Annotated in this window: 52 protein-coding genes (1 of these 52 running past the window's edge); 28 read left to right on the top strand and 24 right to left on the bottom strand. The window is 60.6% G+C overall.

The window, feature by feature from the left end; translation table 11 throughout:
* Positions 1-593: 593 nt before the first annotated feature.
* Both QEZ49_RS07490 and QEZ49_RS07485 read left to right on the top strand, forming a co-directional pair.
* Positions 594-4,355 (top strand): vitamin B12-dependent ribonucleotide reductase, encoded by a 3,762-nt coding sequence (locus QEZ49_RS07490; RefSeq protein ID WP_280385620.1) that lies wholly within the window; start codon positions 594-596, stop codon positions 4,353-4,355.
* Between the two features lie 183 nt (positions 4,356-4,538).
* A complete protein-coding gene (locus QEZ49_RS07485) occupies positions 4,539-5,156 on the top strand; it encodes a hypothetical protein (protein ID WP_280385618.1) in 618 nt (205 codons plus the stop codon).
* A 172-nt stretch (positions 5,157-5,328) separates the two neighbouring features.
* Here QEZ49_RS07485 and QEZ49_RS07480 read toward each other — a convergent pair whose 3' ends face one another.
* Together QEZ49_RS07480 and QEZ49_RS07475 are read right to left on the bottom strand one after the other, a co-directional pair.
* The gene (locus tag QEZ49_RS07480; RefSeq protein WP_280385616.1) at positions 5,329-6,690 is read right to left on the bottom strand and encodes a septal ring lytic transglycosylase RlpA family protein; all 1,362 of its coding nucleotides are present in this window, start codon (positions 6,688-6,690) and stop codon (positions 5,329-5,331) included.
* A 165-nt stretch (positions 6,691-6,855) separates the two neighbouring features.
* Complete coding sequence (locus QEZ49_RS07475; protein WP_280385614.1) at positions 6,856-7,599, bottom strand: molybdopterin-binding protein; 744 nt, start codon at positions 7,597-7,599, stop codon at positions 6,856-6,858.
* A gap of 75 nt (positions 7,600-7,674) precedes the next feature.
* Here QEZ49_RS07475 and sfsA point away from each other — a divergent pair, with 75 nt between their 5' ends.
* The gene (gene sfsA, locus QEZ49_RS07470; RefSeq protein ID WP_280385612.1) at positions 7,675-8,391 is read left to right on the top strand and encodes a DNA/RNA nuclease SfsA; all 717 of its coding nucleotides are present in this window, start codon (positions 7,675-7,677) and stop codon (positions 8,389-8,391) included.
* Positions 8,392-8,455: 64 nt separating this feature from the next.
* Entirely contained in the window at positions 8,456-8,884 is a 429-nt protein-coding gene (gene msrB / locus QEZ49_RS07465) for a peptide-methionine (R)-S-oxide reductase MsrB (protein ID WP_280385610.1), read from the top strand.
* Between the two features lie 49 nt (positions 8,885-8,933).
* Here the strand turns inward: msrB and QEZ49_RS07460 are convergent, their stop codons facing one another.
* The 4 genes from QEZ49_RS07460 to QEZ49_RS07445 form a co-directional block, all read right to left on the bottom strand.
* Entirely contained in the window at positions 8,934-9,896 is a 963-nt protein-coding gene (locus QEZ49_RS07460) for a catalase family peroxidase (protein WP_280385608.1), read from the bottom strand.
* A gap of 155 nt (positions 9,897-10,051) precedes the next feature.
* A complete protein-coding gene (locus QEZ49_RS07455) occupies positions 10,052-11,500 on the bottom strand; it encodes a carotenoid oxygenase family protein (protein ID WP_280385605.1) in 1,449 nt (482 codons plus the stop codon).
* A gap of 58 nt (positions 11,501-11,558) precedes the next feature.
* Complete coding sequence (gene crcB, locus QEZ49_RS07450) at positions 11,559-11,948, bottom strand: fluoride efflux transporter CrcB (protein ID WP_280385603.1); 390 nt, start codon at positions 11,946-11,948, stop codon at positions 11,559-11,561.
* A 335-nt stretch (positions 11,949-12,283) separates the two neighbouring features.
* On the bottom strand, positions 12,284-14,371 hold the full coding sequence (locus tag QEZ49_RS07445) for an elongation factor G (protein ID WP_280385601.1): 2,088 nt from the start codon (positions 14,369-14,371) through the stop codon (positions 12,284-12,286).
* Positions 14,372-14,741: 370 nt separating this feature from the next.
* On the opposite strand from QEZ49_RS07445, the gene QEZ49_RS07440 reads away from it, so the two are divergent.
* A complete protein-coding gene (locus tag QEZ49_RS07440; RefSeq protein WP_280385599.1) occupies positions 14,742-14,984 on the top strand; it encodes a hypothetical protein in 243 nt (80 codons plus the stop codon).
* 487 nt (positions 14,985-15,471) lie between these two features.
* Here QEZ49_RS07440 and QEZ49_RS07435 read toward each other — a convergent pair whose 3' ends face one another.
* Entirely contained in the window at positions 15,472-16,674 is a 1,203-nt protein-coding gene (locus QEZ49_RS07435; protein ID WP_280385597.1) for a pyridoxal phosphate-dependent aminotransferase, read from the bottom strand.
* Between the two features lie 378 nt (positions 16,675-17,052).
* On the opposite strand from QEZ49_RS07435, the gene QEZ49_RS07430 reads away from it, so the two are divergent.
* From QEZ49_RS07430 to QEZ49_RS07415, 4 genes are all read left to right on the top strand, one after another.
* Positions 17,053-17,478: a hypothetical protein gene (locus QEZ49_RS07430; protein WP_280385595.1), complete on the top strand. Its 426-nt coding sequence runs from the start codon at positions 17,053-17,055 to the stop codon at positions 17,476-17,478.
* 122 nt (positions 17,479-17,600) lie between these two features.
* Positions 17,601-18,095 (top strand): hypothetical protein, encoded by a 495-nt coding sequence (locus tag QEZ49_RS07425; protein ID WP_280385593.1) that lies wholly within the window; start codon positions 17,601-17,603, stop codon positions 18,093-18,095.
* 479 nt (positions 18,096-18,574) lie between these two features.
* Entirely contained in the window at positions 18,575-18,931 is a 357-nt protein-coding gene (locus tag QEZ49_RS07420) for a DUF6481 family protein (protein ID WP_280385591.1), read from the top strand.
* A 378-nt stretch (positions 18,932-19,309) separates the two neighbouring features.
* Positions 19,310-19,489, top strand: a complete 180-nt coding sequence (locus tag QEZ49_RS07415) for a hypothetical protein (protein ID WP_280385589.1) — start codon at positions 19,310-19,312, stop codon at positions 19,487-19,489.
* Between the two features lie 66 nt (positions 19,490-19,555).
* On the opposite strand, the gene QEZ49_RS07410 is transcribed toward QEZ49_RS07415, so the two are convergent.
* Together QEZ49_RS07410 and QEZ49_RS07405 are read right to left on the bottom strand one after the other, a co-directional pair.
* Positions 19,556-20,272 carry an SDR family oxidoreductase gene (locus QEZ49_RS07410; protein ID WP_280385587.1) on the bottom strand — a complete coding sequence of 239 codons (717 nt, stop codon included), beginning with the start codon at positions 20,270-20,272 and terminating at the stop codon, positions 19,556-19,558.
* A gap of 51 nt (positions 20,273-20,323) precedes the next feature.
* Entirely contained in the window at positions 20,324-20,686 is a 363-nt protein-coding gene (locus QEZ49_RS07405; RefSeq protein WP_280385585.1) for a DMT family protein, read from the bottom strand.
* 700 nt (positions 20,687-21,386) lie between these two features.
* On the opposite strand from QEZ49_RS07405, the gene QEZ49_RS07400 reads away from it, so the two are divergent.
* From QEZ49_RS07400 to nhaA, 4 genes are all read left to right on the top strand, one after another.
* Complete coding sequence (locus QEZ49_RS07400) at positions 21,387-22,274, top strand: polysaccharide deacetylase family protein (protein WP_280385583.1); 888 nt, start codon at positions 21,387-21,389, stop codon at positions 22,272-22,274.
* Positions 22,275-22,489: 215 nt separating this feature from the next.
* Entirely contained in the window at positions 22,490-23,026 is a 537-nt protein-coding gene (locus tag QEZ49_RS07395; RefSeq protein WP_280385581.1) for a DUF6869 domain-containing protein, read from the top strand.
* 41 nt (positions 23,027-23,067) lie between these two features.
* Complete coding sequence (locus QEZ49_RS07390; protein ID WP_280385579.1) at positions 23,068-23,547, top strand: YaiI/YqxD family protein; 480 nt, start codon at positions 23,068-23,070, stop codon at positions 23,545-23,547.
* Positions 23,548-23,674: 127 nt separating this feature from the next.
* A complete protein-coding gene (gene nhaA / locus QEZ49_RS07385; RefSeq protein ID WP_280385577.1) occupies positions 23,675-25,531 on the top strand; it encodes a Na+/H+ antiporter NhaA in 1,857 nt (618 codons plus the stop codon).
* A 74-nt stretch (positions 25,532-25,605) separates the two neighbouring features.
* Here the strand turns inward: nhaA and QEZ49_RS07380 are convergent, their stop codons facing one another.
* The 3 genes from QEZ49_RS07380 to QEZ49_RS07370 form a co-directional block, all read right to left on the bottom strand.
* Positions 25,606-26,595 carry a hypothetical protein gene (locus QEZ49_RS07380; protein ID WP_280385575.1) on the bottom strand — a complete coding sequence of 330 codons (990 nt, stop codon included), beginning with the start codon at positions 26,593-26,595 and terminating at the stop codon, positions 25,606-25,608.
* A gap of 76 nt (positions 26,596-26,671) precedes the next feature.
* Positions 26,672-27,103 carry a VOC family protein gene (locus QEZ49_RS07375; RefSeq protein ID WP_280385573.1) on the bottom strand — a complete coding sequence of 144 codons (432 nt, stop codon included), beginning with the start codon at positions 27,101-27,103 and terminating at the stop codon, positions 26,672-26,674.
* 123 nt (positions 27,104-27,226) lie between these two features.
* Positions 27,227-27,961 (bottom strand): DUF1223 domain-containing protein, encoded by a 735-nt coding sequence (locus tag QEZ49_RS07370; protein WP_280385571.1) that lies wholly within the window; start codon positions 27,959-27,961, stop codon positions 27,227-27,229.
* Between the two features lie 187 nt (positions 27,962-28,148).
* Between QEZ49_RS07370 and uvrB the strand changes: the two genes are divergently transcribed.
* From uvrB to QEZ49_RS07355, 3 genes are all read left to right on the top strand, one after another.
* Positions 28,149-31,145: an excinuclease ABC subunit UvrB gene (gene uvrB / locus QEZ49_RS07365; RefSeq protein ID WP_280385570.1), complete on the top strand. Its 2,997-nt coding sequence runs from the start codon at positions 28,149-28,151 to the stop codon at positions 31,143-31,145.
* Between the two features lie 877 nt (positions 31,146-32,022).
* Complete coding sequence (locus QEZ49_RS07360; RefSeq protein ID WP_280385568.1) at positions 32,023-34,128, top strand: autotransporter outer membrane beta-barrel domain-containing protein; 2,106 nt, start codon at positions 32,023-32,025, stop codon at positions 34,126-34,128.
* A gap of 231 nt (positions 34,129-34,359) precedes the next feature.
* A complete protein-coding gene (locus QEZ49_RS07355) occupies positions 34,360-34,797 on the top strand; it encodes an FKBP-type peptidyl-prolyl cis-trans isomerase (protein WP_280385566.1) in 438 nt (145 codons plus the stop codon).
* 191 nt (positions 34,798-34,988) lie between these two features.
* Here QEZ49_RS07355 and QEZ49_RS07350 read toward each other — a convergent pair whose 3' ends face one another.
* Entirely contained in the window at positions 34,989-36,041 is a 1,053-nt protein-coding gene (locus tag QEZ49_RS07350) for a hypothetical protein (protein ID WP_280385564.1), read from the bottom strand.
* Between the two features lie 261 nt (positions 36,042-36,302).
* Between QEZ49_RS07350 and QEZ49_RS07345 the strand changes: the two genes are divergently transcribed.
* Positions 36,303-36,830, top strand: a complete 528-nt coding sequence (locus QEZ49_RS07345; protein WP_280385562.1) for a hypothetical protein — start codon at positions 36,303-36,305, stop codon at positions 36,828-36,830.
* Positions 36,831-36,852: 22 nt separating this feature from the next.
* Here QEZ49_RS07345 and QEZ49_RS07340 read toward each other — a convergent pair whose 3' ends face one another.
* Positions 36,853-37,287, bottom strand: a complete 435-nt coding sequence (locus tag QEZ49_RS07340; RefSeq protein ID WP_280385561.1) for a hypothetical protein — start codon at positions 37,285-37,287, stop codon at positions 36,853-36,855.
* Complete coding sequence (locus QEZ49_RS07335; protein WP_280385559.1) at positions 37,221-37,625, bottom strand: hypothetical protein; 405 nt, start codon at positions 37,623-37,625, stop codon at positions 37,221-37,223. Before QEZ49_RS07335 ends, QEZ49_RS07340 begins: the two co-directional genes overlap by 67 nt.
* 252 nt (positions 37,626-37,877) lie before the next feature.
* Between QEZ49_RS07335 and QEZ49_RS07330 the strand changes: the two genes are divergently transcribed.
* Complete coding sequence (locus QEZ49_RS07330) at positions 37,878-38,288, top strand: FKBP-type peptidyl-prolyl cis-trans isomerase (protein WP_272481812.1); 411 nt, start codon at positions 37,878-37,880, stop codon at positions 38,286-38,288.
* 213 nt (positions 38,289-38,501) lie between these two features.
* Here the strand turns inward: QEZ49_RS07330 and QEZ49_RS07325 are convergent, their stop codons facing one another.
* Positions 38,502-38,795, bottom strand: coding sequence for a hypothetical protein (locus tag QEZ49_RS07325; protein ID WP_280385557.1), 294 nt, complete (start codon positions 38,793-38,795; stop codon positions 38,502-38,504).
* 258 nt (positions 38,796-39,053) lie between these two features.
* Positions 39,054-39,680, bottom strand: coding sequence for a hypothetical protein (locus QEZ49_RS07320; protein ID WP_280385555.1), 627 nt, complete (start codon positions 39,678-39,680; stop codon positions 39,054-39,056).
* A gap of 320 nt (positions 39,681-40,000) precedes the next feature.
* Here QEZ49_RS07320 and QEZ49_RS07315 point away from each other — a divergent pair, with 320 nt between their 5' ends.
* From QEZ49_RS07315 to QEZ49_RS07300, 4 genes are all read left to right on the top strand, one after another.
* Positions 40,001-40,492, top strand: a complete 492-nt coding sequence (locus QEZ49_RS07315; RefSeq protein ID WP_280385554.1) for a nuclear transport factor 2 family protein — start codon at positions 40,001-40,003, stop codon at positions 40,490-40,492.
* A 480-nt stretch (positions 40,493-40,972) separates the two neighbouring features.
* Positions 40,973-43,144 carry a methylmalonyl-CoA mutase gene (gene scpA / locus QEZ49_RS07310; protein ID WP_280385552.1) on the top strand — a complete coding sequence of 724 codons (2,172 nt, stop codon included), beginning with the start codon at positions 40,973-40,975 and terminating at the stop codon, positions 43,142-43,144.
* 380 nt (positions 43,145-43,524) lie between these two features.
* Complete coding sequence (locus QEZ49_RS07305) at positions 43,525-43,779, top strand: hypothetical protein (protein ID WP_280385550.1); 255 nt, start codon at positions 43,525-43,527, stop codon at positions 43,777-43,779.
* Positions 43,780-43,967: 188 nt separating this feature from the next.
* Positions 43,968-44,939 (top strand): magnesium transporter CorA family protein, encoded by a 972-nt coding sequence (locus tag QEZ49_RS07300; protein WP_280385547.1) that lies wholly within the window; start codon positions 43,968-43,970, stop codon positions 44,937-44,939.
* Between the two features lie 43 nt (positions 44,940-44,982).
* Here the strand turns inward: QEZ49_RS07300 and chrA are convergent, their stop codons facing one another.
* Positions 44,983-46,317 (bottom strand): chromate efflux transporter, encoded by a 1,335-nt coding sequence (chrA, locus tag QEZ49_RS07295; RefSeq protein WP_280385545.1) that lies wholly within the window; start codon positions 46,315-46,317, stop codon positions 44,983-44,985.
* Between the two features lie 496 nt (positions 46,318-46,813).
* Here chrA and QEZ49_RS07290 point away from each other — a divergent pair, with 496 nt between their 5' ends.
* Together QEZ49_RS07290 and QEZ49_RS07285 are read left to right on the top strand one after the other, a co-directional pair.
* Entirely contained in the window at positions 46,814-47,545 is a 732-nt protein-coding gene (locus tag QEZ49_RS07290; RefSeq protein WP_280385543.1) for a septal ring lytic transglycosylase RlpA family protein, read from the top strand.
* A 176-nt stretch (positions 47,546-47,721) separates the two neighbouring features.
* Positions 47,722-48,249 (top strand): septal ring lytic transglycosylase RlpA family protein, encoded by a 528-nt coding sequence (locus tag QEZ49_RS07285; RefSeq protein WP_280385541.1) that lies wholly within the window; start codon positions 47,722-47,724, stop codon positions 48,247-48,249.
* Positions 48,250-48,376: 127 nt separating this feature from the next.
* Here QEZ49_RS07285 and QEZ49_RS07280 read toward each other — a convergent pair whose 3' ends face one another.
* On the bottom strand, positions 48,377-48,565 hold the full coding sequence (locus QEZ49_RS07280) for a hypothetical protein (RefSeq protein WP_280385539.1): 189 nt from the start codon (positions 48,563-48,565) through the stop codon (positions 48,377-48,379).
* Between the two features lie 217 nt (positions 48,566-48,782).
* Here QEZ49_RS07280 and QEZ49_RS07275 point away from each other — a divergent pair, with 217 nt between their 5' ends.
* Entirely contained in the window at positions 48,783-49,559 is a 777-nt protein-coding gene (locus tag QEZ49_RS07275; protein WP_068460364.1) for a helix-turn-helix transcriptional regulator, read from the top strand.
* An 80-nt stretch (positions 49,560-49,639) separates the two neighbouring features.
* Positions 49,640-50,641 carry an alpha/beta fold hydrolase gene (locus tag QEZ49_RS07270; protein WP_280385538.1) on the top strand — a complete coding sequence of 334 codons (1,002 nt, stop codon included), beginning with the start codon at positions 49,640-49,642 and terminating at the stop codon, positions 50,639-50,641.
* A 25-nt stretch (positions 50,642-50,666) separates the two neighbouring features.
* Here the strand turns inward: QEZ49_RS07270 and QEZ49_RS07265 are convergent, their stop codons facing one another.
* From QEZ49_RS07265 to QEZ49_RS07245, 5 genes are all read right to left on the bottom strand, one after another.
* Complete coding sequence (locus QEZ49_RS07265) at positions 50,667-51,758, bottom strand: ABC transporter ATP-binding protein (RefSeq protein WP_280385536.1); 1,092 nt, start codon at positions 51,756-51,758, stop codon at positions 50,667-50,669.
* Entirely contained in the window at positions 51,745-52,422 is a 678-nt protein-coding gene (modB, locus tag QEZ49_RS07260) for a molybdate ABC transporter permease subunit (protein WP_280385534.1), read from the bottom strand. The genes QEZ49_RS07265 and modB overlap by 14 nt, the downstream gene beginning before the upstream one ends.
* Before the next feature lie 29 nt (positions 52,423-52,451).
* Positions 52,452-53,312, bottom strand: coding sequence for a molybdate ABC transporter substrate-binding protein (modA, locus tag QEZ49_RS07255; protein ID WP_280385532.1), 861 nt, complete (start codon positions 53,310-53,312; stop codon positions 52,452-52,454).
* A 65-nt stretch (positions 53,313-53,377) separates the two neighbouring features.
* Positions 53,378-54,514 carry a patatin-like phospholipase family protein gene (locus tag QEZ49_RS07250; RefSeq protein WP_280385530.1) on the bottom strand — a complete coding sequence of 379 codons (1,137 nt, stop codon included), beginning with the start codon at positions 54,512-54,514 and terminating at the stop codon, positions 53,378-53,380.
* Between the two features lie 270 nt (positions 54,515-54,784).
* On the bottom strand, positions 54,785-55,768 hold the full coding sequence (locus QEZ49_RS07245; RefSeq protein ID WP_280385528.1) for a metallophosphoesterase: 984 nt from the start codon (positions 55,766-55,768) through the stop codon (positions 54,785-54,787).
* A gap of 185 nt (positions 55,769-55,953) precedes the next feature.
* Here QEZ49_RS07245 and QEZ49_RS07240 point away from each other — a divergent pair, with 185 nt between their 5' ends.
* Both QEZ49_RS07240 and QEZ49_RS07235 read left to right on the top strand, forming a co-directional pair.
* On the top strand, positions 55,954-56,421 hold the full coding sequence (locus QEZ49_RS07240) for an NUDIX domain-containing protein (protein ID WP_280385526.1): 468 nt from the start codon (positions 55,954-55,956) through the stop codon (positions 56,419-56,421).
* A gap of 331 nt (positions 56,422-56,752) precedes the next feature.
* A protein-coding gene (locus QEZ49_RS07235) for a saccharopine dehydrogenase family protein (RefSeq protein ID WP_173954646.1) crosses the window boundary here: on the top strand, positions 56,753-57,671 show its 5' portion. The gene runs 299 nt beyond the window's last position; only the first 919 of its 1,218 coding nucleotides appear in the window; its start codon is at positions 56,753-56,755; its stop codon lies off the right edge, out of view.

The raw sequence follows: 57,671 nt of genomic DNA, 5'->3' as shown, positions 1-57,671 counted from the left end.
CTTTGTTCGCGGTTGCACCATGGCCGATATCGGCCGCGGCGGCAATCCAATCACGTCTTTCGGGATGCGCGGCAGATCGGCCACAGGGTACCCCGGCAGACTCACCCTAGACTGGATGAATTGGGTCCCCAACTCTGCACACCCGCCCGATGCGCCCCTTATAAGCACATCCTGACGCCGGTCTGCAGCATATCCCACAGGAAATCCACCGGTTCTCCAGCGGTTATGCTGCAGATATCTACATCTAGTAGGTTGCTGGTGCCGATGTGGCGACAACCATACTAGTGCTAGACCTCACCCTCGAATCGAGCCAACTTGAGGGGGTGTCGCGGCGACGTGGCGGAACCTCTTGTAGGGGTAGCGCCAAGGGGCAGTTGTCCCTGGCCGTCGGCACATTGGTACGCGTTGGGTCTGAGGACCCGTTCCCTTGAAAAATAAAAACTTAAAGAGCGAGCGCACCCCTAATGCGCCTGCAAGGGATCTGTCGTGCACCGAGTAACCAGCGGCGGCGCCGGGAACGGCATCGCCACCTAATTGTATCGCGCCAATTGTAGCTGCGTAGGCGCCGGCCACGGACCATTCGGGGGACACTAATGAAGATTACGCGGCGCTTCACGACTGCAGGCACCTCGCCGTACGACACCATCGAATTTCGCCGCGCGACGAGCGAAATCAAGAACCCCGACGGTTCTGTTGTCTTCCGGCTGGAAGGCTTCATGGTGCCGGCGCAGTGGAGCCAGGTCGCTGCCGACATTCTGGCGCAGAAGTATTTCCGCAAGGCCGGAGTCGCCCGCCACCTGAAGAAGGTGGAAGAGACGCAGATTCCGTCATGGGCCTGGCGCTCGGCGCCCGATCAGGACGCGCTGGCCAAACTGGCGCAGGACGAGCGCTTTGGCGGCGAAAACGATGCCCGCCAGGTGTTCGATCGCCTTGCCGGCACATGGACCTATTGGGGCCTCAAGGGCGGCTACTTCACCACCGAGGAAGACGCGCACGCATTCTTCGACGAGATGCGCTACATGCTCGCCATGCAGATGGCGGCGCCCAACAGCCCGCAGTGGTTCAACACCGGTCTGCACTGGGCCTATGGCATCGACGGCCCCGGCCAGGGCCACATGTACGTCGATTATCAGACCGGCGAACTGACGCTCTCGGCCTCGGCCTATGAGCATCCGCAGCCGCATGCCTGCTTCATCCAGTCGGTCGAGGACGATCTCGTCAACGAGAACGGCATCATGGATCTGTGGGTGCGCGAGGCGCGCCTGTTCAAGTACGGCTCGGGCACCGGCTCCAATTTCTCCAGCCTGCGCGGCGCCAACGAGAAGCTTTCCGGCGGTGGCAAGTCGTCAGGGCTGATGAGCTTCCTGAAGATCGGCGATCGCGCTGCGGGCGCCATCAAGTCGGGCGGCACCACGCGTCGCGCCGCCAAGATGGTGGTGGTGGATGTCGACCATCCGGACATCGAGGAATACATCAACTGGAAGGTGAAGGAGGAGCAGAAGGTTGCTGCGCTCGTCACCGGTTCCAAGATCTGCCAGAAGCGCCTGCAGGCGGTGATGAAGGCCTGCGTGAACTGCGACGCCGATGGTGACGCCTGCTTCGATCCGGCCAAGAATCCGGCGCTGAAGCGCGCCATCAAGGAAGCGCGCCGCGACGACGTGCCGATGAATTACGTCTATCGCGTGATCCAGTTCGCGCGGCAGGGCTACACCAACATCGACTTTGCGACCTACGACACCGATTGGGATTCAGAAGCCTATCTCACCGTCTCGGGCCAGAACTCGAACAACTCGGTGCGCGTCACCGATGAGTTCCTGCGCCGTGTCGAGGAAGATGGCGAATGGAACCTGACGAGCCGCCTCAACGGCAAGCCGCACAAGACGCTGCGCGCCCGTGATCTGTGGGAGCAGATCGGCCATGCCGCCTGGGCTTCTGCAGATCCCGGCATCCAGTTCCACACCACCATCAACGACTGGCACACCTGCCCGCAGTCCGGCCCGATCCGCGCATCAAATCCGTGCTCGGAATACATGTTCCTGGACGACACGGCGTGCAACCTGGCATCGGTCAACCTGATGCTGTTCCGCCGTAAGGACGGTACGTTCGACGTCGCCGGTTTCGAGCACGCGTGCCGCCTGTGGACCATCGTGCTGGAAGTGTCGGTTCTGATGGCGCAGTTCCCGTCGCGCCAGATCGCCGAACTATCCTATCGCTACCGCACGCTCGGCCTCGGCTTCGCCAACATCGGCGGTCTGCTGATGGCAGGCGGCATCGGTTATGACTCGGACGAAGGCCGCGCGACCTGCGGTGCTATCTCCGCTGTGATGACCGGCGTTGCCTACGCCACGTCAGCAGAAATGGCGCGCGAGCTTGGGCCCTTCGCCGGCTATCACGACAACGCCGCCGACATGCTGCGCGTGATGCGCAACCATCGCCGCGCGGCCCATGGCCAGAGCGAGGGTTACGAGCAGCTCGCCATTGCACCGGTACCGCTCGATCACAATGCGTGCCCGGAAGTGGAGCTGATCGAAGCCGCCAAGCGCGCCTGGGATAACGCCCTGTCGCTTGGTCAGCGCCACGGCTATCGCAACGCGCAGGCAACCGTTATCGCGCCCACCGGCACCATCGGTCTGGTGATGGATTGCGACACCACCGGCATCGAGCCAGACTTCGCGCTGGTGAAGTTCAAGAAGCTTGCCGGCGGCGGTTACTTCAAGATCATCAACCGCGCGGTGCCCGAAGCGCTGCGTACACTCGGTTATCGTGAAAGCGAGATCGCGGAGATCGAAGCCTATGCAGTGGGCCACGGCTCGCTGGCGCAGGCTCCGGCGATCAACCCCTCGACGCTACGCGCCAAGGGCTTTGACGACGCTGCGCTGGCCAAGGTTGAAGGTGCACTCGAAAGCGCATTCGACATCAAATTCGTCTTCAACAAGTGGACGCTGGGCGAAGACTTTGTCGTCAGCAAGCTGAAGATCGATGCTGAACGCGTGCAGGATCCGGCATTCGATCTTCTAACCGCGCTCGGCTTCTCCAAGAAGGACATCGAGGCCGCAAACGAGCATGTCTGCGGAGCGATGACGCTTGAGGGCGCGCCTCACCTGAAGACCGAGCACCTGCCGGTGTTCGATTGCGCCAACCCCTGCGGCCGCAAGGGCAAGCGCTATCTCTCGGTCGACAGCCACATCTACATGATGGCCGCCGCGCAGCCGTTCATTTCGGGTGCGATCTCCAAGACCATCAACATGCCGAACGAAGCAACGGTAGACGACTGCAAGGCGTCCTACATGCTGTCGTGGAAGCTGGCGCTGAAGGCCAACGCGCTCTATCGCGACGGCTCAAAGCTTTCACAGCCGCTCAACGCGCAGGTGCTGGGCGACGACGTTGACGAGCAGGATGAAGCAGCCGAGCAGATGCTGGCCGACAAGCCGCAGCTTCAGCGTGCTCTTGCCGCCGCCGAAGCGCTGGCCAAGCGCGTTGCCGAGCTTGAAACCAAGGCGAAGGAAGCTGAGCGCCGCGCGGCCATCCGCGAACGGACGAAGCTGCCCAACCGCCGCAAGAGCTACACGCAGAAGGCAACCGTTGGCGGCCACAAGGTCTACCTGCACACCGGCGAATACGAAGACGGCAAGCTGGGTGAAATCTTCATCGACATGCACAAGGAAGGCGCTGCCTTCCGGTCGCTGATGAACAACTTCGCCATCGCTATCTCGCTGGGTCTGCAATACGGCGTGCCGCTGGAAGAGTTCGTCGAGGCGTTCACGTTCACGCGCTTCGAACCGGCGGGCCTCGTCACCGGCAACGAGACGATCAAGAACGCAACGTCGGTGCTGGACTACATCTTCCGCGAGTTGGCTGTTTCCTATCTCGGCCGTCACGATCTGGCGCACGTCGATCCACGCGAGATCGTTGGCGAAACCGGGCTCGGTTCCTCCGACGAAGAAACCGACGAGGCACTGGCGCTCGATCTGCCGGAGCAGGTGACCAAGGTTGTTTCGAAGGGCTTCATGCGCGGCAACCTGCGGCTTGCCTCGGGCGGACGCGCAGCAAGCGATGATGCCGGCGGTTACACCGATCTCACCGCCCGTTATCCAACCGTCGAAACCGACACCGCGGTTTATCCGGTGACGGATGGGGCCACGGCGCTGAAGGCCGATACATCGGTGATGTATTCGCAGACGACGCTGAAGCGCACCGAGGTTTCAGTGCGCACCCGCGACGCCGATCTGCGCGCTGAAGCACGCATCCGTGGCTATGAGGGTGAAGCCTGCCGCGAATGCGGAAACTTCACGCTGGTGCGTAACGGCACGTGCTTGAAGTGCGACACCTGCGGCGGCACATCGGGCTGCTCGTGATCGGCATGAAATAAGCGAAGGGCGCGCGAAACCATCGCGCGCCCTTTGTGTTTTACGCCTTCGCATCCGAATTCAAGCTCCGCCGCAACACGGCCGACCTGTGGACAGATTGGGGACATACGGTGCAGCTAAGGGAGAATCACAGCACCATCCCAAATTGGGGAATGATGTGCAGGACGTGCAATGACTGATACCAGGATCTCGCGCTACGAGGCGCCTGTCAGCGTCTATCTGCTGGCTGAGCACCTGGATGCTGCGCTGGCTGCCGGCGAAGATCTGACCAGCGTGCTTTACATCTGGTCCGGTCCGCCGCCACGCGAAGCCGAGCGCATCGCTGAGCTGCGCGCCGGTCAGCGCGAAGCCATCGAGCGCATCCGCACGTTCGAGCTGGCCTTGCTGTCGCGCATCCTGAAGGGGCGCGAGTGGGCAGCTGAGGTTGCCGAAAGCGAAGAAAACTTCGCATTCATGGCCAAGCTTTACCTTTCCGGCACCGCGATCCTGCTCGACGCCGTTGCGGAATGCGCAGATGTCAGCGGCACCGACTTCGATGCCGGCGACAGCCTGATCAGCTACGTGCGCAGTCGCGGCATGATCGCCGCCGATGCACCGACACTGTCGGACACCGCGCCGCTATGCGCCAGCGAAGACTTCCTCATCGCCAAGCGTATTCCGCTCGGCGCCCTGCTCGACCTGGTCGCGAAGTTTCTCGACACGCTCGAAGCCGAGTACGAGCTGTTCTTCCGCTTCGAGAAGCAGGGTGAAACAGCCGCGTTCGACCTGCCAGCATTCCTGCTGCGCTGATTACGCATCAGAAACGGTGAAGGCTTATACGCTCCGATGCAAATCGGAGCGTTTTCTGTTTGTGAAACCGCACGCGAACACGGATGTCGCCGCCAGGCCAGGCGCTGCAACCGGCACCCCGCAAACGAGCGGAGCACTGGTTGCAGCGAAACTCCCCGTTCAACCGCCTGCGTTATAGTCGGCGCAGGTTATCCGACATGAGCTGGCCAGCGCTGCGGCTCGACGTGTAACTGCGGTCCGAATAGCTGTTGCCGTAGGACGAGCCGTAGTAGCTGCCGCCACGGCTCTCGTAGTTGGCGACCTTGCTCTTTGATCCGCTGCCGCGCTTGGACTTCGCAGACTTCCGCGACTTGGATGTCGATTTCTTCTCGACCTTCGCGCCAGACTTTTCCGCTTTGCTGCTGTCGTCCTGCTTCTTCGACGAACTCTTGCTCGCCTCAGGCTTTGGTGTGTCGGCGTAGACAGCGGCTGCGATGCGCGCCTTGTCAGACTTCTTGGCAGATTTTGCAGCCGACTTCGACTTTGCTTCGGCCTTATCTGAGGTGGCTACCGACTTCACGGCTTGCGATTTGTCTGCAACGGGCGGTGTTGCGATCGACGCCGTCACGAGATCCTGCGACAGACGCACCGGACCATCGACAACGCCATCCTCATCCCACTCGGCACGGTTGGCCTTACCCAGGCTGTGCTCCGAACCGAGCGAGCTTGCAGCGCTGCGCACAGCGCGGCTCTGGGTGCGGAAACCACCGAAAGCCAGAGGCGTATTCGGTGCAGAATAGGCAACTGTCGTGATGCGGCCGATAGCTTGCGGCGCTTCGGCAACGAGCAGACGCGCGGAACCAACCGTCTGGCCTGCGAACGCATTCGCAGTCGTGACCGGCGCGAACGGCGAACCGGTCGTGGCCTTGAACGCCATCACAACAGCCATGCCGCGATGCGCATCGGTGATGCTTGCATACTGGCCAATGTCGCCGGGAACCGGATCATAGTTACGGTTCTTTTTGTAGCGCGCTTCGTGCGCTTCTGGCGCCTTGACGACTTTCATCTTGAGCTTTGCAACGCCCTGCCCGGCGAAGCCGAGTTTTTCAGCAGCGGCGCGAGAAAGATCAAGCGTGCGATTACCCCAATAGGGCCCGGCGTTGTTCACGCGAACAACAAGCGCGCGCTTGTTGTTGGGATTCCAGACCAGCAACGTGGTGCCGTCAGGATAAACCGGGCTTGCGGTGTTATCGGGACGATCGGGATGGAAACGCTCACCCGACGATGTCAGACCGCAAGGGTTGTAGCGATCCTTCTTACAGTCGTCATAGTGAGAGGCGACAACTGATTGCTCTTTACCGACGAGTGCTTCGGTTTCCGCGATCGTCTTCACGCGATGGCACTTGCCAACGAAGCAATAGGTCTTACCCGGCGTCTTCGCCTCGGCTGACGATATGACGGTTGCAGGAATGGCCATCGCAGTGATCGCCGGTGCGATCGAGGCGATGCACACAAGGCGAATTCGCTTCGCCCAGGTGGACGTACTCCACGCCATTGCAGAACTCCGTATCTGTTTATCCGTTCGCCGCGAGAACGGGTCGCAGAACACGTGAGTTCTACCTCCACACCCCCCGGAGCGGCACTGTCGGAACAGCAGGAAGCGGAAATACGATGGCGAATCACTAGTTAATGCGGTCAGTGCGACGCAAGGCCGCTACTTTTAAACCATTCCACGACTGTTGAGCTGCGCCAGCAAACCCTGTTTTGCGCGCTCCAGCATTTCAGAATCTGTAGATCGCAGAACAAGTTGCGTGGAGATCACTCCATCGGCAAACGATGGATAGCTGCCCATAGCAACATCGGGAAATGCTTGTTGATGCGCAGCGAACAGATCAGCAACATCACCTTCGGGCCGCGAAAGTTTGATCGTTGCGGTTAACATTTTCGCGCCTGTGCGCAGTCTCACCGTCACGTCATCGAGCATCACCTGCATCACATCCGGCACGCCCGCGAGCACGATGACATTGTCGATCATGAAGCCCGGAGCGACTGAAACAGGATTGGCGATAAGTTCTGCGCCATGGGGAATGCGCGCCATGCGCATGCGCGCTGGCGTCGACGTAACGCCGCGACGGACGAAGTAAGCTTCCAGCAGTTCCACCGCGCGCGGGTCGTGATCGATCGGCACGCCTAGCGCCTTTGCAATTGCATCAGCTGTTATGTCGTCGTGCGTCGGGCCTATGCCGCCGGTGGTGATGAGATACGTGTAGCGCGCGCGCAGAGCATTCACGGCATCAACGATATCGCGCTCATCATCGGCCACTACGCGCACTTCGCGCAGACGAATACCGATGCTGGTCATGTGGGCTGCGATGTAGTTGATATTGCGATCCGGCGTGCGGCCGGACAGAATTTCGTCGCCGATCACCAGCACCGCCGCTGTGACGGTTTCCTCGCCGCTCAAAGCTTCTCTCCGTGGCATTGCATCGGCCTAACCGGCCGCCGATAGAAGCACCATCTTAGCATTTAGGCTGCGCCCATGCGATTCACCTCTGCCCTTGTCCGCGCCCGTCTCGAGCGCCGTTACAAGCGCTTTCTGGCCGATGTTGTGTTCGATGACGGCGGGCGGGCCACGGTTGCGTGCCCCAACACCGGCTCACTGCTCGGGTTGCAGGCGCCCGGTTCCGTGGTGTGGCTGTCGCGCAGCGATGCTGCAACGCGCAAATATCCCCACACCTGGGAGATGATTGAAGACGATCTGGGTGATGGACCGACGCTGGTTGGCATCAATCCCATGCATCCCAATCGGCTCGTCGCGGAGGCGCTGGCAAATGGCGCCATCGAGCCCCTGAGTGGCTATGAAACCGTGCGGCCTGAAGTGAAGTATGGCGACGAGAAAAGCCGCATCGATTTCCTGCTTGAGGATGACGCGAAGGGCCTGTGCTATGTCGAGGTGAAGAACGTCCACCTCATGCGCGCCTCCGGCCACGCCGAATTTCCAGATTGCTCGACGGCGCGCGGCGCCAAACACCTGCGCGAGTTGTCGGCCATGGTTGCACAAGGCCACCGCGCCGTGATGCTGTACTTGATCCAGCGCGCCGACGCGCAGCGCTTTTCGATCTGCTCCGAGTTTGATCCCGCCTATGCGGAAGCATTCCGCACCGCCACAGCGGCCGGTGTGGAAGCAGTCGCCTACAACTGCAGGCTTTCCACTGAGGAAATCGTGCTGGACCGCCTCGTCCCTTTCATGGATTAAGAGATACGGCTTCGGCCACGGCGCTACGCGAACTGAAACTCTCCAGCACGCAGACGGATGCAGCGTGACAAAATCGAAATCCAAATTCGAAATCGAAAAGACGCCCGAGGAATGGCGGCGCGAACTTGATCCGGAGCAGTTCCGTATTCTGCGCGAACATGGCACCGAACGCGCCGGCACAAGCCCCCTCGACGCCAACTTCGATGAAGGCACGTATGTGTGCGTCGGATGCGGGCATCCGCTGTTTGCCTCCGAGACGAAATTCAACGCCGGATGCGGCTGGCCCAGCTTCTATCGCCCACTCGGTAACGCCGTCGGCGACAGCGTCGATCGCCGCTATTTCATGGTGCGCACGGAAATCCATTGCCGCCGCTGCGGTGGCCACCTGGGGCATGTGTTCCGCGACGGCCCTGAGCCTACCGGACTGCGTTTCTGCATCAACGGCGTCGCCCTGAAGTTCATCCCGTCTGAATCAGAGCGCGATAAGGCATAGGCCCGGCAGCGCATGCTGCCGAGCCCACCGTTCTTACGTTCGGGATTTTCTACTGACGGCGTCCGAATGACACCGCATAGCTTTCAGTGCGCATTGGCAGGATCTTATCGTTAGGCGATGGTTCAATCCCGTCGGCCACGACGTTCGGATCAAACACGCCCGCATCGCACGTCGCCTCTGGCTCCAGCCCGCTGATCGTGATCGTTCCCATCTTCACGCTCTTGCGATCGGCAGGCCATTCTGCGGTCGGATCGTCGTCCTGATCCCCCGGCTGGCCAAGAACTGCAAACAGTTCATAGCTGGCGGGCCCTTTGGCAAGCCGCTGCTCCAGCTCCTTGCGATAGAAATCGGTGCCGCTTTCTTTGGCTGCCTCATCGTCAAGCCCGACAAAGCCGCCAACCGGCACCGCCTTCCACTTCACCGCCTGGCGTTGCCCATCACTGTTGGTGAGATAGAACGTGTGCACGCCGAAGTAATCGGCCGTCCCGTAGCTGGCCGGCACCTGCCGCGCCATCAAGTATTTCTTCTGCCCTGTCGATTCCGGATTGGCCGCGAAGTAGGCAGCAACTTTCTCTTTGTCCTTAGACGCTACAGCCGTCAGCATCTCAAGAAACTGATCCGGATTTTTGGCCGGGAACACAGGCGCGGTGATCATCAGCAGATCGCTGACGCTGCCGTCCGGCAAATTGAAATGCAGCGCGATGGCCCGGACGTTATCTTTCTGGCCGTCCGATGCAGCAGGATTGCCGCCGCCGAGGGAATACCGGCCGATGAGCGGCACAGACGCCGAAAACTGCGGCGCCTTGCTAAGCGTTGCGGCATCGGTTGTCGGCTTGAAGTCTCCTTTCACGCAAATGCCCTTCGCGTGAGAGGCGCGCGTTTTTTCATGCGCACCGAATATTTTGTTCAATACATCAACGAGTTGTTCGCCCGTAGCCGGCTCCGCTACAGCAGCATTCCCCAGCAGCGCCAGCGCCGCAACGCCCGCACCCAACACCCGAAAAGCACCCATGAATGGCTCCATCACTTGGCTGCACCCCAGCACAGCCTCCCCTGAATGAGAGCTTTTCGCCGCGAACGGGCAGTTTGTAACACTGCTCAAACCAAAGAGGTATACAAAATGCCTCTTTACGGGCAGTATGACCCCAGTTCATTCGCGACGCTGGCTCACATTTGAGCCATACGCCCTTCTTCAGCGCCCGGATAGTAACAACTGTGTAACCCGAACGGAATTGTGTGCGGGCACTGTGCGCGAGCTATATCGGAGAGCGATATTGAATCCATGACTTGCAAAAATGACGTTCCACGGTGCGCATCAAGCACAACTGAAATTATAACGCCGTCACCTTCGTCGGTGCTTCCCGGACGCGGAACAAATACCGGCTCGCCGGGATAGCATCCGTCTACGAACCAACGCGCGACCGCACCGGTTTCCAAATCAATGCGAACGATGCTGTCGAGAAAAAGGCCATCGGGCGTGCGGCCATTGCCCCACATATAACGATAGTCCTTGCCCGCACAGCGATCATAGTCGACCCGCGGCAGTTCCAGCATGCCACTTGCAAGTGATGCGGCTGTGACAGTTCCATTATCCCCCAGCGGCACCGTGAAACGTGTCGGCTGGCCGGTAGCAGTCACCGGTTCGCCTGCACGCAGCCGCGAAAGATAAAGCTGATCGATGATGGCAGCGTCCGGATAGACAACCGCATCGATCTTCAGCTCACCGTCCGCTTCAAACGCATTTATGTGATGGAAGGCGAACGCGGCCTCAGCCGTGTGCGAAATAACATGGCGGCCGCTGTCCTTGTCGAACACGTGGAAGCGCAGCCCGCGCTCCGGCAACCAGCGATAGTTGCGGATGAACGGCGACAGGTTCAGCATCATTCGCAGCGGATCGACCACCAACGGAAATTCCGTCAGGATCAGATACCGCTCGGTCATCGCGAACGAGTGCATGTAGGATGGCTTATCGACCTCCATCGTCGCCACCACGCGCTGTGCCGAGCCATCATCGGGGATGGCGAACAGGCGATATTGGGAGCGACGGCCAAACTCGACCACATAGCTGTAGCGACACCGGCGCCCAGCATCGTGATGGGGATGGGCGATTGAAATCATCCCGCCCACCTCGGCGCTCATCGGATGATGGCCAAGCACCGCCAGCGTTTCCAGATCGAACCGGACCGGCAGCAGCGTTTCCGTCAACGCCACCGGCTCGCCGCCGAAACTGTCAATGTTGACGTTGCCATTGTCAGTAAATCGGGGCGAAAAAACCGAAGCGACGCGCTGGAATAACGTGCGACACGGATCGGTTGCAAAACCGCCGTCAGCCAGCGCGCCCCGATCCATTGAGCGCTTGAAAGTGTCTGAGCGCAAAAACCGATTGGAATAGGCGACCTCGCCATCGGCAAAACTGAACCGATGCAACATCGCCAGACCATCAAACCAATGGTTGACGCTTGTCCCGCCAATATCGAATTTCGCAGGCCCCGTCCGCAGCAGCGTGCCGCGCAGCCACGGTGGAAATGTGCCTTTCACGGGCAGTCGCGCGACGGTCGTCTCGACATCGAGATCCGAAAATCCGCGAACAAATGATGTGCGATCTGAGCCAGCCATGCGGCAACCCTGACACACAAAGGCAAAGGAATGCTCAAAACCGGGCCAAGCGGTCGCATTATAGCGGATTGAGTTGCATGGCAATTGCGTAACCCGCCCAGACAGCGAGCAAGCACAGCAACACCGAAGCGGCAACATATCCGCCCGCTGCCAGCCACTGGCCCTCCTGCATGAGCACCATCGTCTGTAGGCTGAAAGCGGAAAATGTCGTGAAGCCACCGCACAGACCAACCGTCACGAAAGCGCGGAAATCCGGCTCAACGACAAAGCGCCCTTCAGGCACCGTCATCGCAACGAACAATCCGATGACAAACGAACCGATGATGTTGATCAGCAGCGTGCCCCACGGAAACGTCTCGCCGAACAACCGCGCACCTACGCCGGTCAGCCAGAAACGCGCCATTCCGCCCAGCGCACTGCCCAACGCTACCCATAAATATGCCTGCACGAACGTCTCCTATTCCACGCCATGGCGACATGGACTTACGCGCAAAAGGTCGCTTGCGCGGATCGGTGTCCGACATGCTCGCCGCAGTTCTTCCGGTCAAGAGGAGATTGCGCGTTCTAGAGTGCTTCCGGAAAAGTGGGAGCCGATTTTCCGACAGGAAGCACGGCAAACAAACACCTAGAGCCTTTCAGCGTTTCGTTGAAACGCTGAAAGGCTCTAGGGAGTGATCGTGGCAGCGACACATCCCATACAGGTGGTCACCTGGCGACTTACATATCGATGCCGGAGCGCAACCGCCACGGCCGCGCGCTCCGACACCATCTACCCCACCTGAGTTATGCGGCCACGTTTCGCTGATGCGCCAACACCTGATCGGCCAGCCTGCCAGTCAACTCCGCCATATGATCGAAGCGGGCCGTGTAGGTGCCGACGCCCGACGTCGCCGAGCGCAGATCGACAATCAGCCCTTCCATTTCGGACGCCGGCATCTGCGCCTGCACGACATCCCAGCCGGCCCAGCCTTCGCGGCTATCGAAACCGAGTATTTGCCCGCGCCGTTGCGAGATGATGCCATTGACACGCGCCGTCGCCTCATTCGGCACCGCGATGTTCACCTCCATCACCGGTTCCAGCAACACCGGCGTGCACTTTGGCAATCCCTCATCCATGCCCAAACGCGCTGCCTGCCTGAAAGCCATGTCAGAGGAGTCGACCGAATGGTACGAGCCATCGAGCAGCGTCACCGCGACGTCGACCACCGGAAAACCCAGCGGACCGTGCTGCAGATAATCCTTCACGCCGATTTCTACCGAAGGAATGAACTGACGCGGCACGACGCCCCCGGTGATCTTTTCGTTGAATGCAAATCCAGCACCGCGCGGCAGTGGCGATATCTCCAGCACCACATCGCCGAATTGACCGTGGCCACCCGACTGCTTCTTGTGCCGACCGCGCACCTGCGTGGCAACGCGGATCGTCTCCTTATACGGAATCTGCCGCTGCTGACGTTCAACCGCGATGCCATACTTGCGCTGCAGCCGTTCCAGCGTCACGCGCAGGTGCATCTCGCCCTGCCCCAGCAGCAACATCTGGTGGGTATCGCCATTGCTCTCGACGACAAGCGATGGATCTTCTTCCTGCAGTTTTGCCAACGCGGCGGTGAGTTTCACTTCGTCCTTGCGGTCCTTCAAACCCAGGCCAACCGCAAACACCGCTTCCGGTGCAACCGGACTGAACACCTGCGCACCGGCAATCCTGTCAGTGCTTATCGTCTGACCGGTTTGCACGCTTTCCAGTCGACCGAACGCGACCGTATCGCCTGCGGCGGCAGGGCCGCGTTTCGCCGCTTCCTCGCCACGTATCGAAAACACACCGGCGATGCGATCGCTACCATCGGGTCCCGTCACCACTGTGCCATCGGCAAATTCGCCCTTTAACACGCGGGCCACGGACAGCTTGCCGCCATGCTGCGTATGCAGCGTCTTGAAAACGCATGCCGCGGATGTTGCGTCTTCCACGCCGAGCCGCTGGGCTGTCCTTTCAACGCCAGGCACCTCGTGACGCAACGCTTTCAGCAACCGGAAAATGCCGTGCTGATCCTTCGCCGATCCAAGAAAAACCGGACAAATTACGCCATCGCGGAATTCCTGCGTCAGATCGGTGAACACGCGATCGCGCGGCGTCGGAACATCGGACAGCAACTGCTCCATTAGCTCATCGTCGTGATCGGCAAGCTGCTCCAGCATCTGAAAACGCGCCTGCTGCTCGCGCTCGCTCAGGCTTGCCGGCAACTCCACGATTTCCGAAGGCGCATCGACCCGATAGACAAACGCGCGTTCGGAAGCCAGATCGACAAAGCCGTTCACCGCGCCGTTTTCCCAGATCGGAATCTGCCGCAACACCAGCGGCCGTGTACTGGCAGGCTGCAGCATGGGAATGAGATCACGCAGCGGAACTGTCGTCTCATCGATTTTGTTGAGGAACAGGAAGTGCGGAATGCCGCGGTCCTCAAGCTGCTTCATGATGGTCTGAAGCGCCGGAACGCGGCGCGCGTCAGCCTCGCACACGACAACGGCCGCGTCGCACACTGTCAATGCAGCACAGCCTTCGTGTTGGAACTCAACTGATCCAGGACAATCGAGAAATGTGAAGCTGTCATCCAGGAAAGTGGTGTCGGCGACATTCAGCGACACGCTCATTCCGTGTTCGCGCGCCTCTGGACTGCCATCCCCGACCGACGTTTTCGCCGTGACGCTTCCGGCGCGCGGAATGGCACCGGTGCGTGCCAGTATCGCTTCAAGAAGGGATGTCTTGCCGCTGAGGTAAGGGCCGATCAATGCGATGCAGCGGGGACCGGTTCCGCCATGCGCTTTCGCATGACCATCGGCCACACCGCAACGACTGGAAACTTCGGACTGTGCCATTCGCTTCCTCCTTCGGTTGGAGGCGCACGCAACCGCTCTCGGCCGCACGCCTCGCGCCTCTCGGAGGAGCGCGACAGAACTCAATGTTGATCCTTCGTTGGCGCCAGCGCAAGCCTTCGATAGCTGGCGCCGCATTTCATCCCGGCTTTGAAAAACGTTGACGGATGACAGTCATATTTTTGCAATGCAGCGCTTGCAGCGCGAAAAACTGAATGCGTTTTCATTCGCATCAGCACAACCGAAATAGCTTGCTCTGCCCGATATTTGGGCCATTATAAATATATCGGTTCGATAGCTTATTATCGAAGTGAACCGGATCTGAGCGACACGCGTTACACGTGTCGAAGCTGAAGTCGGAATGAGGCGTGCGATGGGTATGAAATCGCTGATGTCTGCAGCCCACGCGGCGGGATACGCAATGGCCGCTGAAGACATGGCAACCGATGATCTGAACCGCACACAGGCAAAGGTTGCCCGTGTACCTTCAACTGCACTTGTTGTGGTGCCAACAACGCAGCGCAGCTTGCTGGCCAGCACCCAGCGTTCGCTGCGTCGTCTGTGGCTTCGCGCCCTTACGGTTGAGTTCGTTGGACACCGCGGTGCAGCCGCCTGATTGGTGCGGCGCACAAGTGGGGTCGTAATACGATCCAGTTGACGATCTGACGAGTAACTGGCGGGTGGGCAAGAGATTAAGCAGCCACCCCTCGAAATGACGACGCTGGGAAGTGTACGACGGTGAAAATGGCAACGGCGCATCCGCAGGGACGCGCCGTTTTTTAGTATCCGATTTTGCCCCGTTCGGAGTGGGCAGTCGCGGTTGCCGTCACCCCTTGCCAATCAGCCAGCTCAGAGCGAGCCCCGCCAGAGCGAGAAAAAGACCGACGCGCCAGAAGCGGCAGGATGAGCATTTAGAGCCCACCTTCGCCCCGTCGGAGCAGCCAAGCCGGGGCGCGGCGGAACATTTCTTGTCCATTGCCTCGCCCCGCCCCTTTCAAACCCGGTCCCTGATCGCTTCGAGATCCATCAGGCAGCGTGCAATCTCGGCCGCATCAAAAGACCAGAGCCGCATCGCAATCCGATAGAAAAGCGATGCTCAAGCCCTAGCGCAGGTTACCGCAGAACCGCTGAATGCGGCGGCAGGCTTCCTCAAGCACATCCTTTGATGTTGCATAGGAAACGCGGAATGCCGGCGAAAACGCGAACGCTGCGCCATGCACAACAGCAACGCCTTCCTCTTCCAGCAAGGCGGTGGCGAAGTCTTCGTCGGTTTCGATCTTCTTGCCCGACGCGCTCGTCTTGCCGATCACGCCGGCGCAGCTCGGATAAACGTAGAACGCGCCTTCCGGCTTCGGACAGGTGATGCCCGACGCCTGATTGAGCATCGACACCACCAGATCACGGCGCTCAACGAACTTGGCGTTGTTGGCGGCGATGAAGTCCTGCGGACCATCCAGCGCTTCAACAGCGGCAGCCTGCGTGATCGAGCACGGGTTTGACGTCGATTGCGACTGCAGCTTGCGCATCGCATTGATGAGCTGCACCGGGCCGCCGGCATAACCAAGCCGCCAGCCGGTCATGCAATAGGCCTTCGACAGACCGTTGATCGTCAGCGTGCGGTCGAACAGCTGCGGCTCGACAGCGGCGATGGTGTGAAACTCAAGGCCATCATAGAGCAGGTGCTCATAGATATCGTCGGTCATGATCCAGACGTGCGGATGCTTCAGCAGCACGTCCGTCAGCGCCTTGATCTCATCGCGTGAGTAAGCAGCGCCAGATGGGTTCGACGGCGAGTTGAAGATCAGCCACTTCGTCTTGGGGGTGATCGCAGCTTCCAGCGCAGCGGGCGTCAGGCGATAGCCGTCTTCCAGCTTCGTCTCGACGAACACCGGCTTGGCGTCGGCCAGCATGACGATGTCCGCATACGAGACCCAGCACGGTGCCGGCAGGATCACTTCATCGCCCTGGTTAAGGGTCGCCATCAGCGCATTATAGATGACCTGCTTGCCACCGGTGCCGACGGAGATCTGCTCCGGCTTGTATTCCAGGCCGTTCTCGCGCTTGAACTTGCGCACGATCGCGGCCTTCAGCGCCGGCGTGCCGTCAACGTCTGTATACTTCGTCTGTCCATCGGCCAGCGCCTTGACGGCAGCCTGCTTGATGTTCTCCGGCGTATCGAAATCCGGCTCACCCGCTGAAAGAGAGATGACGTCCCGGCCAGCGGCTTTCAGTTCCCGGGCCTTCGTCGTCACCGCAATGGTCGCCGATGGCTGGATGCGATTCAAACTGTCGGCGATGAAGCCCATGGTCGAAAGCCTTTCGGATGATCGTTAGGATGCTCGTTTGGATGGTCGATATGTTGCAATGCGGCGGGGACACTATCCGCACGCCGCTACGACTTCAATACATCCACTTGGCCTATACGGCCCCGAAGGCCGCGACCAAAACGATGGGTCATTGGGGAGCGGGCGGCGGCGGGTGCGGGCGTGGTCGGCATGCCACATCCCCACATCAGAACCCGCGTTGAGAAGAAATACACCTCAATCGCCATAATGTGACCCCAACGCTGCCATGAACGGGGCTAGCATTGGCGGGCATGCAGATGCAGGGCGGCTACGTGAGCCAGCAAGGGTCGGGAAGCTGAGATGTCCGGAGCTGGAACGTTCAGACTTTTGGGGCGCACCGTGGCCGACATTGGCTTCGGCCTCGTACTATTTGCCACCCTCGCTTTTGCAGTCGCCACCTACAATCACGATCGGGAATATCAATACAGCCTGTCTGGCCTGCTGGCTGCGGCACCGAGCACGGGCGACCTCATGAAATTCTCCCTGGACGATAGCCCACTGATTGCGGCCGCGGTTGTCGCGACCGCAATCCCTGTTCCTCAGGAGGCTATGTCAGGGCCCCGTCCCATTCCGCAAAGTCTGGCGGTTAGCCTGCTGGCCGGGATTGTTTCGTTAATCGTTGCCCTCAATCTGGCCTTCTTTCGTCATCTGCGGCGAGCCTATGTTAACCCAGCTGCAATGGCAGAACCGGCGGGAGCAGGCGTGAAAGCCCCATTTCCTGCGGGGGACTTGAAGACCGACGCTCCACCCCTAACATTTCGGTAATGGTGGGTTGGTCTAGTAATCTTGCGCACTGGGCAGGAGCGGCTAATCTGTCTGCTTCGGCCTCGTACCCGAGTTAGGCGCGAAATGCATATAAAGCTGAAAACGGAACAGCGGAGCTGACCATGGGCACTGGCGCAATCCGAAAAGCGCTTCCGATCGCGGTTTTGGCTTCCGCCGCCACCGGCCTAGGTGCCGCAGCGGTGTCGATAGGCAATGGTGAAGGCGTGGTGGCGCGTGGCTTCCAGACCGCCATCGCGGATATGGATGTGCAAACGGCTTCTGCTGCACGGGTCAGCCCGGTGGTGGCAGGTACGGAAGACTTCTGGCTGTCGAATGTTGCGCATGTCAGCGCTCTCGACGCCAAACCGGTATCGATCGGCGATCGCATCACCATCTCGGCCAACGGGCACGATCGCGTGTTGAACGTCGTGACCGTCGACCGCGTCATCGACAATAATGTGGTGCCTGTTTCGTCGGCTGGCCGTCCAACCCCGCTTCTGCTGGTGACCTGCCGGGATGAAAGCAACCCCCGTGCGCTCCCCGTCCGCTTCGTGATCGAGGCAGGCCAGGAGATGCCGGATGTGTCGTCAACGGCCAAGACCATCCGCACGCTTTGATCTCAGGGCTGAGGAGCGATCCTCTCGACCATACAGAAATCCATTCAACGCCGGCCTTCGCGCCGGCGTTTTGTTTTTGAGACTTTTTTGCACCGGCGACACCCCTCCGGGGAGCCGGCCGCCGGTGATTATCCTTTGCACCGGCGACACCCCTCCGGGGAACCAGCCGCCGGTGTTGTGTCCTTTCGCACCGGCGCCCCTGCGGGGAACAACCAGCCGCCGGTGATTATCCCTTGCGCCGCCGACGGCGTCCGGTCGTACCGGTATGATCTCAATCGCGTCGTCGACCTTAATGCCGAGATCCGTATCGCAGGCCGCACCGCACCGGGCGCCCGAGTCTCGAGATGGATAAGCCAAGGATGACGCATCAGGAGCATTTCGCGAGGTGGCGAATTCCGTGCTAAGGAGCCGCCAGCTGTTTCCCCGAGATGGAAGCACCGTGTTCGGGTCAGCAAACTGAACCAATTGACTGGAGCAAGATGAAAGCCTTCAAGAACCCGAATTTCAACGACCGGCAGGCCACATCCGTAGCCGCCAAAAGCGCCGCGTTGGCGCGATTCCGCGCACGAGCAGAAGACCCGGCAGTCGCTGAACAAAGGGCGGCGCGTGCCCTGGCGGCGGCCGAACGGCAGAAGCTAGCCGCCGAGCGGGCAGAGGCACGCCGCGTCGAACAGGAGCGGCAAGCAGCACAAGTTGCGGCCGATGAACTGGCCGCGCGCCTAGAGAACGAAGCGCGCCTGGCGCGGGAAATCGACGAGCAGGTTGAGCTTGAGACGCAGCGCAAGAAGGATCGCGACGCGCGCTACGCCGCCCGCAAGGCTCGCAAGGCGGGCTAAAGCCTGCACAATTTCGGAATGCGGAGGCCGGGCGATCATCGATTGCCCGGCCTCGCCGTCTTCACGGACCCTTGCAGGGTCATACGAGCAAGCAGCGACAGAATGTCGGGCGCCTGAAACATCGCGCTACGATCGCGCCCAATCCGTCGGTGGGGACGATTAACAAGACCACTGTCTCGTATCACGTTGTTTCAGGTTCTGAAAAAAATGCCATCATGCGGCACGGCGCGGAGTGCCACGCTGCGGTCAGCTATACGCACCCCGCCAATTGACGGTTTTAGGGTTCCGGCCGATCAAATCCGTGCCATGACCGGAGCGTATAGGCGTTGGCTTCATGCGCCGTGCCGCATCGCGACCTAAGGGGAGGATACCAGACCCATGCGCCTCAATCCGCCAACCATCACCATCTTCCTGATCGCGCTCACCCTCGCTCTTCTCGCGCTGGTGACCAAGCTGGGCTTTATCGGCGTGCCGCGATACTTGCCGCATCAGGAATTCTGGCTTGCGATCAGCGCCTACATCACGCTGATGATCGGCAATCTGGTGCGCGGCGTGTAAGCAAAACGACTGCCTGTACGGCAGCGCACCTATCAGTCCAAACTTCTGGACTACGCCTAGCCAATATTACCAGGGGATCGGCGTCTTATCACGGAAGAAACCGCCGGTAGAGCCGGTATCGGGCAGAGTGGCAAGCCAGATCGCCGTTTCCGCGCCCTGCTCCACCGAGCGTGTCGCGTCCGGTCCGCCCATGTCGGTGCGCACCCAGCCGGGACACATGGCATTGACCTTGATCGGCGATGGCCCCAGCTCCGCAGCAGTTACTTTCGTCAGCGCGTTCAGCGCCGCCTTCGACATCCGATAGGATGGAAACCCGGCCGCCATTTCCGCGAGTTGGCCCGCGCCGGAGGAAATATTGACGATCCGGCCATAGCCGCCCTCGCGCATGATAGGCACAACGGCTTTGGTCAGTCGCAACGGCCCCAGCGTATTGGCGTTGAACACTTCCAGCGCAAGTTCCGGCGCAACATCAAGAACGCTCGCCTGCTCAGCCGTCATCCCTTCCCGCTGGATCGCAGCATTGTTCACCAGCACATCGATGCGCCCGAAAAGGTTCATGACCTCGGCCACCGCATTAGCGACGCTGGCATCATCCGTCACGTCCAGAGCAACCACCGGCGGCTCAAGCCCCTCCGATGCCAGCTTCGACGCCGCCTGCTTCCCCTTTTCAACGTCGCGCGAACAGAGCACCGCCAGCATACCGCCGCGCGATAGCTGCTTTACGATCTCCAGCCCGATCCCACGGTTGGCACCCGTGACCATTGCAATGCGTGTCTCAGCCATTTCCCCCTCGCGCCGCGGAGCGGTCTTTGTTTCCGTGCGACCTTAACTGCTTCAGGGCCGCCCCGAGAAGATAAAGAATGCACCCAGCGCTATAAACCCGAACCCAATGAGCTGATGCATGCCAATCGGCTGCTTGAGATAGAGCACCGAGAACACTGCAAAGACGATCAGCGTAATCACTTCCTGGATCGTCTTGAGCTGGGCGGCGGAATAGACATCGCTGCCGTAGCGGTTGGCCGGAATGACCAGACAGTATTCAAAGAACGCGATCATCCACGACACAAGAATGACCAGCAGGATCGGCTGCTCCTTGAACCGCAGGTGGCCATACCAGGCGAACGTCATGAAGACGTTGGAGAAAACCAGAAGTACGATCGGCAGAATGTAGGGCATGGAAAAGGATGGGAGTGGCATGCTGCGCAGGCTCCAAAGGTGGACGCCCGACTTAGCCCCATGCCTGATCGGCAGACAAGCGCAGACCTGATATCGCCGATGGCAACCGAAGCAAAGACCGGGAAAAGCGGCGGCACGCTTATCACGCGGCGGGCGTTCGAAGCCCGTGGTGCTGCCCGTCGTTGCCAGCCGCGCGCGGTGTATACGGTCAGTCAACCGGGCGGCAAAGCCATGCAATGCCCGCGATATTGCTGAAATAACGCTCGATATTCTCGACGCGGATCAAACCCCGGTTTCATGTTTCAATGCGTCAATGCTGGAGCGCAGACAGCCACACCATCCTCGGCTTGATACGCACCGAAGAGAGATTGTCGTGTGCGGATCCGCCGAAGCCTGCAGCGGCGCCCTGCGCGACATCCCCCGGCCAGCCACCGCCGGGCGCAAAGAGAGGTTGCCACGCCCCCGGTGCCTCTCTTTGCTTCTCTTTGCTGGGTCTGGTGTCAGTTTTCGCGGTGAGGAGCGGAAAGCGGGCGTCACCGATGCAGCACAGGCCGAGCACGATCGCGCTACCGGTGGCTATCGAAGCTGGAAACGGTATGCCATTCAGGCCGAAGCGCACTATCCTTTACGCTGGGTTAAATGCATCGATGCAATGCTCCGCCGCCGTGGTCGGAGCGACCAAGCCTGTTTCGCGTGGGGCAACTGGTTGGGGAGAACCGAGATGAAGAAGCTGCTTCTGGTTGCCGCGCTGATGCTGCCGGCGATTGTTGCCCGCGCAGAAACCGAAGCAGCGCGGGTTGCCGCCGCATCGGAAGAAGTCATCGCCACGGCGACCGATAATGCTGTCACCGATCAGTCAATCAATTGCAGCGACGGCCTTGGCGTCACCCGTGTTGCAGAGGTCGACACTGCGGGCGGTGGCGAATATGGCGAGCAGTATCGCCCGACACCGCTGCTGCAGGACAAGGAAGTCGTTCTGACCTTCGACGACGGCCCCCATCCCGTTCACACCCGCGAAATTCTGGACGCGCTGGCGGCTGAATGCACCAAGGCCACATTCTTCTATGTCGGCCGGATGCTGAAGAACTTCCCCGAGATCGCCAAGCAGGTGCAGGCGGAAGGGCATACGGTTGGCACGCACACCTATTCCCACCGCAACCTCGGCGCCACGTCTCTGGGCAGCGCCGAGCAGCAGATCGAAAGCACTTTCAATATTGCGGACGAAGTGCTGCCCGATGGCGTCGCGCCGTTCTTCCGCTTCCCCTATCTCAGCGATCCGAAGCGGGTGCGGGACTATCTGGCCAAGCGCAATATCGCCGTGTTCGGCATTGACGTCGATTCATGGGACTGGCGGGTTCGCTCGCCGGAGATGGTGATCCGCAACGTGCTGACCGGCCTCGACCGCAAGGGCAAGGGTATCATCCTGTTCCACGACATTCAGGCGCGCACAGCGGCGGCCATGCCGACACTGCTCGCAGAGCTGAAAAAGCGTGGGTACAAGGTCGTGCACATTGTGCCGAAGTCGAAGCTGGAGGCTGTGGCCGCTGTCGAGCCTGCCTCGCCCACTCCGCGCAAACGCGCGCGCCAACGTAAAACCGCGAACCACTAACGATCGCTCACGGCAGTTGCATCGCACGCAGGCGCTTCCAGCGCCTACGTGCGGCCGTGCGCGCTATCCCGCCTGTGTTTCGATCCGCGGTCCCTTCGGTCTTGCAACCGAAGGTTTCTTCCGCACAATGCATGCTGTAGTTTGCCGCATCACGCACCGCCAGTCGCTTTGCCCAGAGGTTCTGTCCGACCGGAAACATCGCCGGAAAGCATCCCATGGATCGCACGTGGAGTTGCTTGGAGTGCCAATTTTCACAGGCCGCGCCGCTGTGCACCACGCCGGACGGCGCCACGGATTTTCGACGCCTGGCCCGCCTGCTCCTGGACACGACCGATAACCCGGATGAATCGTGCGGCCAGGGTCGCATTCGCGCCTATTCCTGCATCACCGAGATGGTGCAATACGCCCCCGATGCCGGGGTTGCCTTCCTGTTGACCGCCATCAACGAGTGCCGCACCGTTGCGCACGTCGAGCTGCTCACCGTCAGCGCGCTTGAGCCGCTGCTGAAAATGCACGGTGTGCGGGTGATTGCGCCGCTGGAGGAAGCGGCCCGCATGCACGCCAAGTTCCGCTATTTGCTGTCAGCAGCGCGCGACCGGCCGTCGATGCCGAATGCACTGTGGGATCGGCTCGTTGCCATTGTCACCCCCGGCCCGGTCATGGACGCCGACACAGCAACACCCGGCGCCGGTATGCACGATCGCGTGCCGGATGCCGTCGCAATCGAGGCCTTGCTTGCCGAGCCGATGTGACGCCGCTTTGCATTGCGTGTGCGGGCCGCTACAAACATCGGGTGACAACAGCCGCGCCCCCATCATCGCCCGCCATCTTCATCGACGCTGACGCGTGCCCGGTGAAGGATGAGGCCGTGCGCGTTGCCGAACGCCATGGACTACCGGTGCACTTCGTTTCCAACGCCTGGATGCGCCTACCAGAAGGTCCTCTGACCAAGCGCGTGATCGTACCGGAAGGCCCGGACATTGCGGATGACTGGATCGCGGAGCGTATCGGCCCCAACGATGTCGCAGTGACTGCGGACATCCCTCTCGCAGCCCGCTGCCTGAAAAAGGGCGCCCAGGCGATCGGACCCACCGGCAAACCATTTACGGAATCCAGCATCGGCATGGCGCTCGCAATGCGCGAGCTTTCCGCCCATTTGCGCGAAACCGGCGAAAGCAAGGGTTACAACGCATCCTTCACCCGCCAGGACCGCTCGCGCTTTCTGGAAGCCCTTGAGCTTGCTGTCCGCCGAGCCATCAGTGCCAGCCGTTAATCATGGTGGTGAACGTCCGTGTGACGCATCCCCATGAGAGCGCGTGACGCCTCCCGATCTCGCATATAAAAAAGCAGCTCCGCCACGACCGTTACGGTTACGGATTAGCAGCATCCCAGGGGGCCGCGTGAGCCAGACAGTCCAACGCAACCGGCTGGACCGGGCAGTAGGCCCGGACGACCATACACTTGGACCCGACAACGCCCCCATCACGCTGGTGGAATATGGCAGCTATGCCTGCGCTTCGTGCCGCGCCGCCAACGAGCGTGTCGCGGAAGCCCGTGATGAGTTCGGCCAACGCCTGCGCTACGTGTTCCGCCACCGTCCGCTGCGCAACAACGATTTGGCCCGTCGCGCCGCCGAACTGGTGGAAATGGCCCCCGACGATGACAGCTTCTGGCGGGCGCACGTTACGTTGATGACCCGGTCGGAGGTGTTGACCGAGCAGGACATCATCGCCGTTGCGCAGGATCTTGGCGTCGACCTCTCGGCGCCAGAAACGCTGCACCCGGCTCGCGCCCGTGTTGAGGCCGACGAGCGCAGTGCGGCAGCCAGCGGCGTACTCATCACACCCACGTTCTTCATCAACCGGCGCCGCTATGATGGCGCCTGGGATGAAAGCTCGTTTTCCGATGCAATGCGCGGCACGCTGGGCCACCGGGTGCGCTCCGCCGCAGTCGATTTTGCCAGCTGGGGCCCATCAGCCGGTATTCTGCTGCTGCTCGCAACCGTGCTTGCCATCGTGCTCACCAATTCGGTCTGGGCTACGAGCTTCGAAGCATTCTGGCACCAGCACCTGGGCTTCACACTCGGGCCGTTGAGCTTCGACATGTCGTTGCGGCACTGGGTCAACGATGGCCTGCTGACCGTCTTCTTCCTCGTTGTCGGGCTGGAAATAAAACGCGAATTCACCGTCGGCCAACTCGCCGACGTGAAGGCGGCCGCGCTGCCGATTGCTGCTGCGATTGGCGGTATGGCCGTGCCCGCATTGCTCTACATGCTGGTGCTGCCGACAGGTCCATGGGCGCACGGCTGGGGTATCCCCATGGCAACGGACACGGCCTTTGCCGTTGCGCTGATCGTCATGATGGGATCGCGCGTACCGGTGGAACTGCGCATCTTTCTCACCGCCGCCGCTATCGTCGACGACATTGGCGCCATCATTGTTGTGGCGATATTCTATTCCAGCGCCATTCAATGGATATATCTGCTTGGCGCCGTTGGCGTACTCATTGCACTGGCTGCGCTCAGCTACTCGCGCGTTTATCGTCTCGCGCCTTACCTGCTGCTAGGCATCGTGTTGTGGGCGTTTGTGCACGCTGGCGGTCTGCACGCCACCCTGGCCGGTGTGCTGCTGGCGCTGTTCATCCCGACACGGCCACCCGCCAATCTCAAAGCACTCACTGCGCAGTTCTCAAGCATCGTCGCGGAAGAAGCGCGCCACGGCAGCGAGGTGCTGCACCATGGTCCCTCGCTGCCGGCTATACGCGCAATCGACGCCATTTACGATCGCATCCAGTCACCCGCTGATCGCCTGCTGCGCCATGCCGGCGCAGAGTCGAGCTACATCATCCTGCCGGTGTTTGCCTTGGCAAATGCCGGTGTGCCGCTGTCGCTCGGTGTGATCGAAAATCACGAGCCGCTGATGCTCGCCATCATCGTCGGCCTGGTTGTCGGCAAACCGTTTGGCCTTCTGCTTGCATCGTTGCTGGCGGTGGCATGCAAGCTCGCCATCAAGCCTGCCGCCTATTCTTGGCGCCAACTTGCAGGCGCGGGCGCAATGGCCGGTATCGGTTTCACCATGTCGCTGTTCATCGCCGGACAGTCCTTCCCGCAGGCATCGGATTTTGCGGCGGCCAAGATCGCGGTGTTTGTTGCGTCGATTGCTTCAGCCGTCATCGGCGTTGCGTTGCTATGGGGCGCCAAGGCACCGGTGGCCAGCGATCAAGCCGATGATGAAAAAGCGGCGGTGTCCACAGCCTGAGCGCAACAACGGGAGCCGGGCCATCGGGTGCTGCCGACAAGCGCGGCGCCCGTTGCTCATGCAGTGTCGTGGCGTCAGCGACTGCGGTGGCGCTCGAATACCGGGATGGAAAACTGCGCCGCATAATGCCGACTGCCGTCAACGTCCGCCCGGCGAACATCACGCACATAGAGCATCCACTGCACCCCTGCTCCGTCAGCGCCGAGGCCGCTTGGCATATATCTCCGCGGCAACGGCACCTCGATCGGGATGCTGACCACACCTTTGAGAACCGGCATCAGGTCGCCCGCTGCAATTCTGGCGGTGTGCGACCACACCGTTGTCGTTTTCCAGATCTTGCGTCGGCGTCCTTTGCCATCGATTGACGTGCGATAGCTCAAGCGTTCGCATGCAGCTTCGATTTCCAGCGGCACCGGCTCAGGCATGCGCACCGTCACAACACCGCGAAACGTTTCACCCATGTATCCGGGCAGCGTATCGATGCGCAGCGTGGACGGACCATCGCGAAACCAGATGCGCGTGGCACCAATGGCCGCGAGAATGCCCAGCACCCCCGCAATCGGAAACAGTGGGAAGATGAGCGTCTCGACCCAGCTATCGCGCGCTGAAGCCAGTATCCGGTGGCCGTTTGCATTCCAGATCAGCCACAGCCCGCCACACCAGCCAATTGACCAGACCCACAGAAATATCGTCAACCCAAGGTTGGCGCGGTCCGTAACAATACGCTTGGCCCACATCTCATTCTGCATCCATGGTGCACCGGGGTGCAGCGCCACCATGCGCGCAGCGTAAGCTTCCCTGCGCGGCTCGATGACGAACAGCAGATACCAGACAGCGCCGATTACGACAGCGAAGATGCTGCCGACGACCAACGCCACGACACCAGCGGTAATCGACTTTTCGGTCGGCGCGTGACGAATGGAATTCACCCCGCCGATCGCAACTGCCACGGCCAGATACATCAGCGCCGCAAACAGGACATGCACGATCACCGTCGCAATCGGGCCGCGTTTGCCCTGCGCAGTGTCGGTGCCAGTTGCTGGTTTGCTGCTCTTGTAGGTCAACCCAACCCTCACATCCATTGGCAAAGTGAATGGGGCCACGCGTTCGAAGCGGTACGCACGTCGGCCGATGTGCGTGCTATCCGATGGCCAGCACACCGCGCTCGTCTTTCGGGAAGAACGGATTGTGCGCCACCTCCCATAGATGGCCGTCCGGATCGGCGAAGTACCCTGAGTAACCGCCCCAGAACACGGCCTGTCCCGGTTTCACCAATTTGCCGCCAGCCTGCACAGCACGCTCCAGCATCGCGTCGACCGCCTCGGGGCTGTCGAGATTGCACGCGAGTGCGACACCGGAAAAACCGCTGCCCTGCGCGTGGACCATTGCGTCCTCCGCCAGCAGCGTGCGCGGATACAGACCAAGCACGCCACCCGGCATCTGGAAGAAGATGACGTTCTCGCCGCTCTGTGGCGATATCACCAGCCCCATCTGCTCATAAAACGCACGAGCCCGAGCCAGATCATCGACCCCGAGCGTGAGCAAAGACAGTGAAAGAGAAGGCGATCCCATGCGCACGCTCCGTCGCGATTGTTTGCGCGCGTTGTATTCGCTTCCACACCACGCGCCCAGAGAAAATTACACGCGATACCCGCGACGGAGCAGGCTGGCTGGATGGCGCTCAGGCGCTCACTGTCAGGAACGGCCCGACTTCGCAAACGCGATGCGTGTTGCTCCGATGATCGCGCCAGGACGCTCATTCGTTCCAGCCTGCAGCAGCACGACAATGCCGTCGTACTGGGCAAAGTCCTGTCGCAACAGGCGCGCCTTGAACGGCTCGCCGTTCCAGGTGTCAACGGGAATGACATCGCGCACGAGATTTGCGTAATGCGCACTGCGGCCGCCACGCAGCGGCTCGGTGTGATCGCGCATGAACGGCAGCACGGTGATGACTCCGGTTTTAGCAGCTGCTTTACCCGCGCCACCGACGGAAAGATTGATGTGCTTGCCGGCTGCCTTGGCATCGACGGGAACCGTCAGCACGTTCAGCGTCTGGGCGATCCCCTCGCGAATTTCGTCGGCGTCGGAGCCTTGCGCCTCAGCGGCGCCATTGATCACCGCCTGCGGCGTGAACAGCATGTCGGAGTTGCGCCGCTCGGCGTAGGCCGCCTGACGGTCAGTGAATGCGGGCTTGGCGAGCGGGTCGGTGCGGCCCGGCCGATCCATCGAATCCACCGGCATCACCAGCGTGATGAGGTCTGGGCTGCGGGCCAACTCGGTGAACAACGCATCGGCGGGCGGGCATGCGGAGCAGAATGGGCTGGTGAACAGTTCCAGCACCGCGCGCGGGCCTGCAACGGCGGAACCTGAAAAGGCCAGCGGCGCTATCGCCAGCACGCTGGTCACTGCCGCTAAAATCTTCACACGCATAGAAAACCTCTCGCCAACTTGCATAGGCAGTGTTCCCGCCAAATCACGGCGCGGATGGGGCAAACCGCCCCCGCCGGACTGCGGCGTTATCCCGTTATAAGGTCGCGCCCCATGCCTGACGGTTAAGGAAGGGACGGCGGCAGATGGCGGCTTGAGCGGCGCGACGCCCGGGGCCATATTCACGCCCATGACGCCACCCCCAAAAGATCCCTCGCCTGCAAAGAAGCCCGGACCCGCTGGCGTCGATGCCGAGCGCATCCCCAAGCCGCGCCCGTCGCGCGTCAGATCCGGCAAGCCGACGCCCCCGCCAGCCGAAACCGCTGCCGGCACGCCTGAAGTGCGCGCGCGCCGTAAGTCGCCCCGCAAACCTTCGCCTTCGGAGGGCAGCGCTCAAGAGTTGCCGGCGCCGGAAGTTACGCCGGGTTTGGCCGAGCGGCCCCAGGCCGTGTTCGAGGCACTTCAGGAGCTGGGTGGCATTCCGGCCGCGACGACCGATCCCGATCGACCGGCCTACGACAGCGAAGCGAGCCACATTCCACTGCCCGCACTGCGGCAGCAGGGGCCGCGTCCGCCGTTCGGGGGCGAAGCACCGGGCAAGTATCTCGACGCGTTGCTCGCCAAACCGGAGCAGCGTTCTGCCCACGCGAAGGAAATTCTGCTCAGCCAGCCGATGATGGCTTCGCATCCGCTGGTTTCCGGCGAACAGGCTGCCTTCACGCCGCACCGTCCACCCCGACCTGACAAGTCCGAGGGCGGCGTGCACTTCAACATTGTGTCCGAGTACGAGCCGCGCGGCGACCAGCCAACCGCGATCGCCGAGCTTGTTGACGGCGTCAGCAAGCATGATCGCAGTCAGGTGCTGCTGGGCGTGACGGGTTCCGGCAAGACCTTCACCATGGCTCAGGTGATTGAGCGCACGCAACGTCCCGCGCTTGTCCTCGCGCCCAACAAGACGCTGGCGGCGCAGCTCTATGGCGAGTTCAAGAGTTTCTTCCCCGACAACGCTGTCGAATACTTCGTATCGTACTACGACTATTATCAGCCCGAAGCATACGTGCCGCGCACCGATACCTATATCGAGAAGGAATCGTCGATCAACGAGCAGATCGACCGCATGCGCCACGCAGCAACGCGCGCCCTGCTAGAACGGGACGATGTGATCATCGTTGCGTCCGTTTCCTGCATCTACGGTATCGGATCGGTTGAAACCTATACCGCGATGACCTTCACCGTACAGGTGGGCGAGCGGTTGTCACGCGACCAGCTCATTGCCGACCTTGTGGCCCTGCACTATCGGCGCAACGACATCAATTTCGTACGCGGCAATTTCCGGGTGCGCGGCGACACTATCGAATTGTTTCCGGCCCACTTGGAGGACCGCGCCTGGCGTATCTCGCTGTTCGGCGATGATGTCGAAAGCATCGTCGAGTTCGATCCGCTGACCGGACAGAAATCCGACGAGCTGTCTCTGGTCAAGATCTACTCCAACTCGCACTACGTGACGCCCAAACCGACCCTGCAGCAGGCCATCAAGCTCATCAAGAGCGAGCTCAAGCTGCGTCTCGAAGAGCTTTACGACAACGGCAAGCTGCTGGAGGCGCAACGGCTGGAGCAGCGCACGCTGTTCGACATGGAGATGATGGAGGCGACCGGCTCGTGCGCGGGCATCGAGAACTATTCGCGCTATCTTACCGGCCGCAAGCCGGGTGATCCGCCGCCGACGCTGTTCGAATACCTGCCCGACAACGCGCTCGTGTTCATCGACGAAAGCCACGTTACCGTGCCGCAGATCGGCGCCATGTTCCGGGGCGACTACCGGCGCAAGGCGACGCTGGCCGAATACGGCTTCCGCCTGCCGTCGTGCCTCGACAATCGCCCGCTGCGCTTCGAAGAGTGGGACGCAATGCGCCCGCAAACGCTGTTCGTTTCCGCAACGCCGGGCGGCTGGGAGATGGACGAAACGGGTGGCTCGTTCGTCGAGCAGGTCATTCGGCCGACGGGCCTTATCGACCCTGAAGTGATCATCCGGCCGGCAAAGTCACAGGTTGACGATCTGCTGTTTGAAGCCCGCGAAAACGCCAACCGCGGCTATCGCACACTCGTCACCACTCTGACCAAGCGCATGGCTGAAGACCTCACCGAATACATGCACGAAGCTGGCATCCGCGTGCGCTACATGCACTCGGACATCGAAACGCTGGAGCGCATCGAGATTATCCGCGACCTGCGCCTCGGTGCGTTCGACGTTCTCATCGGCATCAACCTGCTGCGCGAAGGCCTCGACATTCCCGAGTGCGGTCTCGTCGCGATTCTCGATGCCGACAAGGAAGGCTTCCTGCGTTCTGAAACATCATTGATCCAGACCATCGGCCGCGCCGCGCGTAACGTCGACGGCCGTGTCATTCTCTATGCCGACACAATGACGGGATCGATGGAGCGCGCCATCGCTGAAACCAACCGCCGGCGCGAGAAGCAGGTCGCTTACAACACAGAACATGGCATCACGCCCGCAAGTGTAAAGAAGAACATCGCCGACGTGCTTAGCTCCGTTTACGAGCAGGATCACGTCACAGTCGATACAGGCCTCGCCGATGCGCCCGCGGTCGGGCACAATCTCACTGCGATCATCGAGGATATGGAGCGGCGCATGCATGCGGCCGCCGCCGATCTTGACTTTGAAACCGCCGCGCGCCTGCGCGACGAGGTCAAGCGCCTGCGCGAAACAGAACTCGCCGTTTCCGACGATCCACTGGCGCGCCAGTCAGACATTGAAGACCGCGCCGGAGCCTATAAGGGCGAGCGCAAATATGGTGGTGCGCCTTCTTCCTTTGCGCCCGGCGACTCCCCTGCGGGGAGCCGGTCGCCAAGCGCGTCAAAGATCAAAAAGCCTTCGCTGGATGACATGGGGCCCGGAACTGATCGTGCAATTCCGCGCCGTGACCCTGAAAGCATGCCCACAGCACGCGCGCCCAATGTTGATCCGCGCACAAAGGCGGGAGCATTTGGCGAAGGCGTGCGTGGGCCGCATAAACCGACCCTTGATGAGATGGGTCCGCACGCGATGCTGCCTCCTCGCAGCGGAACTTCGCCGCAGCGAGCAACGCGTACCATCGACGTGCCAACGGATACCGAAAAGAAAAGCCGACGCGGCCGTGCGCGCAAAACCGGCAGACCGGGAAAGTAAGCTTCAGGCTTTTGTCAGCTCAACATTATCGGTCGCAGTACAGCGCGGCTGATAATGTTCCCTGTCCGACTTTGGCCCGATCTAGACCCGCGCACGACTTCACTGCAGCACACAGTATTTGCAACAGACACTGCTCTTCCTATGAGCGTGCTTTTTTTCCAACAGCAATCACAATTCACCGCTCGCACGACCTACGCGTGTAGCACACTCGACATGCCCCGCTCCGAATCAGACACAGTCGCAACACTGTTGTTCCGTGTGCGTATATTTTGTTCCGGATATTTTATCACTACTGGCCACAGAACTTCCGTGCGTTTCAGAAACTGCATTTTTCCCGGCTTTTAACCGGCACACCTGCATCCCGACAGCCCATGACACTGTCTCTCAAGGGAGGTGGATGATGACTCGTGCGCGTCCGTTCCGACATAAACACCTGCCTGAACGTCTGTCGCTGTTCATAACAGCCGCGTGCGTCGCGATATCATTGCCGTTGCTGACTTCACCCAGTCAGGCACAACAGGTTTTCGCTGACGGGACCACTGAGACCGCTACTGGCACCATCGATACGCGTCCAGATCCGGCGCCAACAGGCATCGCACTCTACGCAATAAATGGCGGCATCATTCAAAGCAGTACGCCGCTGACAATCATCACGGATGGACCACTCGCAGACGGTGCCCATGCTGATAGCAGCACAATATTCATAGCTAGCGGCTCTTCCATCACTGTGTCCGGCACATCAGCTTTCGGCCTAATGGTTCAGAACCCCGGAGCAGCGATTGAACTCCATGACACCACAGTCAGCGTCATGCATGGCTTTGGAGCATACGTTGATAATAGCGCCACTTTAACTATGTCCGGTGGCTCTATAACCTCTTTGTCAGAGCGCGCCCTCGTAGCCTTGGGCGGCAGCAATGTTACAATCACCGGTGCCACACTGGATACCTTCGGAGTTGCATCAACGGTGCACGCTGGCGGCGTTGGCACACTCGTTACACTCAACGATTCAATCGTCACCGGAACTGGCGACGGCATTGTCATTGAAGCCGACGCCGACATTGATCTGAGCGGCACACTGGTCAACGCATCGGCAATGGGGCTCGTGTTTGCGGGCAATAACGCGATCATCCGCGATGGCTCGAACATCATCAGTAACACACCGGGCGATCATGCCATCCTGCTCAACAGCATTGGCACCTCCATCCTGAACATCCAGGAAAGCACCGTTAGTGCCAACGGCGTAGGCACCGCGACCATTGCCAACGCTGGCGGTGCCAATTCCGCAACCATATCCCTGAGCACCCTGACAGCCACAAACGGAGCAGTTTTCCAATCGTTTGGCGGCGTTCTCGACGTTACGCTGGATCGCGTTGTTGCCACTGGAAGTCCTAATCTCGTTGATGTGTTCAGCGGCACGGTGGAACTTAACTCAGTCGGATCCACTCTAACGGGGGCCGCAACGACATCTGCTGGTGGCACGTCAAACCTTAATCTTCAATCGACCAACTGGACCGTTACGGGCGATTCCAACGTGACGAGCATGACAAACGGAGCAGGCAGCGTTGTACACTTCACGCCGCCGGGTTCGAGTGCGGGACCGTTCAAAACACTGACAACTGTGAACTACGTCGGTCAGGGTGGCACGCTGGGCATCAACACTGTGCTAGGTGCTGATGGATCGCCTTCCGATAAGCTTGTGATCGATGGCGGAACGGGCACCGGTACGTCCCAACTCGTGGTCAACAACGTCGGAGGGCTTGGCGACCTTACCCAACTCAACGGTATCCTGGTCGTCGACGCGATCAACGGCGGCACAACGGTGCCGGGCTTGTTTTCACTCGCTGCGCCGGTTATCGCTGGCCCGTACGAATACTCGCTCTATCGCGGCGGTGAAAATGGCGCCAACCCTGACAACTGGTATCTGCGCTCCGATCTGGATTGTGCACTTGATCCGTCTGCAGCGGTTTGTAACGGTGGCGGCGGCGATGACATCCCCGACTGGCGGCAGGAAACGTCGCTCTACGCCGCTGTTCCGGCGATGACGCTGCTGTATGGCCGCTTGATGCTCGACACGCTGCATGAGCGTCGCGGTACAGCCGTCAGCGCCTACGCAGAAGGCGCACCGAACGCAGCCTGGGCGCGTGTCATCGGTCAGCATGGTGATCGGGATGGCGGTAAGGGCGGCATCTACGGCGCCGGCCCGAAATACGACTATGACTTCTGGGCCTTCCAGGGCGGCATGGACCTCTACCGCGACGGCGGTGTCGGAACATCACGCAATCACGCCGGTGCGTTCTTCGCTATCGGCCATGGCTCCGGCGATGTTCAGCACATCGGCGATGGCAAAGCGGGTGAGAACAGCTTCATGGCCTACAGCTGGGGCGCCTACTGGACCCACTACACGCCAGAAAATGCTTACGTCGACGCGCTGCTGTTAGGATCGTGGTACGATATTGATGCCAAGTCCAACCGCATCCCGAAGATGAAAACAGATGGCGGCGCGTTCGGAGCGTCTCTGGAAGGTGGCTATCCGGTTTACTCCGGTCCCGGCGGCTTCAGCATCGAACCGCAGGCGCAGCTCGCCTATCAGACAGTCAACCTCAACAACGGATCGGATGTCGCCGCGCAGGTGCACTTCGACAATGTCAACTCGCTGGTGGGCCGTGTGGGTGTGCGCTTCGCGCAGGACTTCGGCACACCGACCTGGCTGACGGGTGAACCATCTACCTTCACCGCCTGGGTGCGGCCGAACTTCTGGTACGAGTTCCTCGGCGATCCAAAGACGAAGTTCTCGTCTGCCACCGGCTTCATTCCGTTCGCGGCCGACATGGGTGGCACCACGTTCGAGATCAACACCGGCTTCTCGACTGACATCGGCGACGGCGCTGCGATCTACGCCAACGCGTCATATCTTGTCGGCATCAGCGAAAACGCCGACGGCAACGCCTACGACGGCAAACTCGGCGTCAAGGTTGCGTGGTGATGTAGAGGCTAGCAACTCGGGCGTCCGAACCGGCCAACATCTTCAGGCCCACAAAAATGAGCGACGGCGGCAGGCCAGTGCTTCACGCCCTTCGCTCGGGTAACAACACTATTTCTCACATTGCATCACGATTGCATCAGCGGAGCCGGCCCGGAGCCGTAAGCGTTGCATCGGCGTCACCGAACTCCCTATAGTCGGCGCCAACCGACAAAGAAATCCGGGAGGAACTGAATGCCACTCGCTCCGCGCCTACGTTCCGCGGCCTTCGCTACGCTCGCGCTGATCTCCATTCCGCTGGCGGCGGCAAGCGCGTTTGTGCTGACCACCACGGACTCCGGATTGGGTATTGCTGACGTCGAAGTTGGCACCGGCAAGGAAGTACAGGCCGGCAAAACCGTCGAAGTGCACTACACGGGCTGGCTCTACATCAAGAACACCAAGGGTCGGCAAGTCGATACATCGCGCGAAGGCAAGCCGTTCACCTTCACCGTTGGCAAGGGCGAGGTAATGCCCGCATGGGACGAAGGCATCGTTGGCATGAAGGTTGGCGGACGGCGCACGCTGCTGATCCCGGCGGAGCTCGGCTACGGCGAAAAGGGCTTCGGCAAGGATGTACCGCCAAATTCGCCGGTGATTTTTGATCTCGAAGTCATCGACGTAAAGGACTGACGAGTACGAAGGCCACAAGCACTGAAGAATGGCGTGCGTCTGTACAGTATACAGTTACGTGGCGCGTTCTTCAGTGCGCTTGCCCTGTTGTGATTACCCCTGCAGGGAGACACATCAGAAACTGACGCATCCTGCACATTCAGGTGGGGAAGCTCTGTGAAGCAGCAGCCTTCACGGCCAACGGTGGTGCCTTACTGCGTCGGTTCGTTTGGCAACGAGCCAACACTTGCAAGGCTTGATGCATCGGGCCTGATGTCATAGGCGCTGTCGAGCGTCGTATGGTCCGATGATTTCTTGCGCAGCGACATCAGGTAGGTGTCCTCGAACGGCCGCAGCATCCGCAGAGGCCCCTCGCCATTCTCATCGGCGCGCGCGCGCATGTCAGCAAGGCCTGCGGACAACTGCTCCATGCAGGTAATGCGCGAAAACACCATGTGCTTGATATCGCCCCGCGGTCGACACACCTCGCCGTAACCGTTGTGCACCTTGCCACCTTCGCGCGCAGGAAAATACAGCGGCTGGCGGCGTCCGTTGCGTTTGCGCGTCCCCTGCTTCTGGCTGCCCCAGAAACAGATCATTTCACCGCCGCCCACCTGACGCCGCCCAGTGTACACCACCTGATGGCCCTGCTCCGATGCGCCGACGTTGCCGTTCCAGAATATTTTCAGGAAGTCGCCGGCCCGGGCTTCCGCCAGCTTGTCGTCACGAAAACTGACGCCAATGCCCGTGTGCTTGATGAGCGCCGCGGCACCCGCGCCATTGGCATTGAATATCCACCAGGGATCCTGACCGTCGACCAGCGCCGCTCCGTCCGGTGTGCGCCAACTCACCTCAAGCCAACGCAACTGATCAGCAGTCAGGGAGATCTTGCCGCCGTTATGGAGTAGCGCAACGAGATGGCCGAACAGGGCATACGTCGCACTCGTGCAGTGAGACGGGAAACCGTCATACACCCGCAGCTCCCAATTGCCGCCGCCGATGTTGTGGGTCTGGAATTTGGGCGAAACGAACGAATTTCCGCGACTGTATCCACCGCCTGTCGGCAGTGCGCGGATGATCTCCATGACCTTCGCGTTGTAATCGATGCCGGCGCAGCGTGGCTCCGCGTTTGCGTGGGAAGGCGCTAGTGCAGGTGTCAGCACCAGCGCAGCTATCGCCGCCAGCACCAACCATGTACGCGGAACAAAGCAGCGTACACGCGCTGCCGTGCTGCATCGAATTTCTGGCGATGCCACCATCCCCATCAAAAATGTCCCCCCGGCGCTTCAGCCATTTCTTCAGTTGTGGCTGCATAATCGCTATGCAGGGTAGGATAACGGTCAACCGAAGCGACGTGTCGTCTCGCATATCTCGACACTGACATTTCGCACTGCGGTGTGACCTAGATGCGCCACGCAGGACCGCAAACCGCGGCAAAATGGACATGCAGAGGGCAAACAATGCGACGACTAAAGACCCTGCTGCTGCAATTGCTGCCTCGGCGGAGCAAGACTGAAGCCCCTGCAATGCTTTTCATCCACGAGGATGACTGGGGGCAGATCGAGGTGCTGCCTGCTTCGTGCGCGGAGTGGTGCAACCGCGAGATCGCCCGCATCGCGGAGCAGGCGGAACGAAGCGCGCTGCCGATGGGCGCGGGGTGGAGTGAGCTTGCCGTGCGCGATCCGGCACCGGAGCAACTCAGCAACCTGAAGATCGTGGTCACCGACGTCGCCGCCACATTCTCAGAGCTGTTGCCACAGCTCGACGGCGTTGCCACCGGGACGTTCTCATCTGCGCAACGGGTACCACGACTGATGGCATTCGGATTTGGGCAGGGCGCCGCGATTATCATTACGCCCGATCGCAGCAGCCAGTACGTCGACGCACTTACACTATCGCTCGATACATCGGAACACGAGGCGCGGTACCGCATACTTGCCGCGATCGCAGCACTGTCGCCAGCATCAGCGCTGATGCTTGTTGATTGGCTGCAAGGATGCAGCCTGTTGCTATCCGACCAGACGGCAATCGATGATTATATCAGCGGCAGGTAGGAAGGCCTGGACAGCGGCCGCGCTAATCAGCGTTGAACTGCGGCTTGGCCGAAGGCGCATCGATGATGCGCGTATTCCATAATGCAACGTCGAAACCATCATCACGCTCGACGAGATAAACCTCGATGAAGCGCGCAATCATCAGTGCTTCCAGCGGCGTCCAGATTGCAGCCCCGACCGGAACCTGAGCGTTCGCGCGGTAACACGCAACGCCGAAGCTGAGCGCTGTACCAAGCGGCAAACGCCCCGCTTCATCCTTGAAGGTTTCAACGACCTTGCCGGTCACCAGACATCGGCCAAGCGCCGTTTCCGGCGGCGTCATCTTTTCGATAGCGACCTGCACATGAAACGGCGCCTCCTGGCGCGCGGCGCGGTAATATTCCGGCGCCATCATCGCATGCACGCCGCCGCAAAAGAGGGACAGCAGAACAGCCGCACACAGGCCACGCACAACCATGATGTCCTCCCCATATCGCCGTCGCTCGGAGCTACATGGCTTGCGTCTGGTCGACTGCTCAAGCCCCACATTTCATTTTCCGTCTGTAGTGCAATAACTGCTTCACCCGCCTGCGCCTTACGGGTTGTCGCTGTGATGAAGCTGGCCATGCCGATGGCATCCTGATGGTGCGATTTCACCGTCTGCATAAAGTCAACATCCGCATCGCCTAGCAACTCAACTTCCGTGTCTGCGCCATGGACGATAGTGCGTTCGAACAGGGAAGATCGGATTTCCTTCCGGCATCCGTTCCAAAACTGCCTGTCCTGCAGCTTATACATAGTCAGTTGCGCATCCATGCATGCGCCAGGCTTGCGACTGTCCTGGCTTGGCCCAGCTGGCGCCTGAGTGAACACCTCAAGCACCACTATTGCCATAGTTGTCAGCAAGGTGATCGGTGGCGCCAAGTTTTTTGTAACGCTGTATGTGCCCACCCGCTGGCTGCACCGAGCCAAACGTGTTTAGACAACGGGCGACGATAAAAATCACCCTCCAGGGAGGAACGGATGTCAGGTTTCACGCGCAGGGGTGCCCTCGCTGCACTCGCGCTCATGGTTTCGCTCGGCGCTTTCGGCAGCGCCCTTTCCACCCCCGCACTCGCACAAGGATCAAGCATGACGACACCTTCCGGCCTCACCATCACCGATACTGTGGTGGGCACAGGCGCTGAGGCAAAGCCCGGCAACACCTGCGTGATGCATTACACCGGCTGGCTCTATGAGAACGGCGAAAAGGGCAAGAAATTCGACTCGTCCGTCGATCGCGGCGATCCATTCCAGTTCCCGCTCGGCCAGGGTCGCGTCATCGAAGGTTGGGATGAAGGCGTTCAGGGCATGAAGGTCGGCGGCAAGCGCACACTCATCATCCCGCCGAATCTCGGCTACGGCGCGCGCGGCGCCGGCGGCGTCATACCGCCAAATGCGACGCTGATCTTCGACGTCGAGCTGCTCGACGTAAAGTGACTTAGACGGGCGGGTTGCGTCGGGCACTCGGCCCCACCGCCCTGCCCATCACAATGAAAGACGCCGGTGCGATAATGAAATCGCCCGGCGTCTTTTTGTATCTGATGGAAACGGCGCTGACCTGCACAGCCAGCCAAAAGCATCCTGCACCATGCGCAATCCTCGCGCACAGCTCATCAGCCCTGCCGAAAAGGCGTCAGACCGGAAGGCCAATTACTTCAGCGGTGCGGATTCGCAGTCTTGCTGGCAACCAACCGGATAACCCCAGGCCGGATAATAAGCCGGCTGGTTGTAGTAAGGGCGCGGCTTGCGCATCTCAGATGCCGGGCGCCACTGTCCGGAGTTGTAATAGGGATAATAGCGCGGTGGATCAAACACATAGGGATAACGATCCGGCGCGTCCGGATCCTGATCCCGATGGAACCAACCGGCGTCGGCGGGTGCGGGCATGGTGAGACCGGCCACGATGGCCAATCCAAGAGCAGCGATTGCTGGCTTCAGTTGCATGGGGCACTCCTAAACGTCGTCAGAGGCTAGGCGATTCCTGCGAACAGCGACAATGCCCTGGCGGCCTCACTGCCGCACAAAATTGCATCTGGAGCGCGTTGAATGGTCGCCTCGATCCGCTGCCCACTCAGTTCGTCCCGTTGCACTAGAGTGCTTCCGGAAAAGTGGAAACCGGTTTTTCCGATAAGAAGCACGACAACAAATATCTGGAGACTTTCCGCGATTCAGCAAAACGCTGAAAGGCGCTAGAGTATGGCGCTAGAGTATAAAGAGGGCAGCGACGACCGCCGCAGCGCCAAGAATGACCAGCGGTTCGGTCAGGTTTGCCAACGCCCCGGCATAAAGCGCAGCGTGGCTCAAGCCTTCCCGTTCGATGGCGAGCAGCGCGCGATCGCGATCATCCAGCATAGCCATAATGGTCTCTACTTGCGCCCGTGAGCACGCCCCACTGAAATGCGGCCGCAGCGGCACGAAAACATAGCGCGTGCCCTTGAGTTGCGTATCGAGATCGAACCCCTGCTCGCACGGATCACTGCGGAACTGGCGCTCCAGCTCCGGTGATGGGATCTGCGTGTGATGCACAGTCACGAACGCCTGATAAAGCTCAACAATCGAAGGTTTGTCGCTGCGAGAAATATCAGCCGCTATACGCTCACATCCACCATTCCACAGATGTGACTCGGGATCGGGCTCGCAGACCATGCGCACAGCATAGCCCTGAGGAATGTCCATGCGTCCCTGCCGATCACTGACATCGATCGCCAGCAAAACGGCGCCAACCGCCAGAACGGCTGCCATCAGCAGCCGCCAGTTGCGGCGCAACTCACCCAGAGTATTTGTGGCGACCGCCTTCGATCGTTCGACAAGGTCCCGCACCGATCCCATTTCCCCGAATGCGCCAGACAAACCAACGTGTCTCTAGCCCCTACGTCGATACAATAGGCGTGCAAGACCAGCCAGCGTTTCGTGTTTTGGACAGTATTCCGAGGACTTAGATGACCTCGACAATAGTACCGTCAGATGCAGGATGTTTTTTGCTGGATGTCAGGCAGCGAATGTTGCACAAATCGCCGCATACTGATTGATCTGGGGTGTAGTTGCGCCTGATTTTCGTCGGCGCGCCCCTCGCGACAACAAAGAAATGAGGCAGCACTGCTGGTTGACGTGGGGTTTGGGACCCCATGTGAACTGGCTTTGAGTGCTGAATGCATATGACCGCTGATAGCGCCATTGATAATGCATCGCTGGTTCATGACATCTGTCGCTGCTTTCGGGAAAAGCAGCTCGCTGAGATCGTCAATCTGTTGAGCGACGACTTCAAACTTCGCGTCCTGTTGCCGACTGACACAGACGACGAGATCCGCCCGCGAAGCCGCGCGGAAGTCGCCCTGCTTGCTCATGCTTCCATGGGCGAATTCGACATTCTCCGTTTCGAACCCCACGACATTGCGCTCAATGGAGACATGATCTCATCGGTGGCGCACGTGAAGTTTCGGCACAAGAAGACCGGCAAGGAGCTGGAGACGCAATTCCAGCATGCATGGCGGGCAGCCGATGGCAAAATATGCGCCCTGGAGCAGACGCACGATCTCAAGGTTCTGTCGGACTATGCCGATAGCATCGAAGCCGTCGCCCGAGAACAGAGCCAGCAGGGCCAAGTCGGTTCAGCTCCGCGAACGGCCTCAGGGAGAGCTTAAAACCTGCTCAGGCGGCGGCCTCTGGGTCTCTGGCCGCAACTTCCCGGACGGGGCGGGCAAGGACGATAAAAGATCGAAAGCTGCACCCTCTCCGCCCTAAGTCAGTGGATTGCATGTGCGCTTCCATTTGCTCCAAAACCGGCCGCCTGCCGCGACAGTTCGCGGCCACCCCCATGAAATCATCGGGAAAGACTTGGCGCGGACCGGCGCTCAAGCTATTGGCCTCTTGCGGGAAATCGAGCACATTCAAGCGGTGGGGAAACTCCCGGGCGTCGCAGCGGTCCGGCCTGTCGTGCTGACAGGTGACGCCATACCCCGGCGCAAACGGCTCGTAACCTGCTATGATACGGTTCACCGGGCTTGAATCCGGCTTTTTTTGACGCGAAGACACAAGAATAATTGCGTCAATACAATAGGATAGTGGCGGCCACGCAACCGTTTCCTGCGCGGACCATCACAGCGAGAGACGAAGGCGAAGGAATGACTGGGCTTCCCGACTTTACCAAAATTGCCCTCAGCAGCGGCGCGACCAGCTCCGGACCGGCAATGGCCAGCACAACCGTTGCCTGGGAGGCACCCGAAGGCATTCCCATCAAGCCCGTCTATACGGCCGCCGACACCGCCAATCTCGATTTTCTGGATACCCTCCCGGGCGTGGAACCGTTCCTGCGCGGGCCCTATCCGGCCATGTATGCGCTGCAGCCGTGGACGGTGCGCCAGTACGCCGGCTTCTCGACCGCTGAGGATTCCAACGCCTTCTATCGCCGCAACATCCGCGCTGGCCAGAAGGGCCTGTCCGTTGCGTTCGACCTTGCCACCCACCGTGGCTACGACAGCGACCATCCGCGCGTGCGCGGCGACGTCGGCATGGCGGGCGTCGCCATCGACAGCATTTACGACATGCGGACGCTGTTCTCCGGCATCCCGCTGGAGCAGATGTCTGTTTCGATGACGATGAATGGCGCCGTGCTGCCTATTCTGGCGCTCTTCATCGTTGCCGGTGAAGAGCAGGGCGTGCCGCCAGAAAAGCTCGCCGGCACGATTCAGAACGACATCCTCAAAGAATTCATGGTGCGGAATACCTACATTTATCCGCCCGCACCTTCGATGCGCATCGTGTCAGACATCTTCGGCTACACCTCGAAATACATGCCGAAGTTCAACTCGATTTCGATTTCCGGCTATCACATGCAGGAAGCGGGTGCGACCGCCGACCTGGAACTCGGCTACACGCTGGCCGATGGCATCGAATATGCCCGCGCCGGTGTTGCCGCTGGCCTCGACATCGACGCCTTCGCGCCGCGTCTGTCGTTCTTCTGGGCCATCGGCATGAACTTCTACATGGAGATCGCCAAGATGCGCGCTGCGCGTCTGCTATGGGCGAAGCTCATCAAGGAAGAATTCAAGCCCAAGAGCGCGAAATCACTTTCGCTGCGCACGCGCAGCCAGACCTCCGGCTGGTCGCTGACCGCGCAGGACGTGTTCAACAACGTTACCCGCACCTGTATCGAAGCCATGGCCGCCACCCAAGGCCACACGCAGTCGCTGCACACCAACGCGCTCGATGAAGCCATCGCCCTGCCGACGGACTTCTCCGCCCGTATCGCCCGCAACACGCAGCTTCTGCTGCAACAGGAAACCGGCACCTGCCGTGTCATCGACCCATGGGGCGGCAGCTATTACGTCGAGCGGCTCACGTACGAGCTGGCGCGCAAGGCCCTTGCCCACATCGAGGAAGTGGAAGAGCTGGGCGGCATGGCCAAGGCCATCGCAGCCGGCATTCCGAAGATGCGCATCGAGGAAGCTGCGGCCCGGACGCAGGCGCGCATCGACAGCGGCAAGCAGACCATCGTCGGCGTCAACAAGTATCGCGTGACGGACGAAGCCGAGATCGAAATCCTGAAGGTCGACAACAAGGCTGTGCGCGAACAGCAGATCGCCAAGCTTGAGCGCCTGCGCGCTGAGCGCAACGAGCAGGAAGTTCAGGCAGCTCTCACCGCCCTCACGGAAGGCGCGGCTGGCGACGCCAACCTGCTCGATCTGGCGGTGAAGGCAGCGCGTGCGAAAGCCAGCGTCGGCGAAATTTCAGACGCGATGGAAAAGGTGTTCGGCCGTCACCGCGCCGAAATCCGCGCCATTTCGGGTGTCTACAGGTCAGAGGCTGGAGCCATGAACGAGAACGTCAACAAGGTTCAGCAGCTCGTCGAGGCGTTCGACAAGAACGAGGGCCGTCGCCCTCGTATCCTGATCGCCAAGATGGGGCAGGACGGACACGACCGCGGCCAGAAGGTTATTGCCTCCGCGTTCGCCGACCTTGGCTTCGACGTCGATATCGGCCCGCTGTTCGCCACGCCGGATGAAGCCGCGCGTCAGGCGGTTGAGAACGACGTTCACATCATCGGCGTGTCGTCGCTGGCTGCCGGCCATCTCACGCTGGTTCCAGACCTCAAGGAAGCCTTGGGCAAGGAAGGCCGCGAAGACATCATGGTTGTGGTCGGCGGCGTTATTCCGCCAGCAGACTATCCGGCTCTTTTTGAAGCCGGCGCTGAAGCCGTGTTTGGCCCCGGTACCAACATTCCCGAGGCTGCGGCTGATCTGATCAACAAGCTCAACGTCAAGCTTGGCCACACCAGCCAGGCCGCTGCCGAGTAGTCCCACGCCGGGCCAAGGCTAGCTTCGGTCGCCTTTGCGACCGAGCCCTTGGGCTATGTTTCACCGCTATCTGTTTCATGGCCCGGGTGCCTAATGGCCCCGGGCCATTTTCTGTGTGGCGCGCCCCGCCGCCGCTCCCGTCACCACCTAAATATCTGTCACATTTTGGCATTAGCGTCGCGATTCCTGACCCAAACGCCCGGCTTGCATCTGCGTACTCGGCAACGCACGCTTAAGGGCTGCGGCGCATGATCATTCCTGTGCCGATGATCGGATAACGGTATCGGAAGCCGGATTTCGCACCGGAAATGGCGCCACCGCGTCACCGGAATGAGGCCGCACGATTGTGTATGGGCGAACGCACGCCCCGAGGAGAAAGCATGAACGAGCCAATCGAAATCGGCTTCATGGCGTTTCTTGCCGAAGGCCGTGAAGGCATCGGAGCTGTCCGCGCCATTGCTGATGGCCACATCGTGATTTACGTCGAGAACGGTGGCGAGTTCAGTGTCCCCAACTCGGCCATTCGAAGCGTGCACGACGACAAGGTGATCTTGGATGCGAGCCATCTCGATCGGCGCCTTCTGAATGCCATCGGCCACGCCCACGATCGCGAAGACCCGAAGCTGGTTGGCTGAACACCGATCCGTTCCAAGCCAACGTCAAACACGCACAATCGGCTGATGACGCTGAAATCCTGACACCATCTCACGGACAGCCGCGCGGCCTCCACCGGTTGCTTCCTCTGCTGCGGCGGCGTACGAAGCTTGCAAAAATCAACGATGCCTTTTGAAACGCGTCGGCTTGCGCTGGAGCGCTGATTGACATGATGACGATCTACGACACCGACGGCAAAAACCTTTCAACGCTGGAGCCGGGCACACCGCTCAGTGGCAACAGTGTCTGGATCGATCTGCTGCAGCCGACATCGGATGAAGATCGCTTCGCCGAAGAAGCACTTGGCGTCGACATCCCTTCGCGCGCCGAGATGCGCGAGATTGAGCCGTCAAACCGCTTCTATTTTGAGCGCGGCGCTTACTTCATGACCGCTTCGATCGTCTACGCTGTTGAATCACCGATGCCGAAGACAACGCCGGTGACGTTTATTCTGTCGGGCGACCGTCTCGTTACCGTGCGCTATGCTGAACCGCGCGCGTTTCCGATCTATCGCCAGCGCGTGGAAAAGGGCGACGCTCCATGTGGCAACGGTTCTTCGATCATGACCGGTCTGATCGACGCCATCATTCATCGCATGGCCGATCTGATCGAGCGCATTCAGGATGAAGTGGAGCGGCTTGCGCAATCCGTGTTCGATCTGCGCGGTGGCATGCAGACCCGCAACCGCCGACTGGATGTTGTGCTCAAGCGCATCGGCAAGGCCGGCGATATCACTGCCCGCGCCGAGGACAGCGCTTCATCGCTAAGTCGCCTGCTGCTTTATTTCACCCAGGCGGCACAGGATCGTGGCGATGATCCTCGCATCCGCCAGCGCATCAAAGCCGCGTTGCGCGACATCAACTCGCTGCTCGATCACACCAAGTTTCTGTCCCAGCGCATTTCGTTCATTCTCGATGCGACGCTGGGCATGATCTCGAACGAGCAGAACCAGATCATCAAGCTGTTCTCGGTGATGGCCGTGATCCTGCTGCCGCCGACGTTGGTCGCATCGGTCTATGGCATGAACTTCAAGCACATGCCGGAGCTGGAATGGACCTATGGCTACCCCTGGGCGTTGGGCCTGATGGTGCTGGCCGCGCTTGGCCCCATCATCTATTTCCGGCGCAAGGGCTGGATCTAGCGTTGCAAACGGCGCAGCGATGCGCTCGCGCAACGCGGAAACATCACGCGATCAGTTGCAACCAGACAAATGAAGCCGCAGCGCACAGCGATAGCGTGGCAACGATGCCAAGCCGCAGCACGAAGACACTAGCAAGGCCGAGCACTGTCAGCGCGAGCGCAAGCCAGTCGACAGTTGCGATGTCCGGAACATAAAGGCGCAGCGGCCCCACATGCCGCTCGTCGATCGTCTTGAACAGAACATGCATGGCGAACCAGACCGACAGGTTTGCGATGACACCAACAACGGCCGCCGTAATTGTCCGCAGCGCGGCCGACAGGCGTGGCGAATGCGTGAGAATGTCGATGTATGGCGCGCCGACAAAGATCCACAGAAAGCACGGCGCAAATGTCGCCCACAGCGCCACCGTGGCACCCAGGACGCCCAGCCACACACCGCCCTGCTTGAACGCAGCGATGTAGCCGACAAACTCCGTGACGAGGATCAGCGGGCCGTTGGTTGTTTCTGCCAGCGCCAGGCCATCGAGCATTTCACCCGCGCTCAGCCAGCCGTAACCGCTCACCGCTTCCTGTGCCATGTAGGCAAGCACGGCGTAGGCGCCACCGAATGTCACCACAGCAAGCCGCGAGAAGAACAGCGCAAGCTGTGCCAGCACGTGGCTGCCGCCAAAGATCGCAACGACAACCAGCAGTGGCGCGATCCACACCGCCAACCAGACAGCAAGCGTTTTCAGGGTGGAACTCAACGCAACCGGCGCGGGCCGTTCGCTGACAGGATTGTGCGATGACACCGGACGAAACAGAAAGCCCGCAAGGCCGGCCAACACGATGACGAGTGGAAACGGCAGATCGAAAAAGTAGATGGCGACGAAGCCCGCAATGGCGGCGAGCCAATCCATCGTCCCTTCCATCGCGCGCTGTGCGATGCGGATCAGCGCTTGCAGCACGATGGCCAGCACCGCAGCTTTCAACCCGGCGAACAGCGTCGCGATGGCCGGGGCGGTGCTGTAAAATCCGTAGAGAACGGCTAAAGCCAGCACGAGAGCCGCGCCGGGAAGCACAAACAAAAGCCCGGCGATCAATCCGCCCGCCACACCGCGCAGACGCCAGCCGGCATAGGTTGCAAGCTGCATGGCCTCAGGCCCCGGCAGCAACATGCAGAAACTCAGCGCACCCAGAAAGCGTCGCTCATCCAGCCAGCGCCGCTGCTCCACCAGCACCTGATGCATCAGCGCGATCTGCGCCGCCGGCCCGCCGAACGACAGCACGCCGACCTTGCCGAACGTCATGGCAAGATCTCGCATCGCGATATGATTGGGTGCTGGGCCGTCACTTATCAGCGGTTGCATGCCGTCTGAGCCGCCACTGGATATCTTCATCGGGCGCCTCAAGCCTTTTCCGTTACCGCTGCCCGGCAACGCTGCGCATACGCATCGCGTCCGAAGCACTTGCTCCATCGCGTGACAAATACGGTGCGGAGCATAACACTGATACCGTGCGCCGATGTTGGGTTTACGCGCTGCAGCCGCACCTCAGTGCGGCGTGCGGTCGCGGACCAACAGATGAACGCGATCCCTAACCCATTACTCTTGCGTCACTTCTTCAATTGTTACGTAAACGCATCGTAAATTGATGCATTGACCGCCACAATTAGAGGTGGCCCATTCCGCGCGCCAGAACGGGGGCAATCCCCAATAACGTCTATGGCGGCGCGAACAGGTTCTGGTGTTCGGCTCCGGACGCGGCGGCAGCGCTGGTGAAGCGCGCGTCGACATCATGCGCCCAGGCATTTCGCGTATCTCGCGAGTGCTGGACATGCGGTTTCGCATTGTTGCGCATCGTCTCGAGTACTGCCGCCCTTTGAGGGAGTATCGAATGCGGACGTTTGTTCTTTCCGCGCTGACGGTTGTTGGCTTTGGCCTGACCGCACTGACGCCTGCAGCCGCCGCTAACGTGCCGTGGTCCTGCATGAGCCCGGCCTTTGCTTGCGGCGAAGCCACCGTCTCCAAATTCTCTGGCCAGAAGGCCCATAAGCGCACCGCCAAGCATAAGAAGCACGCGTCGCGCCAGCACTCCAAGAGCAACAGCGCAAAGCAGCAGGCCGCGAATGTCGCCAAGCCCGAGCGCAAGGTCGCCGCTTCGAACGAGACCGCCAAGGCCAAGTCTGCAACCGTGAAGAAGCCGCAGCAGCAGGCCAAGACAAAGCAGCATCCGTTGTCGCCGCCGAACATCGGCGTCAAGCCGAAGGCTGACGCGAAGCCCGACACCACAAAGGCAAACACCGCAAAGGTTGACACGACCAAGTCTACGCACCGCGTAGTCGGCAGCCAGGCAGGTATGGCTTCCTATTATTGGCAGCCGCAGATGACTGCATCGGGCGTGCGCTTCAACCCCAACGCCATGACGGCCGCACACCGCTCGCTGCCATTCGGCACCAAGGTGCGCGTCACCAACAAGCGCAACGGCAAGTCCGTCGTCGTGACGATCAATGACCGCGGTCCGTTCATCAAGGGCCGCATCATCGACCTGTCTAACGCTGCTGCCGGTGTCATCGGCATGCGCGCTTCGGGCGTTGCTCCGGTTGTGGTCGAGCGCCTCACGCGCTGATCCGCTGACCGGCTGTGTGTCGCCGCATTTGTTTGAATGGCGACACACATAACCCGATCACCAATGGCCGCTTCGCATTGGCATCAACGTGAAGCGGCCTTTATTGCTTGCGCCGCCGACGCGAATGAATCTCAGAACGTCGTCGCTGCAAACGACCCGCACAGAGGAGTAATCGCATGCGGACCATCATGATTGCCGCGCTGAGCGCCGCCGGTTTCGCCCTGTTGGGTACTGCGGCTGCAATCGCCGCCGACAACAGCGCTGAGGCCAGCAAAAAATCGGCCCCTCTTTCACCGCCCAACATCGGCGCCAAAGCGAAGTCTGAAGCTGACTCCAAGGGCGCAGCGTCTGCCGCCGCAAACGCAGGTGCAGCCGACGCCGAACCTGCTCCGCGCGTCATCGCACGCCGGCAGGGCATCGCCTCATACTACGGCTATGGCAAGCGCCGCCCGCGCACGGCGTCCGGCCAGCGCTTCGACCCCAACAAGATGACCGCCGCGCATATGACATACCCGTTCGGCACCAAGGTGCGTGTCACCAACAAGCGCAACGGCAAGTCGGTCATCGTCACCATCAATGACCGTGGCCCGAATACGCCCGGCCGCATCATCGACGTCTCGACCGGAGCCGCCAACGTGCTCGGCATGCGCCGCGACGGCCTTGTGCCAGTGGTGATCGAGCGCCTCGAACGGCACGGCGGCTAAGCGTTTTTAAAGCCCATCGGCTTTCACAGAAAAGCGCGGCGCCCATCGCCGGGTAGCCGCCTTTTTCTATGGGAGAGTCCGGAGCAGCGTCGACGCGTTGCTCCGCAGTGCAGGTCCCGCAGTTGGATCAACCGATGATCATGCTCTGCAGCACTGCAAAGTCGGGAACGTAGCTTGCAAGCCTGAGATCGTCGCTAAAACCGACGACGAGCATGGCGCCCGCCACCACAACCGCACCGCCCAGCGCAACGAATATCGATGCGAACGGGCTGGCAATGGCATTGTGATCGCTGAAAAATTCATTCGGGGCCTTCATGGCGCGAACTCCCTATCCACCCGGCGCTTCACCCCTGCGAAGCGCTATCAAAATCGCAGTGACTGTGCCCCCACCCCGCTGGAAAGACGAGGCGACCAACCCCCAACAATCAGGAAACGCTTTTGACGCATGGTTCCGTTTGCCCACCAGGGACAATTACCGGTAAATTCCGGAAAGTTGCGTTCGCGATGGCGTCTAGTCAGGGGCAGTGGCAGCCATGAAGGCTTCAGTTTCAAGGTCGGCGCGTGACGGGGCGATCAATCAGATCAAAACCGCCATGATCGAAAAAAAGCTGACGCAGGCTGAACTTGCCGACGCATCCGACTGCCATGAAAAGACGATCCAGAACCTGCTGGGCGGCCGCTCGGTGCGCGATCAGACGCTGTTCGATGTGTGCATGGTGCTGGGGTTGGATTTCGACCAACTCAAGCACGCTTGGAACGGTGGCGGCAATTCTCCCAATACGCCACCCGAGTTGCTGGGCGAAGGCGGCGGCGTGGTCGCGCCGCTGTACATGGGCGCCTATACGCGCGCCGCGGTGGACCACTACATCGGCAGCTACCTGACGTTGCGCAGCGCCTTTTCGCGCCCGGATCTCATCATCGCATATCGCACCGACATCGTTTGGGATCCGGATTGGCCCAGCCTGCTGTTCCAGGAAACCGACCGCCCCGACGCGCCCTACTCCCATCGCGGCCGGCTTTATATCCCGTCGTCGTCGATGTTCATCCACCTGGTGTCGCTCACCAAGGGCGCGATGCGCATGATCGTCGTTTCGCAGGTGGACCGCTTCGGCGAAATGCGCGGCATCATCACCACCATTCACAAGCAGGGTGCGCTGCTGGTGCCGGTGGCGACGCCGATCGTCTATGCCAAGCGCGAAAACTTCGACAGCGACCTTGGCAACATCACACCCGAAAGTCCGTTCTACGAAGAATATCGCAAGATGCTGGACGAGACCATTTCCGAGGGCTACGCGCGGCTGATGACGTGAGCGCGGGCATGCATATCCGCCGCTGGTTCCGCCCGACTGCTCTGCGCACGATTGTGATCGCGATAGGAGCGATGGTGTTGATGACGATGACGCAAAATGCATCGGCGCAAGCACCGGCGTCGAGCGCCCCGCAATTTAAAAGCGAAAGCATGGAAGCGCCTGGCCCGAATGGACCACTTCAGGGCACGCTTGTAATTCCGCCACCGGCTGCGTCGCTCGCGGCGGACGCACGCGCGTTAGCACCCGTTGTGCTCATCGTACCCGGCTCCGGGCCAACGGATCGGGATGGCAACAATCCACTTGGCGTCAAGGCAGCGCCGTATCGTTTGCTGGCGGAAGATCTGGCTGCGCGCGGTATCGCATCGGTGCGTATCGACAAGCGTGGCATGTTCGGCAGTGCGCAGGCGATCAGCGATCCCAACGCCGTCACCATAGGCGACTATGCCGATGACGTGCGTACATGGGTGCAAAGCATCATCGCGCACACGGGCGCGCCGTGCGTCTGGGTGCTGGGGCACAGCGAAGGCGGCTTGGTCGCACTCGCCTCGTATGACGCCACTGCAAAAGTATCTGATAGCGATATTTGCGGGCTGATGCTGGTTTCAGCACCAGGCAGGAAGTTGGGCGATGTGCTACGCGCTCAGCTCAAGGCCAATCCGGCCAACGCGCCACTTCTGCCGCAGGCATTGGATGCGATCTCGCAGCTAGAAGCTGGCCGACGCGTTGACGCTGCCAAGCTCGATCCCGCCCTGCTGTCGCTGTTCCACCCTGCTGTGCAGGGATTTTTGATTGATGCGCTGACGCGCGATCCCGCCGCGCTGATCGCTAACTATCGGAAGCCGGTCCTGATCGTGCAGGGCCGCGCCGATCTGCAAACCGACGTCCAAGATGCCGAACGATTGAAGGGGGCGAACGCCGCAGCGCAGCTGGTGCTGCTCGACAACGTCAATCACGTACTGAAGCGCGTGCCGGCTGATGATAAAGCAGCTAACATGGCAAGCTATGGCGATCCCGGCTTGCCCATTGCGTCCGAAGTTGGCGCGGCCATCGCGGATTTCATCGCGCGATATAAACCGCACTGAGCACTCCGCTGCAGTTGAACAGGGATTATTCGACGCGCATCAGATGAATGCCTTCAGGATCTAGCGTGACGGTAATCTTGGCATCGACAGCCAGATGGCGCTGCGCCGCTTCCCGCGCCGTTACCTTCAATCGCAAAGCAACGCCGTCAAAATCCATCAGCAATGTCTTGAAATCGCCGGATGCAAAAATTTCGACGATGTGCCCGCGCAGGCTGTTTGCAAGCGATGCATGTTCTGCGTCTGCATCAATGACGGAAATGCAGTCGACGGGAAACAACACCGTGACTTTCTCGCCAGCCGTGTGACCGTCAACCAATCTGACCTTCAAAACATGGCTACCGCAGCGGATGTGTGTTGCATCCAACACTTCGGCTGTGGCTATGTTGTCCTGGCCCATTAACCGGGCGACGCCAACCGTGCGCGGACGCAAGCGCAGATCATCCGGCGCGCCAATCTGCATCACGTTGCCTTTGTTCAGAACGCAAATGCGATCTGCCAGCGCTTGCGCTTCCTCAATGTCATGCGTAACCAGAACGATGGGAATATCGAGCGCGCGGTGCAGACTGGCGAGTTCCTGTTTCAACGGCTCCCGCGTCATACGGTCGACGGCCGAAAATGGCTCATCGAGCAGCAGCACCTTGGGGTCGCGCGCCAAAGCCCGGGCAAGTGCGACGCGCTGGCGCTCGCCACCAGACAGTTGCGACGGCCTGCGGTGAGCAAGCCCGTTGAGATGCACACGGGCGAGCAGTTCCTCCGCACGCCGTTGGCGCGTCACCTTATCGGTGTCGAGCATAGCGAGCGCCACATTGTCCACCGCCGACAGATGCGGAAACAGTGCGTAATCCTGGAACACCAATCCGACACGACGCTGCTGCGGGCTCATATCGATTTTATTGTCGGTATCGAGCCAGCTTTCGCCGCCAACGCGGATGCGGCCGTGCCGCGGTTTGTACAATCCAGCAACCGAGCGCAGCACGGTGGTCTTGCCGCTGCCCGATGGTCCGATCAGCGCCAGCAATTCTCCTGCTCGCGTGGAAATCGATACATCCAGCGGGATCGGTGCATCCTGCCGACACTCGATAGATAGCGCCGCAGCACCGTCGTCACTGGAAACCATGCGCACCCGTTCCCCTGCGACGCGCAAGTGTGTGCACGATTGCAATCGACAACAATGAAAAGCCCAGCAGCGCCGCCGACATGACGCCCGCGCCCGCGATATCGAACGCCTGCACGCGATCATAAATCGCAATCGACAGCACACGGGTTTCTCCCGGAATACTGCCGCCGATGAGCAGGATCACGCCGAACTCGCCGAGCGTATGGGCAAATGTAAGCGCAATGGCCGAAACGATGCCCGGCCATGCCAGCGGCAGTTCAATACGGCGCATCGTCTGCCATGGTGACAGCCCGCTGACGAACGCGGCTTCGCGCACATTACGCGGGATGCTTTCAAACGCGCGCTGGATCGGCTGCACGGCGAACGGCAAATTGACAATCAGCGATGCGATGAGAATCCCGGTGAACGAGAATACCGGCGCGCTGCCGAAAATCGATTTGATCGTGCCGCCGATTGCCGACTGCGGCGAGAACGCCACCAGCAGATAGAAACCCAGCACCGTCGGCGGCAGCACCAGCGGCAACATGATGAGCGCCTCGATGCCGCTTTTCATCGGCACTCGCCTCCAGGCGAGCGCCCGCGCGATCAGCATGGCGCACGGCAACAGAAACAGCACCGTCCATGCCGCCAGTTGCAGCGTCAAACTGAAGGCTTGCCAATCCATCGCGGGTCTCTTGCGCGCGTTACGTCACGTTATGACTTGGGCACGCCGAAGCCATTCGCCTCCAGAACTTCGCGCCCCTCGGGTCCGCGAACGAAGTCGGCGAAAGCCTTTGCGTCGGGCGAAGCGCCCTTCACAACCGCCATACCGTGATTGATTGGCTTATACCAATCCGGGTTTACCGACGCTGAATTGATCAGCGGGGCAAGCTCCTTCGACACCGCCAGCGAACGGGCGATGAAGCCGACGTCTGCCGCGCCAGTGGAAACGAACGTCGCTGTCTGGCCGATGTTCTCACCGGTAACAATCAGCGGATCGGCCTCCTTCAACAGGCCGGCAGCCTCAAGCGCCTCGCGACCGGCACGGCCATAGGGCGCTGTTTCCGGATTGGCGATGGCGATGCTTTTCACCTTACCGGCGGCCAGTGCCTCACGCAGCCCCTTCAACTCGCTGTCGATCGCGACCGGTGAAGCCTTCGTCGCCGCAACGCTCAACTCGCCCCGCGCAAACACGACCGGCTCGCCATCCGTGTTGCCAGCTGCAGCGAGTTTTTTGACACTCTTGTCATCGGCGGCGAACAGCACCTGGAAAGGAGCCCCCGCCTCGATCTGGTGCACGAGGTTGCCGGTGGCGCCAAATGTCAATTTGACATGCTTGCCTGTGGCCTTTGTGTATCGTGCTGCGATCTCTTCCAGCGCATAACGCAGACTGGCTGCCGCAGCGACCGTAGGCACCACCTGCTGCTGGGTTTCGGCACTTGGCGATGAAGCGGCTTTGTCATCGCGCGCAATAGCTGCTGTCGAAACGCTCACGAATGCGAGCAGCGACGCCAGCGCGGGACGCAGCAGGGCGCCACAGAAATTCAATGCCGGATTCGATTCAAAAACGCTCATCTTGATCGGGCTCCAATGCCTACGTCGGCGGCATGATAGTGAAACTGGAGCATACCCGTCGAGCGTTATATTCCTTCAGGAATATCGCGTGCAGCTTTACCGTTCGCGTTAACGGATGGCCGTTCGTCCGCGCTGCCTCCATTCGCGAAGACACCGTTTTCCGAACGACCGTTCGGGTTCAGAAAATGCTCTTTCAGATCGACGCTGGACCGCCGACCAATGCTGTTGCGATTGGTCTGAAGCCACCGGTCGGCCTCGGTTTTTCCTGCCTCGAACAGATGGGAAAGCATCTCCCGATCCGGCTTCATGGTGCTTTCGGGGCTTAGCGCGCTGGTGTACTGGCCTGCATCAATCAAATGAAAACGATGCGTTGCCAGTTTGCTGAGCCGGCCACGCGGACCGCCCAGACGTCCGTGCCAACATTCGCGCACGGCCTCGATCAACTCCACTTCGCGGATCAGCGGCGCATCGAACGCCAGCCGATAGGCATGCAGCGAGATATCGCGCATCCCCGTCGGCAGATCCAGACGATCCGTGGCATTGAGCTGCACGATCAGCGTGTCTTCCACCGGACTGTCGATCGCCAGTGTCTTCAAATCGGGATTGGCCGAGAAACCGCCATCCCAATAGGCGACGCCATCGATCTCAACCGCATGATGCACCATCGGCAGACACGCCGAGGCCAGCACCACATCGACACTCATTTCCTGGCGGCGGAACAGACGCGCGCGCCCAGAAGAAACTTCCGTTGCAGCAATGAGAAGCTCAATGGGCGATTGCTTGCGCAGCAGTTCGAAATTGATGCGCTCCGACAGCAGACGGCGCAGCGGATCGAAACCCAGCGGATTGAACTCATACGGCGACCACATACTCGCCATCTGCGCGAGTTGGGGCGCGCGTGTCAGACCATAGAGAAATGGGTTGAGGCGCATCAGGTCTGGCACGCCCGCCTGCTGCACCGCTTCCCATATCTCGCGCAGCTTTGCGCGCGCGGCAGCCTTGCCCCCGTCCGCCAACCCGGCAGCAGTTGCAACCGCATTGACGGCGCCAGCGCTCGTCGCACTCACCCAGCTTATTTCGAGCTCGTCATCTTCCAGAAGCCGGTCGAGCACGCCCCAGGTGAACGCGCCATGCGCACCGCCACCCTGCAAGGCAAGGTTCAGCCGAACGTTCCGCCGGAATAGCCGCCGCACTTCTGTCACCCTTGCCCATCCATTCGTGCACACAAAACTCAGCGCTAATCTCTAGCCCTATATAGTGTCACGACCGGCATTAAACTGAGAACGCATGTTTGAACGTAGCTGGCCATGTATGCGTGGCCGTAGCGCAATACAGTTAGTGTGCGGTGGCATCTTCGCAGCGCATTTGCGCAGTCATTGTGCAATCTGCGACCATCTTCACTGCGAAATTGACGCGTGCGACAACTGCGCACGCAGGCCATTGCGGCCTGCCTGACGCGCGCGTGTGCGCGCCTAACCGGACGCAATCTCCCGATGAGCAATCGGAACGACACGGCCGCCATCATTCAGACCGCGCGTCGTATACGCGATGCGCGCGCGTCCGCCTTCATCGCGTCCGATGCGCAAAAGGTTGTAACGGCCCGGCGGCTCATTTTTGTGCGCACGTGCCATTGATGACGAACCCACGCCCAGCACAGGCACACCGCCCAGTTCCGGTTCGAAACTCGGCAACAGAACCTCGCTGTCGACATGATTATGACCATGCAGCACAAGCTCAGCGCCGTGACGTGCGAGTATCCGCGACAGCTCCGGCGCATCCCGCAGCCCTCTGCGCGTCGGCGCGAGCTGGGACAGCGGCGGATGATGGATCAACACAACACGGATCAATCCTTCAGCGCCAAGCTTCGGCAGAAGAGTTTCAAGCGCCTCGCGCTGACGGCCACCAAGCTCACCGGCAGCAACGAACGGTGGTGTTTCAACCGCTGAGTTCAGGCCAATCAACGCCACGGGACCGACGCGCCGCACGAACGGAAACAGTAGCGGTGGCGCGCCCTCGCCCGATATCCGGTGAGTGACGCGATCGCATTGCGCAACGTCCGGCGCGAAGGCGCTGCCCCAGGCGTCCGGCGCCATGTAGTCGGCCCAGCGCGCAACACCAGCGTCATTGCGCAATGTCGTGTAGATGTCGTGGTTGCCGGGAACCAGCGTCACCTGCTCCGGCGTCCCGACAGATTGCAGCCAGCCATGGGCGGCAGCGTATTCCCCCGGCAGCCCGAGATTTATCAGATCGCCGGTGATGGTAATGTGATCGGGGTTCTGTGCCTGCATGTCCGCAACGATGGCATCCAGAGCATCGCGCCGATGCGTTCCCTGACGATTGCGCCGCCAGTTCAGGTAGCCCAGGCCGCGTTTGAGATTGAGATGCCGCAAACCAATAGCCGGAACCGGCGCAATATGCGCATCGGACAGGTGGGCTAATGTGATTGCATCATCCATTCGTTGTTGGTCCTTGAAAGTTCGGTCCCGCAGTCGCGACGGTGGCGGCTGGCATTTATGGCAGCCAAAACGCATCTGGCATCCATGGCATCGTGGCGAAGCACCGGTTAGCATGCTGTTGGTCGGTTTTTAACACGCGATACATAAATAACCGGTCGGAAACCCGCTCCTAAGGAGATCGCCGTTTGAACGGTGCCGCAAAGTACGTGCTCAAGAAACTGCTGCAGCGCTATTGGCGGCTGACCCGAGGGATGACCCTTGGCGCTCAAGGCGTGCTGATCGATCCGCAGGGCCGCGTCGTTCTGATCCGCCACACGTACGTTCAGGGCTGGCGCTTTCCTGGTGGCGGCGTCGAGCACGGCGAGACAATCGCCACTGCTCTGACACGGGAACTGCGCGAAGAAACCGGCGCGGAAATCACCGCCGAGCCGGAGCTGTTCGGCATATATTCAAACGCCGCGGTGTTTCCCAACGATCATGTCGCGCTGTACATCGTGCGGAACTGGCGCCGAGATCGTATTCCCGACCCCAACCACGAAATCGCCGAGCATGGCCTGTTTGCGCCGGACGATCTGCCCGCCGACATCTCCGATGGCACCGCGCGCCGCCTGGCTGAGATCTTCGCCGGCGCGCCCCGGTCTGCCCACTGGTGAGCCAATATCGGGATTTGCCCCGAAGCTGCCTCCCCCGAAAAATCAAATACCAACACGGCGATTAAGCTGAGCTTTGGCGCCTCCCCGGCACGATAGGCTAGCCTGCCCCGTGGTCGGCCAGATTTTCCTACGCTTCTGCCGTGGGTTAGCCAAGTCGGTTGGCGGTCTCCCCGCCTCCCGGCAGAAGCATTGAAACTGTCACAAAACATCGGACGTTACCGGCTATTGTGCTCTGGCAACGTCTGCACTAATTGCACTGTCCCGCTCGCATCCAGTCATCGGCGGGTTATAGACGTTCGAGACGTTCATCCTTTGCTTCAGGAGATGCGATTTGGAAGGTGTCCTCATCATTGGCGCCGGTGCCGCTGGCTCTGTCACCGCGCAGAAGTGCGCGATGAACCGTGACGTGTTCAAGCGCATCCATCTGGCCTCGCGCCGCCTGGCGAGCTGCGAAGCGGTGGCCAAGCGCTGTGTGACGCCTATCGAGATCAGCCAGGTTGACGCCGACAACGTTGCCGAGACGGTGGCGCTGATCAACCGCGTCAAGCCCGATCTCGTCATCAACATGGCCCTGCCCTATCAGGACCTGCCGATCATGGACGCGTGCCTGGAAGCGGGCGTGCATTACATGGACACGGCCAACTACGAGCCGCGCGACGTCGCCAAGTTCGAATACTCCTGGCAGTGGAAGTACCAGGACCGTTTTGCCGACAAAGGCATCATGGCGATCCTCGGCTGCGGCTTCGACCCCGGCCAGTCGAACATCTATTGCGCCTACGCGCAGGAATTCCTGTTCGACACCATCGAGACGATCGACATCATCGACTGCAACGATGGCAGCCACGGCAAGGCGTTTGCCACCAACTTTAATCCGGAGATCAATCTCCGCGAGGTGACGCAGCGCGGCAAATACTGGAAGAACGGCGAGTGGATCGACATCGATCCGCTGTCGATCTCGGCCATGATCGATTACCCGGAAGTCGGCCCGCGCAAGAGCTACCTGATCTATCACGAGGAAGAAGAGAGCCTCGTCGAGAACATCAAGGGCCTGAAGCAGATCCGCTTCTGGATGACCTTCTCCGACAACTACATCAAGCACCTGGAAGTGCTGCAGAATGTGGGCATGACGCGTATCGACCCGGTTATGTACAAGGGCAACCCGGTGATCCCGATGGAGTTCCTGAAGGAGCTGCTGCCGCCGCCGTCGTCGCTTGGCGAGGGCTACACCGGCCGCACGTCCATCGGTTGCA

Origin of the sequence: Hyphomicrobium sp. D-2 (assembly GCF_029872155.1) — a bacterium.
Classification (GTDB): Bacteria; Pseudomonadota; Alphaproteobacteria; order Rhizobiales; family Hyphomicrobiaceae; genus Hyphomicrobium_A.
This window is presented reverse-complemented; position numbering and strand designations above follow the sequence as displayed.

Bases quoted from the DNA above. Each gene is read 5' to 3' on its own strand.
- QEZ49_RS07490 (WP_280385620.1), top strand. From the start codon at position 594: ATGAAGATTACGCGGCGCTTCACGACTGCAGGCACCTCGCCGTACGAC.
- QEZ49_RS07485 (WP_280385618.1), top strand. From the start codon at position 4,539: ATGACTGATACCAGGATCTCGCGCTACGAGGCGCCTGTCAGCGTCTAT.
- QEZ49_RS07480 (WP_280385616.1), bottom strand. From the start codon at position 6,690: ATGGCGTGGAGTACGTCCACCTGGGCGAAGCGAATTCGCCTTGTGTGC.
- sfsA (WP_280385612.1), top strand. From the start codon at position 7,675: ATGCGATTCACCTCTGCCCTTGTCCGCGCCCGTCTCGAGCGCCGTTAC.
- QEZ49_RS07460 (WP_280385608.1), bottom strand. From the start codon at position 9,896: ATGGGTGCTTTTCGGGTGTTGGGTGCGGGCGTTGCGGCGCTGGCGCTG.
- QEZ49_RS07455 (WP_280385605.1), bottom strand. From the start codon at position 11,500: ATGGCTGGCTCAGATCGCACATCATTTGTTCGCGGATTTTCGGATCTC.
- QEZ49_RS07445 (WP_280385601.1), bottom strand. From the start codon at position 14,371: ATGGCACAGTCCGAAGTTTCCAGTCGTTGCGGTGTGGCCGATGGTCAT.
- QEZ49_RS07440 (WP_280385599.1), top strand. From the start codon at position 14,742: ATGGGTATGAAATCGCTGATGTCTGCAGCCCACGCGGCGGGATACGCA.
- QEZ49_RS07435 (WP_280385597.1), bottom strand. From the start codon at position 16,674: ATGGGCTTCATCGCCGACAGTTTGAATCGCATCCAGCCATCGGCGACC.
- QEZ49_RS07425 (WP_280385593.1), top strand. From the start codon at position 17,601: ATGGGCACTGGCGCAATCCGAAAAGCGCTTCCGATCGCGGTTTTGGCT.
- QEZ49_RS07420 (WP_280385591.1), top strand. From the start codon at position 18,575: ATGAAAGCCTTCAAGAACCCGAATTTCAACGACCGGCAGGCCACATCC.
- QEZ49_RS07415 (WP_280385589.1), top strand. From the start codon at position 19,310: ATGCGCCTCAATCCGCCAACCATCACCATCTTCCTGATCGCGCTCACC.
- QEZ49_RS07410 (WP_280385587.1), bottom strand. From the start codon at position 20,272: ATGGCTGAGACACGCATTGCAATGGTCACGGGTGCCAACCGTGGGATC.
- QEZ49_RS07405 (WP_280385585.1), bottom strand. From the start codon at position 20,686: ATGCCACTCCCATCCTTTTCCATGCCCTACATTCTGCCGATCGTACTT.
- QEZ49_RS07400 (WP_280385583.1), top strand. From the start codon at position 21,387: ATGAAGAAGCTGCTTCTGGTTGCCGCGCTGATGCTGCCGGCGATTGTT.
- QEZ49_RS07395 (WP_280385581.1), top strand. From the start codon at position 22,490: ATGGATCGCACGTGGAGTTGCTTGGAGTGCCAATTTTCACAGGCCGCG.
- QEZ49_RS07375 (WP_280385573.1), bottom strand. From the start codon at position 27,103: ATGGGATCGCCTTCTCTTTCACTGTCTTTGCTCACGCTCGGGGTCGAT.
- QEZ49_RS07370 (WP_280385571.1), bottom strand. From the start codon at position 27,961: ATGCGTGTGAAGATTTTAGCGGCAGTGACCAGCGTGCTGGCGATAGCG.
- uvrB (WP_280385570.1), top strand. From the start codon at position 28,149: ATGACGCCACCCCCAAAAGATCCCTCGCCTGCAAAGAAGCCCGGACCC.
- QEZ49_RS07355 (WP_280385566.1), top strand. From the start codon at position 34,360: ATGCCACTCGCTCCGCGCCTACGTTCCGCGGCCTTCGCTACGCTCGCG.
- QEZ49_RS07350 (WP_280385564.1), bottom strand. From the start codon at position 36,041: ATGGGGATGGTGGCATCGCCAGAAATTCGATGCAGCACGGCAGCGCGT.
- QEZ49_RS07345 (WP_280385562.1), top strand. From the start codon at position 36,303: ATGCTTTTCATCCACGAGGATGACTGGGGGCAGATCGAGGTGCTGCCT.
- QEZ49_RS07340 (WP_280385561.1), bottom strand. From the start codon at position 37,287: ATGGTTGTGCGTGGCCTGTGTGCGGCTGTTCTGCTGTCCCTCTTTTGC.
- QEZ49_RS07335 (WP_280385559.1), bottom strand. From the start codon at position 37,625: ATGGATGCGCAACTGACTATGTATAAGCTGCAGGACAGGCAGTTTTGG.
- QEZ49_RS07330 (WP_272481812.1), top strand. From the start codon at position 37,878: ATGGTTTCGCTCGGCGCTTTCGGCAGCGCCCTTTCCACCCCCGCACTC.
- QEZ49_RS07325 (WP_280385557.1), bottom strand. From the start codon at position 38,795: ATGCAACTGAAGCCAGCAATCGCTGCTCTTGGATTGGCCATCGTGGCC.
- QEZ49_RS07320 (WP_280385555.1), bottom strand. From the start codon at position 39,680: ATGGGATCGGTGCGGGACCTTGTCGAACGATCGAAGGCGGTCGCCACA.
- QEZ49_RS07315 (WP_280385554.1), top strand. From the start codon at position 40,001: ATGCATATGACCGCTGATAGCGCCATTGATAATGCATCGCTGGTTCAT.
- scpA (WP_280385552.1), top strand. From the start codon at position 40,973: ATGACTGGGCTTCCCGACTTTACCAAAATTGCCCTCAGCAGCGGCGCG.
- QEZ49_RS07305 (WP_280385550.1), top strand. From the start codon at position 43,525: ATGAACGAGCCAATCGAAATCGGCTTCATGGCGTTTCTTGCCGAAGGC.
- QEZ49_RS07300 (WP_280385547.1), top strand. From the start codon at position 43,968: ATGATGACGATCTACGACACCGACGGCAAAAACCTTTCAACGCTGGAG.
- chrA (WP_280385545.1), bottom strand. From the start codon at position 46,317: ATGAAGATATCCAGTGGCGGCTCAGACGGCATGCAACCGCTGATAAGT.
- QEZ49_RS07290 (WP_280385543.1), top strand. From the start codon at position 46,814: ATGCGGACGTTTGTTCTTTCCGCGCTGACGGTTGTTGGCTTTGGCCTG.
- QEZ49_RS07285 (WP_280385541.1), top strand. From the start codon at position 47,722: ATGCGGACCATCATGATTGCCGCGCTGAGCGCCGCCGGTTTCGCCCTG.
- QEZ49_RS07280 (WP_280385539.1), bottom strand. From the start codon at position 48,565: ATGAAGGCCCCGAATGAATTTTTCAGCGATCACAATGCCATTGCCAGC.
- QEZ49_RS07275 (WP_068460364.1), top strand. From the start codon at position 48,783: ATGAAGGCTTCAGTTTCAAGGTCGGCGCGTGACGGGGCGATCAATCAG.
- QEZ49_RS07270 (WP_280385538.1), top strand. From the start codon at position 49,640: ATGACGATGACGCAAAATGCATCGGCGCAAGCACCGGCGTCGAGCGCC.
- QEZ49_RS07265 (WP_280385536.1), bottom strand. From the start codon at position 51,758: ATGGTTTCCAGTGACGACGGTGCTGCGGCGCTATCTATCGAGTGTCGG.
- modB (WP_280385534.1), bottom strand. From the start codon at position 52,422: ATGGATTGGCAAGCCTTCAGTTTGACGCTGCAACTGGCGGCATGGACG.
- modA (WP_280385532.1), bottom strand. From the start codon at position 53,312: ATGAGCGTTTTTGAATCGAATCCGGCATTGAATTTCTGTGGCGCCCTG.
- QEZ49_RS07245 (WP_280385528.1), bottom strand. From the start codon at position 55,768: ATGGATGATGCAATCACATTAGCCCACCTGTCCGATGCGCATATTGCG.